The 56,566-nt window shown below is 47.9% G+C and carries 62 protein-coding genes and 3 tRNA genes (1 of these 65 cut by a window edge); 35 read left to right on the plus strand and 30 right to left on the minus strand.

All coding sequences use genetic code 11. The features are described 5' to 3' along the window. On the minus strand, positions 1-1,281 hold a 1,281-nt coding region (locus tag KIS30_03940), incomplete at its 3' end, for an ATP-binding protein (GenBank protein ID MBX8645896.1). A 646-nt stretch (positions 1,282-1,927) separates the two neighbouring features. Here KIS30_03940 and KIS30_03945 point away from each other — a divergent pair. Then, entirely contained in the window at positions 1,928-3,769 is a 1,842-nt protein-coding gene (locus tag KIS30_03945; GenBank protein ID MBX8645897.1) for a S9 family peptidase, read from the plus strand. Positions 3,770-3,899: 130 nt separating this feature from the next. Here KIS30_03945 and KIS30_03950 read toward each other — a convergent pair. Then, positions 3,900-4,074, minus strand: a tRNA-Trp gene (locus KIS30_03950). A gap of 246 nt (positions 4,075-4,320) precedes the next feature. Beyond that, positions 4,321-5,163, minus strand: coding sequence for a glycosyltransferase family 2 protein (locus tag KIS30_03955; protein MBX8645898.1), 843 nt, complete (start codon positions 5,161-5,163; stop codon positions 4,321-4,323). A 172-nt stretch (positions 5,164-5,335) separates the two neighbouring features. Between KIS30_03955 and KIS30_03960 the strand changes: the two genes are divergently transcribed. Beyond that, the gene (locus tag KIS30_03960) at positions 5,336-6,121 is read left to right on the plus strand and encodes an NAD-dependent epimerase/dehydratase family protein (GenBank protein ID MBX8645899.1); all 786 of its coding nucleotides are present in this window, start codon (positions 5,336-5,338) and stop codon (positions 6,119-6,121) included. A gap of 130 nt (positions 6,122-6,251) precedes the next feature. Beyond that, positions 6,252-7,433: a glycosyltransferase gene (locus tag KIS30_03965; GenBank protein MBX8645900.1), complete on the plus strand. Its 1,182-nt coding sequence runs from the start codon at positions 6,252-6,254 to the stop codon at positions 7,431-7,433. A 137-nt stretch (positions 7,434-7,570) separates the two neighbouring features. Here the strand turns inward: KIS30_03965 and KIS30_03970 are convergent, their stop codons facing one another. Beyond that, entirely contained in the window at positions 7,571-8,632 is a 1,062-nt protein-coding gene (locus KIS30_03970) for a glycosyltransferase (protein MBX8645901.1), read from the minus strand. Between the two features lie 523 nt (positions 8,633-9,155). Here KIS30_03970 and KIS30_03975 point away from each other — a divergent pair. After that, the gene (locus KIS30_03975) at positions 9,156-9,992 is read left to right on the plus strand and encodes a hypothetical protein (protein ID MBX8645902.1); all 837 of its coding nucleotides are present in this window, start codon (positions 9,156-9,158) and stop codon (positions 9,990-9,992) included. Between the two features lie 200 nt (positions 9,993-10,192). Here the strand turns inward: KIS30_03975 and KIS30_03980 are convergent, their stop codons facing one another. The 5 genes from KIS30_03980 to KIS30_04000 are packed head-to-tail and all read right to left on the minus strand — an operon-like array spanning position 10,193 to position 12,981. Beyond that, entirely contained in the window at positions 10,193-10,378 is a 186-nt protein-coding gene (locus KIS30_03980) for a hypothetical protein (protein ID MBX8645903.1), read from the minus strand. Positions 10,379-10,395: 17 nt separating this feature from the next. Next, complete coding sequence (locus tag KIS30_03985) at positions 10,396-10,734, minus strand: hypothetical protein (GenBank protein ID MBX8645904.1); 339 nt, start codon at positions 10,732-10,734, stop codon at positions 10,396-10,398. Continuing rightward, positions 10,724-10,918, minus strand: coding sequence for a hypothetical protein (locus KIS30_03990; GenBank protein ID MBX8645905.1), 195 nt, complete (start codon positions 10,916-10,918; stop codon positions 10,724-10,726). The genes KIS30_03985 and KIS30_03990 overlap by 11 nt, the downstream gene beginning before the upstream one ends. Further along, positions 10,911-12,104: a cytochrome bc complex cytochrome b subunit gene (locus tag KIS30_03995; protein MBX8645906.1), complete on the minus strand. Its 1,194-nt coding sequence runs from the start codon at positions 12,102-12,104 to the stop codon at positions 10,911-10,913. The genes KIS30_03990 and KIS30_03995 overlap by 8 nt, the downstream gene beginning before the upstream one ends. A 16-nt stretch (positions 12,105-12,120) precedes the next feature. Next, entirely contained in the window at positions 12,121-12,981 is an 861-nt protein-coding gene (locus tag KIS30_04000; protein ID MBX8645907.1) for a ubiquinol-cytochrome c reductase iron-sulfur subunit, read from the minus strand. 454 nt (positions 12,982-13,435) lie between these two features. On the opposite strand from KIS30_04000, the gene KIS30_04005 reads away from it, so the two are divergent. The 4 genes from KIS30_04005 to KIS30_04020 all read left to right on the plus strand — a co-directional run bounded on the left by KIS30_04005 (position 13,436) and on the right by KIS30_04020 (position 17,102). Next, positions 13,436-14,233 carry a response regulator gene (locus tag KIS30_04005; GenBank protein ID MBX8645908.1) on the plus strand — a complete coding sequence of 266 codons (798 nt, stop codon included), beginning with the start codon at positions 13,436-13,438 and terminating at the stop codon, positions 14,231-14,233. A 229-nt stretch (positions 14,234-14,462) separates the two neighbouring features. After that, positions 14,463-15,446: a VOC family protein gene (locus KIS30_04010; GenBank protein ID MBX8645909.1), complete on the plus strand. Its 984-nt coding sequence runs from the start codon at positions 14,463-14,465 to the stop codon at positions 15,444-15,446. 143 nt (positions 15,447-15,589) lie between these two features. Beyond that, a complete protein-coding gene (locus tag KIS30_04015; protein ID MBX8645910.1) occupies positions 15,590-16,114 on the plus strand; it encodes a phospholipase in 525 nt (174 codons plus the stop codon). A 769-nt stretch (positions 16,115-16,883) separates the two neighbouring features. Then, a complete protein-coding gene (locus KIS30_04020) occupies positions 16,884-17,102 on the plus strand; it encodes a hypothetical protein (protein ID MBX8645911.1) in 219 nt (72 codons plus the stop codon). A gap of 306 nt (positions 17,103-17,408) precedes the next feature. Here the strand turns inward: KIS30_04020 and KIS30_04025 are convergent, their stop codons facing one another. Together KIS30_04025 and KIS30_04030 are read right to left on the minus strand one after the other, a co-directional pair. Beyond that, positions 17,409-17,696: an AAA family ATPase gene (locus KIS30_04025; GenBank protein MBX8645912.1), complete on the minus strand. Its 288-nt coding sequence runs from the start codon at positions 17,694-17,696 to the stop codon at positions 17,409-17,411. A gap of 300 nt (positions 17,697-17,996) precedes the next feature. Next, positions 17,997-18,182 carry a hypothetical protein gene (locus tag KIS30_04030; GenBank protein MBX8645913.1) on the minus strand — a complete coding sequence of 62 codons (186 nt, stop codon included), beginning with the start codon at positions 18,180-18,182 and terminating at the stop codon, positions 17,997-17,999. Positions 18,183-18,410: 228 nt separating this feature from the next. Between KIS30_04030 and KIS30_04035 the strand changes: the two genes are divergently transcribed. Beyond that, on the plus strand, positions 18,411-19,679 hold the full coding sequence (locus KIS30_04035; GenBank protein ID MBX8645914.1) for a site-specific integrase: 1,269 nt from the start codon (positions 18,411-18,413) through the stop codon (positions 19,677-19,679). A gap of 98 nt (positions 19,680-19,777) precedes the next feature. Here KIS30_04035 and KIS30_04040 read toward each other — a convergent pair whose 3' ends face one another. From KIS30_04040 to KIS30_04050, 3 genes are read right to left on the minus strand one after another with little or no spacing between them, the layout of a single operon-like run. After that, positions 19,778-19,951 carry a hypothetical protein gene (locus KIS30_04040; GenBank protein MBX8645915.1) on the minus strand — a complete coding sequence of 58 codons (174 nt, stop codon included), beginning with the start codon at positions 19,949-19,951 and terminating at the stop codon, positions 19,778-19,780. A 1-nt stretch (position 19,952) separates the two neighbouring features. Then, entirely contained in the window at positions 19,953-20,237 is a 285-nt protein-coding gene (locus KIS30_04045) for a hypothetical protein (GenBank protein MBX8645916.1), read from the minus strand. Beyond that, positions 20,234-20,503 carry a hypothetical protein gene (locus tag KIS30_04050; protein MBX8645917.1) on the minus strand — a complete coding sequence of 90 codons (270 nt, stop codon included), beginning with the start codon at positions 20,501-20,503 and terminating at the stop codon, positions 20,234-20,236. The genes KIS30_04045 and KIS30_04050 overlap by 4 nt, the downstream gene beginning before the upstream one ends. 158 nt (positions 20,504-20,661) lie before the next feature. Between KIS30_04050 and KIS30_04055 the strand changes: the two genes are divergently transcribed. From KIS30_04055 to KIS30_04080, 6 genes are all read left to right on the plus strand, one after another. Continuing rightward, on the plus strand, positions 20,662-20,940 hold the full coding sequence (locus tag KIS30_04055) for a hypothetical protein (GenBank protein ID MBX8645918.1): 279 nt from the start codon (positions 20,662-20,664) through the stop codon (positions 20,938-20,940). Next, the gene (locus tag KIS30_04060) at positions 20,937-21,398 is read left to right on the plus strand and encodes a hypothetical protein (protein ID MBX8645919.1); all 462 of its coding nucleotides are present in this window, start codon (positions 20,937-20,939) and stop codon (positions 21,396-21,398) included. The genes KIS30_04055 and KIS30_04060 overlap by 4 nt, the downstream gene beginning before the upstream one ends. Before the next feature lie 12 nt (positions 21,399-21,410). Beyond that, a complete protein-coding gene (locus KIS30_04065) occupies positions 21,411-21,578 on the plus strand; it encodes a hypothetical protein (GenBank protein ID MBX8645920.1) in 168 nt (55 codons plus the stop codon). Positions 21,579-21,583: 5 nt separating this feature from the next. Then, the gene (locus KIS30_04070; protein MBX8645921.1) at positions 21,584-22,468 is read left to right on the plus strand and encodes a hypothetical protein; all 885 of its coding nucleotides are present in this window, start codon (positions 21,584-21,586) and stop codon (positions 22,466-22,468) included. 493 nt (positions 22,469-22,961) lie between these two features. After that, positions 22,962-23,984 carry a hypothetical protein gene (locus tag KIS30_04075; protein MBX8645922.1) on the plus strand — a complete coding sequence of 341 codons (1,023 nt, stop codon included), beginning with the start codon at positions 22,962-22,964 and terminating at the stop codon, positions 23,982-23,984. 3 nt (positions 23,985-23,987) lie between these two features. Beyond that, the gene (locus tag KIS30_04080) at positions 23,988-24,710 is read left to right on the plus strand and encodes a hypothetical protein (protein ID MBX8645923.1); all 723 of its coding nucleotides are present in this window, start codon (positions 23,988-23,990) and stop codon (positions 24,708-24,710) included. 146 nt (positions 24,711-24,856) lie between these two features. Here the strand turns inward: KIS30_04080 and KIS30_04085 are convergent, their stop codons facing one another. The 3 genes from KIS30_04085 to KIS30_04095 form a co-directional block, all read right to left on the minus strand. Continuing rightward, the gene (locus KIS30_04085; protein ID MBX8645924.1) at positions 24,857-24,994 is read right to left on the minus strand and encodes a hypothetical protein; all 138 of its coding nucleotides are present in this window, start codon (positions 24,992-24,994) and stop codon (positions 24,857-24,859) included. 21 nt (positions 24,995-25,015) lie between these two features. Further along, positions 25,016-25,348 carry a hypothetical protein gene (locus KIS30_04090; GenBank protein MBX8645925.1) on the minus strand — a complete coding sequence of 111 codons (333 nt, stop codon included), beginning with the start codon at positions 25,346-25,348 and terminating at the stop codon, positions 25,016-25,018. Between the two features lie 247 nt (positions 25,349-25,595). Then, a complete protein-coding gene (locus tag KIS30_04095; GenBank protein MBX8645926.1) occupies positions 25,596-25,805 on the minus strand; it encodes a hypothetical protein in 210 nt (69 codons plus the stop codon). Between the two features lie 320 nt (positions 25,806-26,125). Here KIS30_04095 and KIS30_04100 point away from each other — a divergent pair, with 320 nt between their 5' ends. The 3 genes from KIS30_04100 to KIS30_04110 all read left to right on the plus strand — a co-directional run bounded on the left by KIS30_04100 (position 26,126) and on the right by KIS30_04110 (position 30,123). Further along, positions 26,126-26,680: a hypothetical protein gene (locus KIS30_04100; GenBank protein MBX8645927.1), complete on the plus strand. Its 555-nt coding sequence runs from the start codon at positions 26,126-26,128 to the stop codon at positions 26,678-26,680. A 66-nt stretch (positions 26,681-26,746) separates the two neighbouring features. Then, positions 26,747-27,880: an IS630 family transposase gene (locus KIS30_04105; protein MBX8645928.1), complete on the plus strand. Its 1,134-nt coding sequence runs from the start codon at positions 26,747-26,749 to the stop codon at positions 27,878-27,880. Positions 27,881-27,909: 29 nt separating this feature from the next. Beyond that, positions 27,910-30,123, plus strand: a complete 2,214-nt coding sequence (locus KIS30_04110; protein MBX8645929.1) for an N-6 DNA methylase — start codon at positions 27,910-27,912, stop codon at positions 30,121-30,123. A 316-nt stretch (positions 30,124-30,439) separates the two neighbouring features. Here KIS30_04110 and KIS30_04115 read toward each other — a convergent pair whose 3' ends face one another. After that, complete coding sequence (locus tag KIS30_04115; protein MBX8645930.1) at positions 30,440-32,080, minus strand: DUF262 domain-containing protein; 1,641 nt, start codon at positions 32,078-32,080, stop codon at positions 30,440-30,442. Positions 32,081-32,306: 226 nt separating this feature from the next. On the opposite strand from KIS30_04115, the gene KIS30_04120 reads away from it, so the two are divergent. The 3 genes from KIS30_04120 to KIS30_04130 all read left to right on the plus strand — a co-directional run bounded on the left by KIS30_04120 (position 32,307) and on the right by KIS30_04130 (position 34,599). Continuing rightward, positions 32,307-33,173 carry a hypothetical protein gene (locus KIS30_04120; GenBank protein ID MBX8645931.1) on the plus strand — a complete coding sequence of 289 codons (867 nt, stop codon included), beginning with the start codon at positions 32,307-32,309 and terminating at the stop codon, positions 33,171-33,173. Then, positions 33,170-33,613 carry a hypothetical protein gene (locus tag KIS30_04125; GenBank protein MBX8645932.1) on the plus strand — a complete coding sequence of 148 codons (444 nt, stop codon included), beginning with the start codon at positions 33,170-33,172 and terminating at the stop codon, positions 33,611-33,613. Before KIS30_04120 ends, KIS30_04125 begins: the two co-directional genes overlap by 4 nt. A gap of 590 nt (positions 33,614-34,203) precedes the next feature. Beyond that, positions 34,204-34,599, plus strand: coding sequence for a hypothetical protein (locus tag KIS30_04130; GenBank protein ID MBX8645933.1), 396 nt, complete (start codon positions 34,204-34,206; stop codon positions 34,597-34,599). Between the two features lie 117 nt (positions 34,600-34,716). Here KIS30_04130 and KIS30_04135 read toward each other — a convergent pair whose 3' ends face one another. Further along, positions 34,717-35,643, minus strand: coding sequence for a site-specific DNA-methyltransferase (locus KIS30_04135; GenBank protein MBX8645934.1), 927 nt, complete (start codon positions 35,641-35,643; stop codon positions 34,717-34,719). Positions 35,644-35,701: 58 nt separating this feature from the next. Beyond that, positions 35,702-36,604 (minus strand): transposase, encoded by a 903-nt coding sequence (locus tag KIS30_04140; GenBank protein ID MBX8645935.1) that lies wholly within the window; start codon positions 36,602-36,604, stop codon positions 35,702-35,704. 104 nt (positions 36,605-36,708) lie between these two features. Between KIS30_04140 and KIS30_04145 the strand changes: the two genes are divergently transcribed. Further along, a complete protein-coding gene (locus KIS30_04145; protein MBX8645936.1) occupies positions 36,709-37,185 on the plus strand; it encodes a hypothetical protein in 477 nt (158 codons plus the stop codon). A gap of 200 nt (positions 37,186-37,385) precedes the next feature. Here the strand turns inward: KIS30_04145 and KIS30_04150 are convergent, their stop codons facing one another. The 6 genes from KIS30_04150 to KIS30_04175 form a co-directional block, all read right to left on the minus strand. Further along, positions 37,386-38,594, minus strand: coding sequence for a hypothetical protein (locus KIS30_04150; GenBank protein MBX8645937.1), 1,209 nt, complete (start codon positions 38,592-38,594; stop codon positions 37,386-37,388). 208 nt (positions 38,595-38,802) lie between these two features. Continuing rightward, positions 38,803-39,375, minus strand: a complete 573-nt coding sequence (locus KIS30_04155) for a hypothetical protein (protein ID MBX8645938.1) — start codon at positions 39,373-39,375, stop codon at positions 38,803-38,805. 157 nt (positions 39,376-39,532) lie between these two features. Then, complete coding sequence (locus tag KIS30_04160; GenBank protein ID MBX8645939.1) at positions 39,533-40,108, minus strand: site-specific integrase; 576 nt, start codon at positions 40,106-40,108, stop codon at positions 39,533-39,535. A gap of 55 nt (positions 40,109-40,163) precedes the next feature. Then, entirely contained in the window at positions 40,164-40,622 is a 459-nt protein-coding gene (locus tag KIS30_04165; protein MBX8645940.1) for a hypothetical protein, read from the minus strand. A gap of 86 nt (positions 40,623-40,708) precedes the next feature. After that, entirely contained in the window at positions 40,709-40,897 is a 189-nt protein-coding gene (locus KIS30_04170; protein MBX8645941.1) for a hypothetical protein, read from the minus strand. 413 nt (positions 40,898-41,310) lie between these two features. Continuing rightward, a tRNA-Glu gene (locus tag KIS30_04175) sits at positions 41,311-41,383 on the minus strand. A 352-nt stretch (positions 41,384-41,735) separates the two neighbouring features. Here KIS30_04175 and KIS30_04180 point away from each other — a divergent pair. Further along, positions 41,736-42,626 carry a hypothetical protein gene (locus tag KIS30_04180; protein ID MBX8645942.1) on the plus strand — a complete coding sequence of 297 codons (891 nt, stop codon included), beginning with the start codon at positions 41,736-41,738 and terminating at the stop codon, positions 42,624-42,626. Between the two features lie 12 nt (positions 42,627-42,638). Then, positions 42,639-43,337, plus strand: a complete 699-nt coding sequence (locus KIS30_04185) for an alanyl-tRNA editing protein (GenBank protein MBX8645943.1) — start codon at positions 42,639-42,641, stop codon at positions 43,335-43,337. A 9-nt stretch (positions 43,338-43,346) separates the two neighbouring features. Here KIS30_04185 and KIS30_04190 read toward each other — a convergent pair whose 3' ends face one another. Both KIS30_04190 and KIS30_04195 read right to left on the minus strand, forming a co-directional pair. Then, the gene (locus tag KIS30_04190; GenBank protein ID MBX8645944.1) at positions 43,347-43,499 is read right to left on the minus strand and encodes a hypothetical protein; all 153 of its coding nucleotides are present in this window, start codon (positions 43,497-43,499) and stop codon (positions 43,347-43,349) included. Between the two features lie 34 nt (positions 43,500-43,533). Next, the gene (locus tag KIS30_04195; GenBank protein ID MBX8645945.1) at positions 43,534-44,553 is read right to left on the minus strand and encodes an alcohol dehydrogenase catalytic domain-containing protein; all 1,020 of its coding nucleotides are present in this window, start codon (positions 44,551-44,553) and stop codon (positions 43,534-43,536) included. Positions 44,554-44,735: 182 nt separating this feature from the next. On the opposite strand from KIS30_04195, the gene KIS30_04200 reads away from it, so the two are divergent. Continuing rightward, the gene (locus KIS30_04200) at positions 44,736-46,328 is read left to right on the plus strand and encodes a hypothetical protein (GenBank protein MBX8645946.1); all 1,593 of its coding nucleotides are present in this window, start codon (positions 44,736-44,738) and stop codon (positions 46,326-46,328) included. Between the two features lie 51 nt (positions 46,329-46,379). On the opposite strand, the gene surE is transcribed toward KIS30_04200, so the two are convergent. After that, positions 46,380-47,165, minus strand: coding sequence for a 5'/3'-nucleotidase SurE (gene surE, locus KIS30_04205; protein ID MBX8645947.1), 786 nt, complete (start codon positions 47,163-47,165; stop codon positions 46,380-46,382). Between the two features lie 128 nt (positions 47,166-47,293). On the opposite strand from surE, the gene KIS30_04210 reads away from it, so the two are divergent. Then, positions 47,294-47,389, plus strand: a tRNA-Arg gene (locus KIS30_04210). 321 nt (positions 47,390-47,710) lie between these two features. Further along, on the plus strand, positions 47,711-48,097 hold the full coding sequence (locus KIS30_04215) for a VOC family protein (GenBank protein MBX8645948.1): 387 nt from the start codon (positions 47,711-47,713) through the stop codon (positions 48,095-48,097). 117 nt (positions 48,098-48,214) lie between these two features. On the opposite strand, the gene KIS30_04220 is transcribed toward KIS30_04215, so the two are convergent. Continuing rightward, complete coding sequence (locus KIS30_04220) at positions 48,215-49,426, minus strand: MFS transporter (protein ID MBX8645949.1); 1,212 nt, start codon at positions 49,424-49,426, stop codon at positions 48,215-48,217. 134 nt (positions 49,427-49,560) lie between these two features. Between KIS30_04220 and KIS30_04225 the strand changes: the two genes are divergently transcribed. The 8 genes from KIS30_04225 to KIS30_04260 all read left to right on the plus strand — a co-directional run. After that, complete coding sequence (locus tag KIS30_04225; GenBank protein MBX8645950.1) at positions 49,561-51,057, plus strand: glycogen/starch/alpha-glucan phosphorylase; 1,497 nt, start codon at positions 49,561-49,563, stop codon at positions 51,055-51,057. A 52-nt stretch (positions 51,058-51,109) separates the two neighbouring features. Next, positions 51,110-52,006: a dihydrodipicolinate synthase family protein gene (locus tag KIS30_04230; GenBank protein MBX8645951.1), complete on the plus strand. Its 897-nt coding sequence runs from the start codon at positions 51,110-51,112 to the stop codon at positions 52,004-52,006. Positions 52,007-52,386: 380 nt separating this feature from the next. Further along, positions 52,387-52,788: a hypothetical protein gene (locus KIS30_04235; GenBank protein MBX8645952.1), complete on the plus strand. Its 402-nt coding sequence runs from the start codon at positions 52,387-52,389 to the stop codon at positions 52,786-52,788. 172 nt (positions 52,789-52,960) lie between these two features. After that, the gene (locus tag KIS30_04240; protein MBX8645953.1) at positions 52,961-53,641 is read left to right on the plus strand and encodes a hypothetical protein; all 681 of its coding nucleotides are present in this window, start codon (positions 52,961-52,963) and stop codon (positions 53,639-53,641) included. Between the two features lie 225 nt (positions 53,642-53,866). Further along, positions 53,867-54,373 (plus strand): PadR family transcriptional regulator, encoded by a 507-nt coding sequence (locus tag KIS30_04245; GenBank protein ID MBX8645954.1) that lies wholly within the window; start codon positions 53,867-53,869, stop codon positions 54,371-54,373. Between the two features lie 66 nt (positions 54,374-54,439). Then, the gene (locus KIS30_04250) at positions 54,440-55,399 is read left to right on the plus strand and encodes an ATP-binding cassette domain-containing protein (GenBank protein ID MBX8645955.1); all 960 of its coding nucleotides are present in this window, start codon (positions 54,440-54,442) and stop codon (positions 55,397-55,399) included. Further along, positions 55,396-56,175 (plus strand): ABC transporter permease, encoded by a 780-nt coding sequence (locus KIS30_04255; GenBank protein MBX8645956.1) that lies wholly within the window; start codon positions 55,396-55,398, stop codon positions 56,173-56,175. Before KIS30_04250 ends, KIS30_04255 begins: the two co-directional genes overlap by 4 nt. Positions 56,176-56,256: 81 nt before the next feature. Continuing rightward, positions 56,257-56,566, plus strand: partial view of an MFS transporter gene (locus KIS30_04260; protein ID MBX8645957.1) — the 5' portion only. 893 nt of this gene lie beyond the right edge of the window; 310 of the gene's 1,203 nt are visible here — the first part of the coding sequence; the start codon lies at positions 56,257-56,259; its stop codon lies beyond the right edge, outside the window.

Below are 56,566 nucleotides of genomic sequence, written 5' to 3' on the forward strand. Positions count from 1 at the left end.
GAACAAAACAAAGGTTATGGGCTTTCCTGTTTTGAGCGCACTGGCGGTTTGCCGGAGGTGTTCAAGCTCCTTTTTGCCCGCTTTTTTAGAGCTCCACTTGCATTCGCCGATGTACAGACTTCTGTTCGTCTCGACAATCAGATCTATTTCACGCTGCTCGTGTTTGCCCTTCTCCACTTCCACGCTCCCCCACCATCTGCCGGACGCAATTATCTGTTCTCCCCTCTTCCTCAGGTATGTCATTAGAAAGTCTGCACACATGAGTTCAAACCTCTTCCCTACAAAGGCGTTGAGAGCTTCCGTGTCAGGTTGCTGTATCTTCCCGTACACATGACTGAACCAGAAGGCCAGCAGGTTGTCACTAATCATGTAAATGCCTTTCTTGCTTCTGTGTGGATTCTGACCGAACGGCACAATTCGATGTATCAGTTTGAAATCCATCTGCAGCGAGATGAGATACTTGGACAAGGTGGTCTGGCGCAATCCTATCCGGTCTGCTATCTCTCCCGAGGAAACCATGCCGCTGCCTATCGCTTCCAGAATGGCAAAATACCTCTTGTAGGTGGAACCAAACTCCTGTCTCAGCACATCCTGACCCTCCTCTCTGAGCTGCCCCAGGCCAAAAAACAATGAAATGACATCGGCATTCCCCCCGGCCTGCTTTTCCATAAGTTCATAGTAGTATGGAATTCCTCCAAGAACCGAGTAGGTCCTGATCATCTCGACAGGGTCCTGCATTCCAATGCTTTCACGCAGGATTCTCCAGATGTGCTCCCTTTGCAGAGGCTCGAGAAGAATCTTGTAGGTCGCGCGGTTGAAGAGTGGAGCCTTCCTCACTGTGAAAATTCTGTCCATCATGCCTGTGTAGGATCCGGAAACGATCAATATCTTGGCCGTTCTGTCCTTATGTGCATCCCATATCCGCTGCAGCTCGAATGGCACCGATTGGTTCACTTCCAGGAAGTTGGGAAACTCGTCAATGAAGAGAATGCGCTCCCCGGAATTTGCAAAGAAATATTCGAGTGCTTCCTTGACTGTGTTGAACACGGGTCTGTAGCCATCCGAAAGAGCATCTGCAAAATCATTTGCCACCTGCTTCTCTTCTTTCGGTACGACCATTACTCTTGAAGCTCTATTCCCCTTCAGGAATTCATCCACAAGTCTGCTTTTTCCCACTCTGCGTCTGCCGCTTATGGCGATCATGGCTGAACCTTTTTGTTTTACTGCATCCCGTAAGACTGCCAGGTTCCTTTCACGATCATAGAACTTCAAGTTATCCACGCGCAGGATTATCTAATGTTTGGATAATTATTTAAGTGTTTGTTCCAAAGCTCATGAAATCAAGAAAAATAGATTCTTTCCGCCTACGCAGCCTGTGTCTGAAACTGTTCCTCAAATCATAGTGAGCATGTTGACGAAATGTGATGCACAAAAATACTGTTTTTTGTGCATTGCAATTATGCATAGCGAGCAGGAAGATATCCCATTGTAATGGGAAGATGAAAGCGAGCGACAAACGTATTACAAGAACTGAATATGTCTATGGCAGAGGGGCAGGACATGCCAGAATTCACGTGTGTAGAGAGAGCGTAAGATCAGACGGAACTCTGTTGTCCATCCGGCTGTTCCAGTCGAAGCACGAACAGCTACGGATTCTTCGGTAGGAAGCCACTGTATTCATACTGTAGAGGATCTCACGGTTCTATCCCTGGTGACGAAGGAATAGTCAGCAAATCCCGAACATTCTCTGATTAGAAAAGTCTTGTCGGTTTACCTTCTGCCATATATGAATACCCATCCAGTAGTACCTTTTAATTCTCCACATTGTTTTTCTATAATCATGGTTAGTATAATTGCCATTATACTTGTCAAATGATTGTCCCGGGCTTCTCGAAAATTACTTAAAACCACAACTGATGAGTGCATCATGGCGGGGAATCTCAATAAACGAGTGCCAACAACATATTCGCGTTTCACGCAATACTTCAGGTACGGCACAGTGGATGTGCTGGCCGGAAACAGTGTTTTGTACACATCTGACATTAACGGGCAGTTCAACCTGTGGACTCAGTCATTTTCCCGGGACATGACCCCCGGATATCAGAGGATGCTAACTGCTTTTTATGACAGGACAGTTAGGGAGTTTGTCATATCTCCCGACAGGCGCATGATTTATTTTATTGCGGACACAGGAGGAAATGAACAATTCCAGATTTACGGCATTCCAGCAACCGGCGGAGAACCTTTTGCGGTTACCAGCGACGAAACCACAAGGCACGAGATAAACAGGGGCAGCATTCATCCGGACGGCAATCTGTTCGCATATTGTGACAACAGACGTGCAAAGACCGACTTCGACCTGGTAATAAGAAACATGAGAAACGGAACGGAGAAAAGGCCTTTGGATCAGGGCTTTATCTGGACCGAACCGATTTGGGATCAGACAGGCTTGAGGCTGACAGTAGAACAAATTCACAGCAATACGAACAGGCACAGTTTCATTCATGACATCAAGAAGTCAAAGACTACCGAGATCCTTCCGCATGAGGAAAACGCGGCTGTGGACGCAGTAGGCTGGACAACAGACGGCAACGTTCTTGTGCTTTCAGATGTGGGCAGTGAATTCAGTCATCTCTCGCTCTTCAACCCGAAGAACGGCGCACTGGTGCCGATATATCAGGGAAAACACGATGTTGAAAGCGTACTCTATTCGGCCGTCAGCCGGGAGTTGCTGTATTCCATAAATAATGAGGGGTACTCCGAACTTTATCTCGGAAGGCCAGGTTCGAAATTCGCCAGGATACGCATGCCATACAGAGGCCACCTCTACAGCAGCCTGAACGGCATATCAACCGACAGGTCGAGAAAGACTGTTGCGTTTATCTGGGCTCCTGATGCAAGGCCGCCGGAGATCATGCTGCTGGAACTGTCGCGCAGACGGGGCGCCATATTGACGGACAGCATGGCAGGCGGCGTTCCTTCAGGCATACCGCCTCCCTTGCTTGTCCATTACGAATCCTTCGACGGAAGGGCGATTCCAGCCTTCTATTACAAGCCAGTCGGGCGGAAGGCAAAATTCCCTGTGGTGCTGTCAATTCATGGCGGCCCCGAGGCGCAGGAGAGGCCGGGATGGGGATACGAGGGCCTCTATCAGTTCCTTCAGTACTCCGGCATCGGTGTATTCTGTCCAAATATCAGGGGGTCCACGGGCTATGGCAAATCCTATCAGAAGCTGATTCACAGAGACTGGGGAGGAAATGAACTCCAGGATCTTAAATTCGCGGCAGAATGGCTCATGGGCAGAAAGGAAATTGACGGCAACAGAATGGCTGTCTTTGGAGGAAGCTTCGGAGGGTTTGCAACACTTTCCTGCGTAACACGTCTTCCCGAGTACTGGAAGGCTGGAGTGGATATCTGCGGCCCCTCCAATCTTCTCACCTTCTGCAAGTCTGTTCCGCCGTTCTGGCTCAGATTCATGAAGGAATGGGTCGGCGATGCGGAAACCGAGTCAGACTTCCTTTTGCAGCGGTCGCCGATAACCTACATCGACAGAACGAAGGCAGACATGCTCATTATACAGGGTGCCAACGACCCGCGCGTCGTAAAGCCCGAATCTGATCAGATGGTTGACAGGTTGAAGCAAATGGGCAGGAGCGTCGAATACATGGTGTTTCCAGACGAGGGGCATGGCTTCACAAAATCTGAGAATGCAAGAAAGGGTTTCGGCGCGGCGGCAGACTTCCTTGTCGCGAAACTAACTCAGGATTGAAGTGTAAGCTGATCCAGCACGTTACGATCAGTCTGTGCGGATGTCGGCCCAATATTCGTTTCGTTTTGAAAATGAAAACAACCGTCAAAAAAGCCAATGGCACAACGGATAACGCTCGAAAATCATACGATGGGGGTTGTGGGATTTGAACCCACATCAGCGGGTGCCTCCTTCTCAGGCAGCTCATCGCTCCAGTATTTCATCATCCTTTCGTCAGTTAAAGGAACAATTCATTCGCTGCCAGGAGGTCTCAACCATCAAATATTACTGGAGCCCGCAAGGATACCGGACTACCCCAAACCCCCTGGGTGAAAGAAATTAAAGGGTTTACTGCTTCCTCATCTTCTGGGCTCTCTTTCTCCTCCTCATTCTCTTTTTTCGCCATTTCCAGCGCATCTTGCCCCGTTTCTTCCATACACGTGAACTTCTCTTCATGCAGTAACCCTAATTTGTAGTGGGTGACGAAACTCTCAATGTTTATAAATTGTTGCATATGCGCTTTGCTGCAAACAACCGGTCGTCTCCAGGTTCGCTTAAAGCCATGGAATTATTCACTTCCGCTTTACGACAAGGTTCCAGTAAAAGTAGGCATGAATAAGTGCAATTGGTTTCATTGCCGCCTCCACATAGGCAAACGGCATCCTTACGATCATCCTCTTTTCTGAGACTCTCTTCCTCAATCTCCTGTTTTTGAGCATCACCACAGCCGCTCCAACCAGATATCTGTATCTGTGCTTCATCAGTGCGAAATACCCTTTTTCAGTTGCCTTGTTGTGATACACCCAGGCATCCTTGACAAAGGACCCTTTATACCCTGCGTCAACGGCTCTCATTTCCAGATCATAATCAGGCGCACCGCCGCGAAACACTATTCTCTTGTCAAAGCGGAGGTCTTTAAGCAGCGACGTTCTCCAGGCCGTGTTGCCCAGCGGTATGTAAACTATGTCCTGTTGCACATCACTCTCGTATATTCTTCTGTCCAGCTCGTTATAATATCTCTCAACGCCGTTCCTCGGCTCATTGGGCGGTCTTGTCGGTCCGCCGGTAAAGTCCGCCGTACCGGAAACTATTGGTTCCACTATTTTTTGTAGCCAATCCTGAGGTGCCACTTCATCCGAGTCGAGGAATGCAGTAACGTCTTCAGTTATGTGGTCAATGGACGCGTCCTTCGTTGCTATGTGCGTTCCAGGCAGATTGCAAACTTCAATTGGCAGATCGCTATAGTCCCTCAGAATTCTGTCAACATAGTCTTTCGGAGAGCCACCGTCTGCCACTATTATCCTGTCAGGTTTCCTCGACTGCTTTCTGAGGGAATCCAGCGTGTCAAACAGTTTAGGATCCTTCAGAACAGCAATGTCCACGCAAACCGAAGGGTTGTCAGCCATGGTACTCACTGTTTTCTCCATGAGTCGGTTTGCCAATCATCTCAACCTTGTTATATTTCTGTCGGCGCTTCAGCGACTTTGACTGGTGCTTTGAGTCCTGGGGCGGTTGTTTATTGTGAGTCTTGAACATCGTTCATCGAAAGCTACTTTTAATTCTCCTGCAATCCCAGCTCGTAATAACATGAAAATCCTGATAACTGGGCATAAAGGGTTCATAGGTTCTCATATCCTCAATCTTCTTAAGCCAGCTCATGAAGTTACTGGTTTTGACTTGGGAGATGAGTTTCCAGAAGGCCAATTTGACTTCATAGTACATCTTGCTGCAAGGGGCCTGATCCGAAAATCTCTGGAGAATCCCTACGGTTATTTCACCGATGACCTTGATCTGACAATGAAATTTCTGGATATGGCAAGAAAAAGTGATTCCACATTCATTTTTCCCTCCTCAGGATCTACGGCAAGTCCTTCCAATCCTTATTCTCTCTCCAAGAAACAATCTGTTGAATGGATAAACCTGTACCGGAGGCTTTACTCCATCAAAGCGTTTGATCTGACTTTTTACAACATATATGGGTCTGGAAGCAGAAAGGGTGGCGTCTACCTCTTCTCGAAGATGGCTCTCGCCGGAGGGCCGATAATCATGCTTGGAGATGGAACAGATGTCAGGGACTTTGTATATGTTACAGACGTCGCAAAATTTGTCGCCGATGTAATTGATGGAAAGGTCAGGACTGGCAGTTACGAAATTGGTACAGGTATAGGAACAAGCATTCGCGGTCTTTCGGAGATGATTTCAGAGGAAGTTGGAGGCAATATCGACATAGTTAGCCGTCCAGACACAATCGAAACTGCTCCTAAGCTGGTTGCTTCAGTTCCAGCGCTAAAAAATCCGGTTCTTCTGAGGGATGGAATAAGAAAAGTGATCGCTTTCATAAAAGAGGACGAATTGAATAAATCAGGCGCATGAATGATTCTGAGCCACACACGAAGATCTCGCCGGTTTTCCCCTATGTGATGTATTCAATGGTGTTGGATAGAATTAAGCGACTGAATCTCGATGAGCCCGACAATAAGACGGCATTCTCAGGGAGATTTGAATGGTCAAAGAACCACCGCAGAGCAGTCCGAATGACTTACTGAATTCGAAAAGCGATAAGTGGACATTTTACATCGCCTCGAAGACATTTGGTGGGGAGTACATATGGCTGGAGAGAATTTCAAGGAAAATCAGTGGTAGCAATATTGTCTTTATATGGAACAGGGGGGACAGCGAACCCTCTATGGAGATTCATGGTCTGAGGAATAATTTATTACTTTCGCTGGCAAAAATATTGCCCTTTGGCAGGGAACTTTTCATCAATATTCTCATTGCATATTTCCGTTTGCCAGACACCATTCCAACTTTTGTAAGTTCATCATATTACCCAATTCCTGTTAACACTTCAATCGCATACATTCATACTCCTTCGAGAAGAATGACTGTTCAACCGGACTCAAATGTGGAATATAAAGGACTGAAGGCCTTTGCATGGGAAGTATTCAAACTCGCATACAGGTTAACATATTGCAGATCACTCAGCAATGCCGCAAAAATTTACACAAATAGCCAGAACACCGCAGAGCGCATTCGAAAATTCTGTCCTTCCTGTCCGCATATTGAAGTAGTTTATCCCTCTCAGGACATCACTTTATTCAGTTTTAAGCGATTTGAGAACTTTTTCTTCATGCCCTCCAGATTTACGGAACAGAAGAATCAGCTTTTTGCAATCATGGCTTTCAAACGTTTTCTTGAAATAAGCGAGTCAGCCGGCGGAACAAGACCCACTTTCACCCTCCTTCTTGCTGGAAGCGATCCGGCAAAGGGAACCGGGAGTCCTGAATATTTGGAAAAGCTTAGGGATTTCATCAATTCGCACGGAGATGCTCTTATTAGTAAAATTCAATTTGTTTTTGATGCAGAGGGGCCCGCTCTGCGTGATTACTATTCCCGTTGCTTCGCGGTTCTTTATCCGGCGAGGAATGAGGACTTCGGTCAAGTTCCAATAGAAGGGATGCTGTCATCTAAGCCTGTTATTGCCTTAAATGAGGGGGGTATGAAAGAAACCATAAAAGAGGGAGAAACGGGTTTTCTGGTCGATACTGTGGAAGAAATGGCTGAAAAGATGTTTTTTCTTGCAACTCAATCGGACGTCGCTCAGAAGATGGGCATGAGCGGAAGACACCTTGCCGCTGAGTATGATGATGAATTATTCCTCTCCAGAGCAGGAATATCCCTGTGATTCGATGCGGAGTGATTGAGTGTTGTCTGTAGTGTCACTTCTACGCGATTGAATTAACGCCAGATGTACTCGTTTAGAACGATTGTAATTTAATCTCACTGTCACTCGAAGAAACACGGATGGCGTTGTTTGCCAAATCAGACGTCCGGAAATGTTTGTGCGTAATAGTCACCGATACCTTTTTTAAAAGTCTCGAAGCTGTATCTGTGCTTAATCAAATATCCTAGTTCAGAGAGCTCTTCAGACTTTTCGACTGCTTCTAGTACAGCCTTCTTCAATTGAATCGGTTCTGTGCTAGATATGACTGCCGCACCTTCTGCAATTTCTCTAAAAACTTCGATATCCGAGCAAACTACTGGAAGACCTGTTGTAAATGCTTCAGCTATGGGATATCCGAAACCTTCATCTATCGATGGAAATAAAAGGACATCGCATACGTTGTACAACTCATTAACTGTAAGGTCGTCAATTTTTTGAAAGGTAAATGACTGATTTAGAGGCTTTCCTATCCTTACCAGTCTAAAGTCGCTGCCCAGGATTGACATCGTTTCTTCAACGGCTTTCAAATTCTTTCTCGGATCGAGAGTTGAAACGCTAAGTACCAGCTTTTTATCTGCTGGAAGATTCAGTTTTTTACGCAAAACAGATTTGTCCACGTCTAATCTTTCAAACGACTCAGCAACCGGAGGGTATATGACTCTTACGCTATCGGGGAACCCTTCCTCAAGAAGCTGAGTCCTGACATGATTAGATATTGTCAAAATGTTATCAAATTTCTTGAATTCGGTTATTGACTTCGCCATTGTTCTCCGGAACGAATTAGAATAGTTGTATTCCGTTTTTATGGGGAAAAGATCCAATATCGAAACCACAGAATCACAATTGAGTTTCAATGGTCTCAATTTGTGTGATGAATAATGTAACACGTCTGTCTTTTCCACATTTTTCTTAAGATGCTTGTATGCCTTTCTCATGAAGACAGAGGGGTAGTTCTGATTCAGGTACCATCCAGATTGGAAAAAAGGCGGAAAGAAACCAGATATTACTGTTCCGCTGTAATTTTCAATTGGTATGTCCTTGTCTTTTCTCAAAGAAATCAATTCTGCACCCAGAGCTTTAGAAAGATAGTCTGCGTATCTTCCCAACCCGGTCATCTTTGCGGAATCGTTCAATATAACAACTCTTCTCTTCATCTTCATAGATTCACTCCACTCTCTACACTGTCCTCATCAGATATTCATATTCGTTGATAAGTTTCATTCTGCAAAGCGCAAACTCATTCCCATTCTGTGTATGTGCGTGAATGCCATTTCCTCGAAAGCCGAACATTTTTCGCAACGATTCAAAAAAACGTCTAGTATTTATTTTCTCAAGTTCTACTTCGCTTTTTTGCTTCTGTTCCATAGGGCACCTAATTTTTCCTACAATAGGCATTTCGATTCTAGAATATAAGTGAAATTAACATGTTAGAAAGTAACCCATTACTGTGCAGAAACCAAAATATGCTGACAATGTACTGATCTTGCCGTAGATTCTTGGACCATGTGTATCCCCAGTTCTCGCCACATGGCTTCCTCGTTCGAGTATCTTGATGCTTAGAGTAGTTTAGTAGTAACTAAATAATCATTAATTATCACAATAAGCAATGCCTAGGAAAATTGCCTGAGCGTTATCAAGAAGATGGGCCATCGAGAGAGTATGGGAGTGTTACATGTGAGGGTTGTGACTGAAATTATTGGAAAATCGGATTCAGGCATAGATCTGAATGTGACGGTACCAACAATCACTGTCTCCTCGGAGAAGTTCAAGACGCTGAGACACAGTGTGATAGAAAGTGCAGCAAATGTTGGATGCAATGTTTTGTTGATAGCTGTTGAAGACTCTCTACCGTCCTTCAGATTTTCAAAGTCGGTTAACAGGGGTTTCGCAGAATTCGATGCCGATTATTATGTCAATGTAAATGATGATATACTTCTGCAAAAGACTTCCTTGAGTAACAGTTTGCATAGTTTACAAAAGGATGATGAGATTGGTATTTTGGCCGGCATTCATTATAATCCAGATGGTACGATACAAGATGTGGGTTACGGTGTCGCATTAAGTGCGACAGCGAAATATTATGCCATGATGGTTTTAAAGTATCATGCCCCCTTTGATGCCTTCAGAAAAATAAAAAATTACAAGGAGAGGGGAATTTCTAAGTTTGTTCTATTTTATGATTACAAGAGTGTTAAAGAGGCAAAGGAGGGATTGTGTGGTGGACCGTATCAGATGATTAACAAATCGGCATTGAAGTTGACCGGTGGGTATGATGAAAATTACGTTATGGGCCTCGAGGATACAGATTTCTGTTTGAGAGTTATACAGAATGGGTTGAAAGCAAGAATTGACAGAAGAGTAGGTATGACCCATGAGCGAGGTGCATCGGGAATAAACTATTGGAAATCGTGGAGCGAAGACGGGACGCGTTTATTGTATTCTAAATTCAGCGCCAACGATATACTAAGATTAGTTCGTGAGAACGGTCAACTGATCTCTAACTCGATTGATTTTGAGTAGTATTGTGATGGATGTTTGTATTTTGAATCACTCTGGCAGCTGAAGAATTTATTTCTCCGCCACCTTACCTTGCGTTCTCTTCCGCTTGTCGTAGAACTCAGTTTGTGTCGTATGGTCAAGGTTAAGCGAATCCCAGTTCTCAATTTCAATGTGCCAGCATCTTGTTGTCCGAAACCGACGCCCTGCATACAGTCATCGATTCATATGTTATGTCTTGCGGCGCCGTAAATGATCATTACGAATCCAAAGAATCCCAGTCCAAGGGCAACCCAGCTGGACAACTGGTGCTGTCCAATCTGCGAATTGATTGTCGGAAAGAGCTGATAGTAGATGAACAGAGGGGAGGCGGCGAGCAGCAGCACTATGCCTGTTGCGATTATTAACATGTTAAAGTGCTCCTCCTTCAAACCAGGCTCACCCCTATGAGGCCAAAAGCAAACGCATACAGTATCAGCGGAAAGAACATCGTAATCCGCGACATCTTCAGGTTTGCCCGTCTGGCAAGGATAAACGAAAGGAGGTAAAGAGCGAGAGAGACCGTGGTGAAGATAATGGATATTGCCTCGAGACCGACCAGGAAAGTGTAAAAATTGCCGAATATGGGGGATGTCATAGAATGTGTCTGTTCATGGTACATCACAACAACAGGCTCAATGACCACTGCGAACATGATGACGAATATGGAGCCGACTATGAACACAATCATTGACAGGTAGTAGGCCATGAGCGCCTTATTTTCCATAAGCACCACCTGTGAGGAACCGCATTATCATTAGCACGATCGAGGCTGTGAGTATAAGCTCAATGCCCAGGAGGGCAGCCCATGCGGCCTGGTATTTTATCGGATTCAGCAGGGAGATGTACCACATGCAAGCAGCTATGACAAACTGAACCGCGACTATGATGTACGGTACCTTGTCATTCATTGCGCTTCACCGCCATTGCGCCCAGATCTCTCTTTGCGTGTCTCATCGCATACACCGGAACGAGCGAGCAGAACGTCAGCGCATAGAGCATGAACAGCGTCAAAGGCCGCGTCTGCGACAGGCCCGGTTGGGCGTATCCCCAGAGTCCGACTACCAGCCAGAAGAGTATGATGAAGACGCCCATGAATGTGATCATCGGCCTCTCAAGCGGCCCGTTATCCCTGTATCTGTCGATGAACGGGACGAGCATGAGGAATAAAAGGAGTGCGAACACCAGCGGTACGCCCCCCGTCGAAAGGCCAAACCCTGCGACATCCATGAGTTTGTAGACTGGCATTTCGTACCAGTCCGGGAACGGCGTCGTGCCGTACACCAGCTGGCCGTATGCCGGCGGCAGCCCCTGCGGCATCAGTGCCGAAGCAATGAGAATGCCTGCAACAAAAATCATGCCTATGAATGCGGTGTAGAGCAGATTCATCGGGAACCATGGAATCTTCTCTTCGTCGGCATGTGCGGAAGGGTCGTATGGTCCGGACTTTTCATACAGGAAAAAGTGTATGAAGACGAGAATCAGCAATATTATGCTGAGTATTGCAGCATGCAGTATGAGCAGGTGCTGCCAGGACTGCACCGTCGTGCCGTTGCCTACGATCACCGATGTGAGCCATCCGGCCAGTCCAGGTGCCAGCCTGCCGATTATGCTCCGCTGGAGCAGTATTTCAGAAACATGCAGGCCAAGAACGCTCTGAACGGAATACGTCAGCATGTACCCCATTGCCGCGATGGTGTTGACGAGCAGAAATATTATGACGCCTATGATCCACTGCAGCCATCTCCACTTTCCCCGGTATGCGCCGATGAAGTACTGCCTGAACATGTGTATGTAGACCATGGCGACCATTGCATACGCCATGAACAGATGCGAAGTGAGCAGCACTTCACCGAACGGAACTACGCCCATAATCATCAGTGTGGAGCTGTAAGGACTTCCGGGTTCGTAGTAGTAGGCGAGCAGTATTCCGGTGGCTATCTGGTAAATGAGCGCCGTGGCGAGGAATGCCCCTGTCCAGTAGTCAATACGCAGCTCTTTCCTCGTGACCGGAAGGAAAGAAATCGAGTATGCTCCTTTCTGTGCCTCTTCCTGTTTCGTAAGGTTCAGAGGATTGTACTCATTCTTTTCAGCCATGTGCACCTACACCAAGTTATTTTGAAGGCCATGGTCCGTTCGCGCTGCTCACCACTATTGTCTTGTAAATCGGTCCACTGACGCTGCTGGAAAGAGCAAGGGGCGGGCCGTCATACACGGGCAGCAGCGATCCTCCAGACAGATTCTCCGCTTCCACTCCGGCGCCATACTCCTGGCCGCCGGGTTCCCACAGATGAGTTCTTATCACGGCGTTCACCGGGTTCATGCCTGTGGCGTAAACTATTCCGTCAGCATCGACGGTAAGAATGACCTGCGGCAGAGAATGATTTGCAGGACTGGGAGCTGGTCCCGAATTATAGAGATTGTGCGGTCCCAGGGTTGGATCGTACTGGCTGCCATGACACTTGCAGAACAGCAGCCCGAAAGCAGGCCAGTTGGTCTCGTTATATCCAATCAGTTTGGCCTCAAAGGGGATGCTCTGATGCGGATGGTAGTCCAGGAGCGGGACTATGCATCCGAGATGCTGGCAAATCCCGCTGAAGGCAGTAACATACTCCCCCGTCGGCAATTTTACGGCACCCGGAATAGGTGCGCTCATCCCAGAAAGTTTGACGAGTATGTTCGGCTCATCCTGCAGTGGGTAGTTGAACATCATTATGGGATAAGTGGAACTGCTGGCTGTTGCAGTGGGTATGTCTGAAGCTTTTATTGGATTGCGCTGGCTGTCGACAAGAACGGCTGTGGGGTACGAACTCAGTAAGGGTGTGTCCCTCGTTGTTGGCGAGATAAATCTTTCCAATGAGAGTCCGCCCAGAACAAGAGCTCCGGAGGAGGCGCCAAGAGCCTTAATGAAGGTCCTCCTCTGTTTATCCACTTCCTGTTTGCCCTTCTCTTCCTTTTTCCGTTTTTCAGGCATTGTACATTCTCCGGCATGTGTTGTCGTGCATCAATTTACCCTGAAACCTGGCCGCACGCTGCAAGGTGCATCGTGTTCCAAACTATTTGCGTATTTGCAGGCCATCGCGTCGTAATCTTTCTGCTCACGCAGGAATCCGGTGATGTCAAAGACATCGCCACTGAATATATTCCTCTCCGTTCCCGCAGGCATCAGACGGTTCATCAGCCCTTACTATTTTAAGATTTAACCCAATATGTAAATGGCGGAATGATATTTGCTTAAGTCGAATCACGGCAGACGCATCAGACAAATGCCCGCCAGGCTTTAGAATCGATTGAAATTACGCCCGTCGCAAAACAGGCTCTTCAATCGGGAGGTCATGTGGTTATCAGCTCTGAAATTATTGAATCATTGGTTTATAAACGCCCGCCGCATGATGCTTCTAAAGGTTGACCCCACTGAAGCCTAAACGATGATGTCTATGGTATCACAGGACGGAGGAGGAAAGCTCCAGATACTCTATGTCGACGACGAAAAGTTCCTTCATGAGCCTTTCAAGCTGTACATGGAGATGATTGGCAGCGTAAGTGTCGATTGCGCAAATTCCGGAAAGGAGGCAATCGACAAACTCTCCAGTTTGAGGTACCATGCCGTTGTCTCCGACTATCAGATGCCAGGCATGGACGGCATAGAGCTGCTCAAAAACATACGTTCCAGAGGCTCCGATATCCCCTTCGTCATATTCACCGCAAGGGGCAGGGAGGAGATAGTCATAGAGGCGATAAACAACGGAGCGGACTATTACCTTATGAAGGGAGAGGACCCCATTTCCTTGTTTGCTGACATGCTGCACGTCATCCAGTCTGCCGTGAACGAAAGGGAAGAGCGTGAGCATCTTCGCGTGACGGAGGAGAGACTCAGGGCAGTGCTGGACAACACTCACGACGCTATAGTGCTCTTTGATATGAACTACAGGGTTTTGTATGTGAATCCTTCCTTCCAAAAGACCTTCGGATGGAGCCTCGAAGATCTGAATGAATTGAGCCTGCCATGGATTCCGGAGGAATCTCTTCCCCGTACCGAGACGCGGATAGACGATATGGTTTCATCTAAAAAAGCACTGCATTATGATGGAATAAGGAAAACAAAACAGGGTCGCTTAATCAAATGCCACATTTCCATAACACCGATAACAGACCCTAACGGTAAAGTTAATACCGTTTCTGCCATCATGACACCGATAGAGCAGGGGACTGAGCTTCAGTCCTGAGGAAATGTGTTTTTGTTCTCGCTGCGATGCCATAACGCGCATTTGCCCGATGCGACCGCATGGGATATGTTTATCACCGTCAATCGTCTTAAGAACATTCAATCAATGGTAGCCGGAGATGCTGCACAGGCGTACCCCCACGTTTAAGGCAGAATGAGCAAACTCGTGCGCCCGACCGTGGATGTCTGCATGACATCTGTATTTGCAGTTATTTCAGGAGTGATATCGAATGCCAGCCGAAGAGAGCAGGGAAACATTGCACATCAAAAACGAGCGCCATGCGCACACTCGGACGACATTCAAAATGCCCGGAGAGCTGAGACTCGGAGCGCCAACTCTCCGTGTTGGCAACGCCGGCATAATGAAAAAGTTCTATGTTGAGAAACTGGGCCTTGCAGTTAAAAGGGAATTCAAAGACACTTCCGACTCATTGAATGTAACGGAGCTGGGCTTCGAATCATCGTCAGGGAAGTCAGAGGGGGAAACAGTGATTGTTCTGAAAGACGATCCTGAGGCTGTGGTTCCGCCACACGATTTTGCCGGTCTGTACCATTACGCACTCCTCGTCCCTGACAGGAGGAGTCTCGCATCCACATACCTCGCTATTGAGCACTCCGGCGCACGATACGATGGTTTCGCCAATCATACATTCAGCGAATCTCTTTATCTGCACGATGCCGAGAACAACGGCATTGAAATTTATGCGGACAGGCCAAGAAGCGAATGGCCAGACTGGGGCAGGATGACAGATTCTCTGAATCATGGTGATATGTCGGCGCTTAACATCATGACGCGGCCGCTTGATTTAGGATCTTTGCTCAGGGAGCTGAATGGTTTGCAGTCAACCGGCGTAACTTCATTTCCTGCAGGGGCGGTAATCGGACACATGCATCTCAGAGTAACAGATCTTGAGAGATCCGTCAAGTTCTATCACGAGAAACTCGGCCTTGATGTCAAGGCTTACATTCCGCAAATCGGTGCCGCCTTTCTGTCCGCTGGCGGCTATCATCACCACCTGGGCCTTAACACATGGCACAGCAGGGAGGGCAGCCCTCACAGAACCGGTTACTCTGGACTCGACAGTTTCACATTCATAGTCCCGGACAGGCACATTGTAGAGGAGCTGGCTGCAGTGCTGGACGGCGCTTCCGTAGTTAACGGCAAGCTTACTTTTTCAGATCCCGATGGAATAGTGATATCTATAGAAGCATAATTTACGAATTCTCCTGAATGCCGGGCAGTGTTCAAAGCACTTTTCAGTTTCCTCGACCGGTGCTTTGCAAAACTGGTCGGTCAGACAAAACAACATATATGCACGACTGCCTCGATTCCAACATCAGAGAGCGAAAGCGGTGAATGACAGTGGAGCAGAATGAGATTTCATTGATTCGACAAGGAGAGTTTCCGTCCAGGAAAGGAGAACGCCCTGTTACTCAGCACGCTATGCCGCACACACAGCTGAGTCAGAACGCGCCGCCAGAACAGTACAGTAAACTCGCCGAATTGATTTTTTCCATTCCTGGCATTGAAGAACGGCGCAGCCTTGTGTCGGTACCCGGCGCAAGGGCACTGTGGCTGAGAGAAGGTTCAGGTGAAGGACCGCGTGCTGCATTTTTCGCAGGCAGGGAATTCGCGCACCTGCATCCTGCTTATGACGGGAGTCTGCACATGACGCTTCCTCAACCGCTGATTGAAGAAGCGACAGGAAAGGGATGGGGTGAACTTCATCCTCTGGCCGAAATGGGCATTGCACCGGGAAATTTTGTAATGATTTATGGGCCGAGAAATGACGAGGAGCTCAAAGTGGTCTACAGTCTGGTCAGGTATTCATGCTCTTTTGCGAAAGGCGAAATGGATAAAGTTTCCGCAACTGTGGAATAGCCGTCGCACAGCCAATGTGATGCGAGCGCAAGTTCAGAAGTTCAGCTCTTTGGCATTGTACATCTGATGTCCGATTCTACATTCATTCGAATCCAGTTCATGGCGGACCAATATTCATGACGACTCTGTCGCTCACAGAGCATCAGCTTCCAGATGCGTGTGACTTTAGTGTGTTAGCGAGGCTTTCATCAATCGTATTGTGAAACCAGTAATGTTGGATGTTCACGCCGGGATTCCAATGTATGCTCAGTCGCATCAGGAGTCTTTCATGCTTAATAATTGGTGTATGGTCGATATGCATCCGTGGGGACCGTAGTCACCGGAAAAGTCACTCAAAGGCTCAAATAGTCAAGCAGGCGTAGCCTAAGTTGGGATAGCTCGATTCTAAAACTTAAAATTGGGAAGAAAGGTCATATGCAATCATTCCAAAAGCTATCAGACAAGCTATCGGTGTCGATGTAGGCGACGACCTGATTGTCGCCGTGGACGTTGGTATAAAGTTGATCCCTGAAAGGAAGGTTGACAGAAGCTCTTTGAAAAAAGCAATTAGAAATAACAGAGCGATTATCTTCTCCATCGAAGGTGCTAAGGCCCCTAAGTCTGGCGAGGCATGGAAACATTCAATGGAGGATGAATTTGACTAGTGCTTTCTTAAGGGCCAGGACTAAAAGTGAGCGTATGGCGGTCAACGCCAAGAGTGCAAACGATATCCTGAAGAGCGTTCCCAGGTTGAAGAAAGGTACAACGAGGAAAATGGTCAGGAAAGATCGTGACAGCCATGCTTGAAGGGTCTGCGCTTGTCGATTATCTGCTGGAGGAAGGTAGCGAGGAACTTGCTGACAACCTGTCTGTTGGTTTCGAAAGTGTGGAACTTATGCTCGTCGAGTCATACAATGCGATCTTGACACCGATGTGCAATAAATACATCAGTCCCGCGAATGCTTTTACTCTCACCAAGGCTTGGGTAAATAACTGGAGAAGTGTTTGAAGGGTGCAAATGGTTCCTCAGCTTGATCTTAGCCTTATTATTTTGATGCTTTTTACCTTCTCAAAGTATCTGACGTTGTCTGTCAGGACTGCAGCATTTGCTTTCAGGGCATGAGTGGATATCAGGGTGTCGTTAATTCTTATCACGGATTCGTGTGCAATTTTCATTGCGCTCATAACGTTTTCATATGAAAAGTCGAGCCAGTGGGCCTGCGAGTTTCTCCTCAGGCTGCCATCTCCTTCTTGTTCTTGCAGTCACAATGCTCCCTCCAAACCACCCTCATTCTGACTTGTTTTCTCCGGATCCTTATAAGCCAATAATGTCGCAGTATTTAGGGGGGCAGACCACATCGAAGAACACCTTCTTCTTGTCCCCAAGCACTTCCATATGCGTTTCCATAACTGATCTTAGATCCTCAGCCGCTAGCCCTGTAAGTAATTCGTCGTCAAAATTCAGGTATAAGAAGTCATTTTTGAATCTGGTTCGCATTAGCTGCATAATAAGCGTGCCTTTGCCACATCTACGTACGCCTTTTATGACAAAGGCGGAAGAGCCGCTATACGATAGGACTTCTGGAAAGATTGTTCTTGGTATTTCTTGGTATACTACTGTCGTAGCTGCTAATCTCTTTCAATTGGTCTTCTACTACACTGCGCAAAAGGCTCTTACTTATCATGATGGGCTAATGGCAGAATAAATATTTACACAATGCATATTGTAATAAACAAAATCAGCTATTAATGTTTATTATAATAAACACCCTGCTGCCATCGAGCGTGTTGAAAATCTTACTAATAAATTCAGTTTTTGAGCCTCAACACGCGTGCGCTCTTGCCTAAGATCAGCATATATCTTACATAGTACCTGATTTTCTTAATCTCTGAAGCGCCTGTCTCACCAGACATCCCGCAGGTAGGCGAAGGCAGCACATTCGAAACACTCATCCGCCGTTCCAGAGAATGAACCTGAGGGGAGTCTGGAAGGCTCATATCTGTCGATGCTCGCCCTGTAGAATGCGAAACGCCACCGGTTGCCGTGTATGTGATCGAGCCTGCAGAGATGAACCGGTGTGCTGTCCATGATCGTAAAGATCAGATCCAGGCACGTCACAGATGCATGGATTGAAACCAATAGGCCTCATCTCTTAGAAAATTACAGCGCTAATATGAGGGTGTTTGTCGTCGACAAATTGAGATAATATTAGAACCGCAGCCTATATTGGTATGCTCCCGTCGGGATTTGAACCTATATAGGTTGTGCCTTAAATATAAATAGGTACAATTCCATACGGGTAACCGGGCAGAAGAAATGGAACCTAAGTATAACGTTCTACTCGAAAACAAGGAATTCAGGAGATGGTATGAGAATGTGGCGAGGGGGCATGAGAGTACTGCGCGCAATTATCTCCGCTGCCTGGGCAAACTGTGCGGCCTGGTAGGTCGTTCACCGCAGGAAATTATCAAAATGTCCCAGAGGGAAAGGGACGACATGATCCTCGATTACATTGCCGACAGGGAAAAGAACGGCATAACCGGTGCCTCGATCAAGGTGGAGATAAAGGCATTGAAATCATGGTTGCGGTGGAATGATAAGCGCATAAACAAACCTATCAGGATAAAGCACGCTGGCTGGACAACCACACTTTCCAACGAGTCTATACCGAGCCAGGATGAACTGAAAACCATATTTAATGCGGCATCTCCCCAGCAGAGAACTGCAATTGCTCTGGTCGCATTCAGCGGCCTGAGGCTGGAAGTCCTGGGAAACTACAACGGAACAGACGGTCTGAGGGTCGACGATTTGGAAGGAGTCCGAATCGACGGGGAAACAGTGACTTTCAGCCGGGTGCCCGCCATGATAAGAGTAAGGACCGAACTGAGCAAGACCGGAAACTCGTATTTCACATTCATCGGGCCTGAGGGATGCGACTATATCAGGGCATACCTTGAAAGTAGACTCAGGGCAGGAGAAGAGCTGGGAGATAAATCGCCGTTAGTTGCACCGGTGAGGAGAAGTGTAAAGTTCATCACCACAATAAACATCGGTGACATCATTCGTAGACCGATGAGGCTCGCAGGCAACGAGCAAAGGCCCTATGTCTTCCGCTCATATTTCGCGACGAGATCAATGCAGGCTGAAGGGGCCGGTCTGTTGAGAGACTGGCGTGTCTTCATGATGGGTCACAAGGGTGACATAGAACACACGTACACGATGAACAAGGGACGGTTGAAAGAGGATCTCATAGAACAGATGAGGGAAGGATACAAAGCCGCTCTTCCGTTTCTGGAGACCTCCAAACAGACAGCGCCAATGTCCAACTCCGACTTCTTGAAAAGAATGATTTCTGTCCTGAATCCAAAGGGCGAAGTTTCGAAAGCAGATCAGGCGGAATTAACCAGACTGATAAGGGAAAAACTGGAGAAAGAACAGAATGAGAACAACGTCACCGATTCCGTCAAGTCACGGTCGGTTCAGCGGGTTGTTCAAATCTCAGAGCTGGATAATTATCTCCGTGGAGGATATGAGTTCGTTCATGAATTGCCAGACAGCAGAATTATCGTAAGGCATTCTGACTGATCTGCCTCCGGAAAGGCCGACAGTCATAGTGGGAAAGCGCTCAATGATTCAAATGGGATTGAAAATCAAGTAATGTGGGGGAGGGGGGTCTAAATTGATTAGCGGAGTTCCCTGCTGGATAATTTGAGCCAGATGCTGCTCTTGCTTGCAAACTCGGCAAGAGTCAGGACATCGGGCTCAGACATTATCACATCTCTCAAGACTGAAGTGGGAGGTAGCTTTCTGACGAACTCCTTGATGCCGGTTATGTCTACAGTGGTCTGGGTGACCATATCACTTCACGCTCCCAGATTCAGTAATCGCTTTCGGTGCTTTCTCCCAAGGCAGTCGACTCAGCTCCAATTTTTCCCCACAGAATGGGCAGAATCTCACATCCTTCAACTTTATCCACGGTCTATCATCGTCCAGGACGATGTCAATCATCACGCAGCCTCCGTTGGTTATCACCCCTGAAATTGTGTATCCTTCAAGCACTCTGCAGCACCACTTGTCGTGCGCCCAGAAATCGTAAAATGCATAGCCCAATGAACTCTTATAGCAGAAGGCATCGAACTTCACAATATCTCCCCCTGTTTGAGAAAGGATTTTCGGGCTTCGCAATAGAACCAGCCATTACGGCTCATTGTATCGGTGAGAATTATCAGTTCGGAACCAGTGAGTTTCCTTCTAAGCAAAATGCATGAAGGATACTCTCCAACATCCAGATCATATCTGTCTTCCATAATCGTCAACCATGGCGGTATAATCACGGGAGAGCTGCTAACGTACTTTCCCATCATTGCACCAATGGCAGGCAGGAAAGCCAATCTGCCTGTCCATGTCATGGACGAGGTACCTGTAGTTGTACCAGTTGCACCAGTTTTGCTTTTAGCTTGTGCCATATTCTTACTTCCAAGATGAAATATACATCCAACCTATTAATATCTTCTGATGTGGAAGCCGAAAGATATATTTCATATTCCAACTTGTGTTATAGAAGACAATGCAAAGAATCAGGGTATTTGAAAAACAATCGGGTCTTCTGAGACTCATCGTGTTTCTCGATGAACAGGATGAATATCTGTTGTCAAAGATATGGGCAGATGCCGGTATCTCGATCAACCAGGGTTATCGCTCGGTTGAGAAGGCGAAACATATGGGTTTGATCAGGCAAAAAGTGGATGCATCATCCTATCCCCCCAAGAACATGATTTCGCTCACTCCTAAAGGCAAGAAGGTTGCTGAACTGCTCAAGAATATTGAAGAGGTGTTGGATGAGTGAGTGATGCTAAGAAAGAAAGTGACGATGCAAACGCTACGAAAAATCGTGTGGGCATGGTTGCAGCCGAAAAACTGTTGAGTAAATGGGGATTTTCCAATATTAGGCGCGCAGACCATGACGGAGAAGGTTGTGACTTCACAGCATTAAAGAGCGGGAGCCAATGCAAAATCGAGCTCAAGACTACACAGACCAATGGAGTTCCTGATGGTTATGAAAGCGAGTTCGGGAATTTAGACTCTCTGCCAATCCTAACGGCGGATTACCTTCTTGTTGTAAAGGTTGAGAAACGAACGGATGGTAAATTCCATCCTATGGGCGGTCGTCTTGTCACAAAAGAGGAGGTAGGTAGGTACAAGCATAAGCACCGTGTGGTGAGGCACGTAAAGTTCGCAAATGAATTCCAGAGTGATTTGCGTGACGGGAAAGTAGGCCAGTGCAAGAAATATGAGGAAGATTGAGGAGGAAATCAAATGGGAAGCACGGAAATCGATTTTGAGTTCGAAAGTGCCACGAAGCTCACCTACAGGCTCCTAGAGAAGACATTCACGGGCGCTGTGATTCGAACACCGTATTTGCAGAAGGCGCTGTTCGACAGCCAGATGCCGAAGAGCCTGAGGGTGACAGTGAACTGGGGGTGAAAACGATGAAGCGATCTATGGCGTTCGTTTATGCTGTGATTATCCCGGTTATTCTTATTTTGTTTGCGAAGTACATCAACTTTTTGCCCAATAGCTTGACCCTTGTCCCTGCATTTCTCATAGCATTTCTTGCATTTATCACAGGAAACTACACTTGGCATGTCATTACATCGCCAGTTCTTGAAATAAAAAGGGGAAAGTCTACACCGAACGGGTCCACCAATACCGTTTTTTATCCAGTGTTTATCAAGAACTCAGGCAGAACATCCTGCAAGAATGCGTTGATTAAAGTTTATTTAAAAAATGAGTCTAGCGGAGAAACCATAGAGTTTACCCCCAAATGGGCTTCATCACCTGAACCATTTACAAGATATTTTTTCGAGAGAGCGCCCGGATCCAATGGTAAGACGGCACAAGTCAGAATTAACAGCGAGGGTTTGAGCCCGACCTTGCTAGCGAACATGTCTCAAACAGTTTCAATTCCGCCAATGCCTAAGGGCGATCAGAATTTTGCTGGTGAAAGAGCTGACTTGTTTTTTTGGGACATGGGAGGGCAATTCGCCTTGAGGTTAGTGGGCGAATCAGGAACGACCATGATTAATGCACCTCCGGGTGTTAAGAAATTCTCACCTTTCGACTTTTATTTGAATAGGGGTTCCTCTTCCAGCGCTCTGAAGAGTGCAGATTACAATGGAACGCTCTATATCATTGCTGACGACTACTGTGGTGCTTGCAAAATAATCCTCCGCAAATGGGAAGAGCCTGATTTTACAACAGCCCAGCCTGGAGACCTTCTCTCTGCATCAGATAAGTTTCAATTTTCATTATCTTATGCTAAAATTAAAGGTGTTAAATCCATTAAGGTAACTGAGGAGGGACTGGAGGGATGAATGAGATTTTTGTGTTTCTTGGCAGTATTTTGCTTACATTGGGGATAAGCTTTTTTCACTCTGGATTCAGTTTTGTAACTCTCATGGACGCAGTGGTGTCCAGTCCTGGAGGAGCGTTGCTTTTCAATGATAGCGCAATCTTGTCAAGTTGCAGAAACGCGGCGCAATTGCGATCACTCTCTGCCGGAGTCACGCTAACAGGAATGTGCATGATTGTAACAGACTTGGCATGGAGGGACTGAGGAGGTGCTCGAGGAAGATGAACGTGTCAATTGTTGTTATCAATCCACTCTAAGAAATGTAAACAACAGAGATACTGAGCAAGATTCAAACACATCTTTCTTGAGGTGGCAGAAAATGTTCTTGGTTCAGATCGCATCAGAAGCTTTTGAAAAGAGCATTATGGTTCCTTCTATTGATACGTGCACAATATTGACTTTTAAACCTGAAAATACTGAGATTGTTGACAAAATGCCTCATTTATGGTGATGTGTTGCCAGGAAGACTTTCTGATGAAAAATTGAAGAATCTTCTTATGAGTATGCCTATAGGTGTGTTGAAAAGAGTCTTGAAAAACGCAAGTAAAGGAAGACTGGAAGGAGTTCGGATGACGAGCCTGGAAGATATTGCGGATGCTGTTGTAAACGTGGGAATTGATGAAAAGACTGAAGAGGAAATATTACGACTTTACGGAGAAATTGGGCAAGAGCTTGAGCCAGAAACAATACATTTTGTCTCCTTAACAAAAGGACAAGACTTATCGACCATCGAGACCAAACTAAGAGCACATCCCTTCAATAAGGAAAGCGGCACGGGAAAGATCACTGTTGATGGGTTCGACATCGAGAATATAGAGGTCACCGACAGCTGTAACACCGTTTATTTCTGGTATCTTTCCCAAAGTGAATCACTTGGAACAGATTACGAGGTAAAGAGTGATTGGAATAACATTGGTGTTGGACTAACGTTTAATGTCGATGAAATGCGAATTGAATTACGTGGAAAGGCTGCACAAGCGTCTAAAGCTCTTTCATTCATCGAACGTGCTGTGCGCATCGGTTGTTCCTATCCAAACCCTGTGGAAGTTAGTGCCGAGCAGCTCGAAGAGAGTTTTAAGAAGTTGACTTCGAGAATAACAACTGCATGCAATGCCCAAAATTCTTCAGATGGGCGTTCTCCAATAGAGATTCGTTCAATGAATTTCTTTTATCCCACGGGGGCGATGTCTGACAAATCATTTAAAGGCAGAGAGGACATCTTCACTCATCCAGACGTAAGATATGAAATCGATAGAATGAGCGCAAAGGTTATGCAAATAGGAGGAGTGCTCACCTATAAGAATCTGGATTTCAATTTCAAGGTTGGATTTGTTCGTCTTTTTGGGTCAGGAAAATACATAGGCGTGTTACACATCCAAGAGCGTGGGTCAGGTATTGGCGAGTCGTCCATCAAGAGAGACCTCTTAAAGTTAATTCTTCAGGTATATTTCGGCGAATTTAGAAAATACTTCTCCTGAGGCATGAATGGTATGGTAGATTACAAATTCGAACTCCAGTACACCATATCATTATTTGTCATGGTTTTCGCTGCGATAACAGCAGGCTTTCACGCATATGTATATTCCTATGATGCCTTCTTTGTTTTCGGCATTTCTCAACTTATTTGGTTGAGTGTAAGCCGGAGCTCCAAAGAACCGCGACTTTCCGAGAGCTTGTCTCAAGAATCTGCAGATACTGCCTTGGAAGTCAGCACTATATTATTTTCCGCGGCCGCTGTTTTTGTTATCTCAGAGCAGGTTTTATTTACATTCACTCGTTGTTTCAGTCTTGTTGTGATGATTCCATTTACGGCAGCATTCGTTGCGTCGTTTCCTTTATTTAGAAACATCCAAAAATCTAGATACTGGCGCAGAATCATATTCCAGGTGAACCCAACGGAAATTAAGGTATATGACAAGTACGAAGATGATTCAATAACGCTCTATCTGAAGAATGAGACAAGAAGAGAGAGATCCATTCAAATCGATATTAAGATACCCAATGGGATCAGTATGAGAGTAAACGGCGGCGAAGACGTGTTGAATAAACATCAAGAACAGTTAGACCTTTATCCAGGTAAGGAAATAGTTCGTGAGCTTTCTTTTAAACACAGTGGAGAAAAAAGCGTGTCTTCGTTCTTAGAAATTGGTATTCGTGGCGAGAAAGGCTCTTTAAGAACCTCCGCCAAATTGATCAAACGTTGATCGCATTCAATTCCAGTAAAACAACTCTGTCCTACTTTCTTCCTTCTCAGTGACTCTGGTGTTGTCGCAAAACCTCTCTAATTCACTCTCCAGGGAGGCTTACCGAATTTCTTGATGACAAACCCGTTCTTGTTGATGTTCAGTAGCTAATTCCCTTTCAGCGTCGGCAGAATCTCGGCCAAATCATCGAAGTCACTTTCCTTGAAGTTGTGACGGTAGAACTTCTTGCCGAAATAGGGCGTGTCGAGGTAGAAGAAAGCATCTTCGATTTCGTACCTCTTCATCAGGTCTCTGAAGTCGAGATGCTAGATTGTCCAGCTCTGAATCTCTCTGCTGACCTCTTCAACTCTTGCAACCGCATCAAGTACCTTGAGCGAGATGGACCTTCTGTTTCCCACCAGATATCCGAAAGTCCAGCCCTTGCCTGCAAACGAACTGTAGAACACGAAGAATGTTGTGAACACATCATCCACAGGTTCTCCAGTTTCAGGTGTGTGGACATATTTCTCAAACAGCTCCCTCGAATACACGAACGTTTCGAACCTTTGCCTGAACTCATATGGGCACTCCCTGATTACGTTTAACAGGTTGACGAGTCTCAAGTCGATGTCGTTGTAAACATTGTTCCTGGCATCCACATCGAACAGGAACTTGTCTGAGCCCCCAAAGGCGTTTATCGCGACAGGTTTTCCCGACCTCTAGAATGTCTCCTTTATCTCACCCATCAGGTAAAATTTGCCGCCGCCGTTGACACTGTAGACAGTGACAAGTTATATGCACGGTTCCAGAGTGCCATGGATGTCGTCTCCAGGCACCGTACAGGTCTGGCAAGTGAGTAGAGATGTGAAGTGGTTTGAGTGATGCTTGGATGGAAAGCACAAGCCTTCAGAGCAGCCCCATTTCCTTTTTGAGTGTGTTGGCCCTGTCCTCTGCTATGTGCGATATAACGAAGTTGAACTTTTCTTCCATCTGTGTAGTCAACGTTTCCCTGTCTTTTGTCGACTTCACGGTTTCCCTGAATATCGAATAATCCAGGTTGAACTGGTCTTTCCTGCCCGTCACATATTCCTTCACAAATGCGTTGCCCTTCGCCATTTCATTCACTTCTTTTCTTGTTTTCCACGCGGGTTTCAGGCCAGAACAGTGTCGCTCATTCGGATGAGGCCGAAAGATGTATTATGTATAGCCGCACAGTGTCACGTCTTAAATCAGTGTTCTCTGATACCGTGTGCAATGGAAATCAACGATTTCAGAGAAAATTTCGTGTCAGACTTCCTGAACGAGAAAGTCAAACCGGTTTCTGATGAAAACTGAACCGATAGACTCTGCCATGCACAGACTTACTTTAATAACCGAGAAGAAATTTCACAATACATGGGGATGAGCGTCCCGTCTGCCGGAGCGAGGTAACTTTGATGCTGACACCTAGAGAGGTAGAGCAGAATGCCATAAGATTCTCTACAGAATGGAAAGATGAGAGTCGAGAGAAAGCCGAAGCCCATAGCTTCTGGGATGCTTTTTTTGACGTCTTTGGATTGTCTAGACGGCGACTAGCTTCCTTTGAGGAACCTGCTAAAAAATTTGATGGTCGGCGTGGGTCAATCGACTTATTTTGGAAGGGTAAACTCCTTGTAGAACATAAGTCCAAAGGAGAGAATCTCGATGCTGCTTACACACAGGGATTGGATTACTTCGCCGGAATTTCGGAGGAGGATTTACCAAAGTATGTCTTGGTTTCTGACTTTGCGCGTTTTCGTCTCTATGACTTAGAGGAACATGACTCCAAACCAGACGAGTTTCCCTTGGAGAAGTTCCATGAGAATCTCCATCTATTCAACTTCATTCTTGGCTGGGAAACGCGCAAGGTAGTTGATGAGGCTCCAGTGAATATCCGGGCGGCGGAGCTAATGGGTCAGCTTCACGATGCTCTGAAGGCGTCAGGATACACCGGCCATCCGCTAGTGCCCTGATTCGATAACGAACTTCTGTATTTTTGACCGAAACGCTTGAATCCTTGATTGCACATACACTGGTGCATGACACTGCACGTCAGAACCTTGCACAACGAGGAAGGAAAGAAGCTGTCCAGGACTGCCAGGAAAACAAACAATGCGATAACGCTCAGGAGAGCGCAGGTGATACTGCACTCTGCCCAGGGCTTCACCCCGCCGAAGATCGCGGATATGCTCGGGCTGTCTGTTGAATGGACAAGGCACATCATTCATGAATTCAATGAGAATGGTTTCGACTCGCTGAAGCCGCTGCCCAACAAGGGCGGCACCGGCAGGCCGAGGAAGTTTGTGGATGAGATAAGACTCGAGATGGTGAACATGGCGCTGACGCCGCCATCATCACTGGGCTATCCATTCACCACATGGTCCCTGAGGAAGCTCAGGGACGCAATAGTGGAGAAGGGGATTGTTGCAGACATCAGTGTCTCCAACCTTCAGAAGATACTGAAGGACGAGGAGCTGACATACCAGGCTGTGAAGACATGGAAGGAGAGCGATGACCCTGACTTCGAGAAGAAGAAGCGGCGGATAGACAGGCTCACCCGCAGGAAACACAATCCGCCGGTGGTCATTTCATTCGATGAAGTGGGGCCACTGCAGCTCAAGCCAGTGGGCGGCGGCCACTGGCAGGTCAGCGGCCACCCGGACAGGGTGCCGGCGACATACAGCAGGAAGGAGGGTACAAGGCAGCTGCTGCTCGCATTCAACTACTACCATGGCACGTTCTTCGGAAGGATCAGGAAAAGGAAAACGGCGAAGAACATACTCTCTTTCTTCAGGGAGCTCCGCCGCCATTACCCGGCGGAGCAGCGCATTCACATCATAATGGACAACCTGTCTGCGCATGGAACAGAGGATATAGTGAAATGGACGAAGAAGAACAGAGTCTCCTTTGCGCCTACGCCGACAAACGCGTCATGGCTCAATCCGGTCGAATGTCACATCGGTGACATTCAGCGTCTGGCATTGAAGGATACAGATTACAGGAAATGGCCGGAAGCAGATGCGGCACTCCAGAGTGCAATTCGATACAAGAATGCGCACAGGAAGGAGATGCTTGAAAACAGGGAAAGGCGGAAAAAGGACAGAAGAAAGGCGAGAAAGCGAGTCATCTGGAAATTCAGGACACAGAACTCAGTTATTGAAACAGGGCACTAGAAGTATTCCTCGTCCGTGTCATGTTCTGCATGTTTGCCGATGATACCGGCATCTTTCTACCAAGGGACCACTTTGCGTATTACATCGAGACCAAGACGAAGACCGATGGGTCAGACTTGGGCCTTCACCTCTCTCAGATTTTCCAGGTACTCAACACAGGGGAAGGGAGTCGACAAAATACCTTGGACGCAGAGTTGGCAAGATTCCCGTATGTCAACGGCAAGCTCTTCGAGGAGCAACTACCGTTTCCTTCATTCAATGTGTCAATGAGGGCACTACTACTCGAGTGCATCCACTTCAACTGGAGTGAAGTCTCACCAGCAATATTCGGCTCGTTGTTTCAGTCTGTAATGGATCCAGAGAAGAGAAGAGACCTTGGCGGCCACTACACCGCGGAGAGGAACATTCTCAAGGTGATTCATCCACTATTCTTGGATTCTCTCAGAGCCGAGATGGAACGCTACTGGTCCAATGAAAGGAAGCTCAGAGACATCCTCGACAGAATCTCCCAGATGAGATTTCTTGACCCTGCATGCGGATGCGGCAACTTCTTGGCCATCACATACCGTGAGCTTCGTCAGGTCGAGTTAGAAATCAGGGTTCGACTCAGGGAACTCTCTGAGAAGCCCGGTCAGAAGGCACATCAGAGAGTGTTGGACGTGGAGATGGGCAACGAGATAGATGTCGATGCTTTCTATGGAATTGAAATCGAGGAGTTTCCAGCTCGGATTGCAGAAGTCGCTCTCTGGCTGGTTGACCACCAGATGAATGTGAAGCTTTCTGAGAAGCTTGGGGACTACTTTGTTCGACTTCCGTTAAAGAAATCTCCGACTATCAAGAATCTGAATGCCCTACGCCAAAACTGGAAGCTGATTCTACCACGGGACCAAGTCAGCTACGTCCTCGGAAACCCACCATACGCCGGGAAGAAACGACGAAATGCAGAACAAACCGAGGATATGGGCATCGTGATGAAAGGCAAGGTGGAGAACTACGGAAACCTCGATTACGTAGCATGCTGGTATGTAAAGGCGCTCGAATACATCAAGGGTACATCTGCGCATGTGGCCTTTGTATCGACTCAGGCCATCATGCATGGAGAACAAGTTGGGTTGCTCTGGGCGTTCCTTCTCCGTCAAGGAGCCATAATTCACTTCGCCCACCGTCCTTTCACATGGACCAGCGAGGCGAAGGGCAAGGCAGCCGTAACTGTCATCATTATTGGTTTTGCATCCTTTGACCAGCCTAGAAAACGATTGTTCGACTACTCAGATCCTAATGGTCAGCCTGTTGAAGCCATCGTTCGCAATATCAACCCCTATCTCGTAGACCAGCCATCTTTCCTCCTGCCGAGCCGAAAACGGCCAATCTGTTCAGTGCCAGAGATTCACTTTGGCAGTATGCCTAACGATGGAGGCCACTTTATTTTCACTGAGGCAGAGAAGCAAAGCTTCATTGCAGCAGACCCATTGTCAGAGCGATTCTTGCGCCCACTCATTAGCGCAAAGGAGTTTCTCCACATGGAGAATCGTTGGTGTCTCTGGCTCCAAGGGATTCCGCCGCAGGAGTTAAGAGACCGCAAGGGTGTTATGGAGCGTATCGAAGAAGTCAGGAAGTATCGGTTGCAGAGCAAACGCGCAAGCACTCGGCGTCTTGCAGCGACTCCTTATCTCTTTGGGGAGATTCGTCAGCCCTTTGAGGACTACATACTTATTCCCAGACACTCCTCGGAAACGCGCCGCTACATCCCGTTGGCATTCTTCGAAAGTTCCAACATCGCGAGCGATTCGTGCCTTGTGATTCCAGGAGGAAGCCTGTACCACTTCGGTGTGTTGATGTCCGCAATGCACATGGCTTGGGTGCATCAGGTCGCAGGTAGGTTGACCGAACGAATCAGATACTCGAATAAGGTGGTCTATAACAATTTTCCGTGGCCAAAGTCCCCCGCCCCGACTCAGATTGCGGAAGTGGAGAAACTAGCCAAGGGCATACTAGAGGCTAGGGCGAAGTTTACGGGTGTTTCATTGGCAACCCTTTACGACCCTTTGGTGACTCCTCCTGAACTGGTAAAAGCGCATGAGAAGTTAGACAAAATGGTAGACAGATGCTACCGCCAGAAACCCTTCAGGACTGATTTGAGTAGGCTACGGTTTCTGTTCATGTTGTATAGGGAGTACTGTCCAGGGGCAACAACGCTGGATGCGTACCCCTTTGAGGATGGGGATGTAGATGATACTTCCTGACTGTACGCTCTCAGGACGCGCTCTGACCCAAAGGTCCTTGAGTTGCACCCAAACCCCGCCTACCATGTGAGGGTTCGAATGTAAAACCTCATTGAAGTACGGTTGCAAATATCACCGTGTCAATTTAGTTTTGTCGAAAGCAACTGGTCCTCTTCTCTACTCTACACGTTGGCTAACCGAAAGAACATTAACGTATTGAATCGCATCTATATTCAGATTGGAATCGAGTCTGGCACTTTTACCGAGCTTAATTGTCCCCTTGCAGGAGGATGAGCTTCTGATGGAATCTCAGTCCACATAATTTGTATGAGGCACGTCAGTTATCATCTTCAATTCCATTATAGTCAGCAAAAGCGGTATCAAACTCTTCATTGGTATAAATCAGTCCAGCTAATCCAAGAATTATTGAGTCTGCCCGTTCCTGTAGAAACATATCATAATCATCAGTTTCAATACCGAATTTGGGCTCAAGCTCTATGAAGTGACTCTTGAGTGCGCCACCAAGATTTGGGTTTTCCTCAAGAATCGGCTTCAAATAATCTTTCGGGCTGTTGTCCTGATAATGCAAATTCGAAGCGGCTGGTACCAGACATATGTTAGCAACACTGTTAGCATGATCCTCAGAAACGCCTTTCTTCTTAAGGTATGCCTTTGGGAAGAAATGATGATAGTGTCTGCTGTTGCTTCTTGCGAGATTGGAACTGTCAACACGAACGGGGGTGTTGTTTTCAAAACTCAAAGGGTGACTTGAGGCAAGAAAAGCGAGGATCATTTTGCAGAAAGCGTTGCTCAAGGATAGTTCCGTCCTGATGATTTTGTCGCTTGTAAAACTCACCCATCCTTCTGGCCATGAAAACAACGATTCCAAGTCTTTTTCATCTTTAACCAGTTTATCAATATCCCTGATATCCTGTCCAAGTTTGCTTTCCGTTCCTGAGGAATATCTTTCAATGGCGGCAGAACGCCAAAAATACCGATTCAATATGCGAGCTTGAGACGACTTGGGCTGCTTGAATTCATTGCGATAGAAGAAGTACGCGATCGGGACCACACAGGACTGATAAGGAAGTAGCCTTGTTGAAGGGATCCCCAGATGATCTCTCAGAAAATCTACAGCAAGATTCGTTGCGTTAACGATTTCTACCCAATATTCAGTGACATCGTCTCTGGTGATTGAAAGGATATGTTTGCGCGTGCACCCGCCTTTGACAATGGCACCAGCAATTTGCAGAACCACAGACGCAGCCAATTCATCGTATTGCGCTTTTCTAAGATTTGAAGACAATTCGTTGTACTTGTCGCGAAGATTGAAATTATCCATCCAAGTCTTGGCAACCATGAGGTCAAACAAGTCGAGTTCGGTCCCCGTGTTGTTTATTCTGGTAAACATCTCGCAAACCACATCTAGTGGCTGGTCCTCAATCCTTATGACAGGAAATTTGTAGAGCCTGAAGGTCTCACGTAACTTGTCGAAGCGTTTCTGTCGTTCGTCGCTCAGACTCTTGGACACTTTTTGTGGTTCATCTCCTAGGAGGTCGCCAATGTCTACGAATCTTGTGGGGTCAGAGCTCTCTAGCTTGAATGTCTCATCTTCTCCAGAAGCATCTAAATCGCAAAACACCTGGTATTTCTTTGTGTTTATAACTGCACCTTTGATACAAGCGTACAAAGAAGTGAGTCTCTGCTGACCGTCTAGAATGTAATTGATCAACTGGTTGTCAGGCGACTCTTTCAGAGCAAGATCGCCGATATTTCTGTGCGCCTTCATTCTTTCTTGGGTTTGCCAAAATATGAAACTTCCGATGGGGAACCCTTTACTAATGCTATCCAGTAAGTAGAGCGTTTGCCCAATATCCCAGACAACTCGTCTTTGAAAATCAGGTATTTTTATGGCTCCATTCCCAATTTCCATAATAAGCTCAGGATATTCCATATAATCGGGTTTAGGTTGACGCATGGCCCTGCAACATTTCCAAAAGATATCAAACTTACTAGAAATGTACAGACCTATAGATACTACTGTAGATTGCTTGCACGTTTTGAAACTTTCGGTTAGCCTCGTCACGCATTGGGATATACATATGTGGCAAGAAGTACGCTCATTACATTGTGCGGCTGTCGGCATCCCCTCCGAAAGGCGTAAATATCGAAAATGCGGAATATCTTGTCCTATGCCTACGCGGATGAAGGAGTCCACAGGAGAGATGAGTTCATACCTGGACATGCTCAGGTCATATGAACCAGAAAATGACTCCTCAAACCGTGTGTCGTTCAAACGTATATTGTCCCTTTATCCTGCTGCTGAAGAGGCAATGTCGAAGAGCGGCATCAGTAATGTGCATCATACCCGTGTGTCAGATTTTTCTGGTATAGGATACTGTGCTTACAAGTCTTGGCACTATGGTCGCCGCACACCGCAGATTAGGCCGCCTAGAATCGCAAAACTAGTTGCGACTGGTACCCACATGCATTCAGTTAGGGAGATGGAAATACTTCAAGAGTCGACAAAACGTCCGCAGGCAACAGCAGCTCAATTGAAGAATCCTAAGGTAGACATATTCGATATTCCCGAATTTCCTACAACATTCCTAGAAGGAGATGTGGTTTACCATGCGAAGGTTGACAGCGCATCAAGGATTTCTGGCGATCTACGCATAACCGAGTTGAAGACAGGGAATTTTGTTGGAATGCCCGATCATTATTTGCAGATGTGGGCCTATTGCCTGGCAACTCCGTCAGGTCTATATTTAGCCACTAATCACAATTTCAGAGCCCAAGATATTCAGTGGCAGATTCGCAATCCAAGAGTAGGAAAGGGCATTGGACCATTCCCTTTCACTGAAAACATGCTGAAGCTGGTCAGAATGGGCATGTATTACCATAACAATCTGTACAAGATGGGGCTGTCAGGAGTAACCAAAGTTCCTCTAGAAACAACAACGGTACCGACAGCGACGAAATGTAGTGCATGTGCATTTTCCCACTCTTGTATGTGGCGTGCCAGTAGCGAAGAAGATGAGGACGAAGCAATCCATGGGAGGGTAAATTGAAGAGAGTAGTGGGTGGCGACTCCGGGGAGGGTAGGAAGATTTACTACGCACATGCTGTGTGTATATATGGAAGCGATGAAGAGAAGACTCAGAAAAAATCCATCAGAAAAATCTTCCCATCCGCTGTTATTGTGAACCCTGCAAGCTATCGTCGTAAATACAGCGAATGGCTGTGTGAGGATGATCGGCAGGATCGCATGGAATTTTTTTACAACATGATTGATAAGTGTGATAAATTAGTCTTCTGCCGCCTTCTTGGAGTGATAACCGCTGGTGTCGGAAAAGAGATCAATTATGCAATAGCAAACGGAAAACCTGTTTTTGAATTGTCTGGGTCTACTTCCCGGAGGATGAGAACAAAAAAAGTTAAATTCGCCTCTCCGGAAGAAACAGTAAAGCTGTATGGTTACTGGAGACGAGCTAACAAGACATCGGACTAAGATTTCGCAGGATTTTGAACTTTGGATCAAATGCACAGTGTCATAGAATGTTGGATAATTTTGTAATTGTAGCATCCCTCAGCGGTAATGCGGCTATTTGAGCAAATGCTCTATCGCCGATGTATTGCAGACACTTTTCAAATTTTCCAGTGGAATGTTCTTGATGAATCGCCTGACTGCTTCATCGAGTTTTCTGTTAGAATCGAAGTAATGGCTATTGAGCAGTTTTGCCCTCTCGTAATTCCACCTCTGATCCTGCGGATTGATGTCAAGCGAATATCTTGATAGATAGTCTAAAACAACACGTGGATGCTTAACGTTTTTCCATACAATTTTGTTAAGGAGCTATAAAAAGAAGCGTACGATATATATTCATTTGTCACAAAGATTCAGAAACTCACTTTCTGCACTAACCGCATTTGAATTTCATGGGCGTTGACAAGGTAATAGCCCATTGTCGTCAGCATGCTTGAATGACCTGTCTTTGCAGAGATTTTCAGTATCGCTAAGCAAGTAAAGGCACCTTTGAACCAATTTGGTCCGCGGAAATATCTTTTTATCCGCACAGCAAATAGGGTCACAAGATAACAATGCCAAGGAAGCCACAGTATGATGACGATTTGATAGACAAGGCTTATCAAATTTTGAAAGACACCACCAAAGAAACCCCAAAGAAAGCGAGAGAATTGCAACGCATGCTTGGACTCGATGATGCTGATGGCAGACCAAACACCCGTGGCTTGATAACGGATGTAATTCGGAAGAAAAAATTGCCATTAGCGGCGTCCTCCCACGGTTATTATGTTATCCGTGATGCAGACCAACTTAAAGAAAACAACAAACAGTTGGACAGGAGGAAAATAGGGATAGAGAATCGGAAAGTTCTCATAAACAGTGTGTTTCTGCTAAACCATCCTGAGAGTCTGGAAGACTCTCGCTTCGAAGACTCCGAATACTTTGATGAAGAAGACGAGGAAAACGAATAGTGTAATTTGCTCATCACCGCCATCTTCGTTCGAAGTGTTTGAGGAAGACCGAACGATTTCAAATCTACTGCAAACATTCGACAGAGAGGCGCGTCTTCATAAACAGAACGAAACCACTTAAACACGGAGAACTGAGATTCTTGGCTGTCCCGAATAGGTCTCCAGTTCAGCGGTCAATACGTTCTCTTCAATGACCTTTTCGAAAGGCTTTCCAGATCTGGTGGCAAACCCGAGTTCGATTCCAATGGAATTCCTACCTAAGGATGCGGCCGCGCGCATTGTTGTTCCGCTCCCGACGAAAGGATCCAACACTGTTTCTCCTGGAAAGCTAAACATTCTGATTAGGCGGTTTGGCAGTGTCTCAGGGAAAGCACTTGGATTTTCGCCGGCCTTGGTCCCGGGGAAAGTCCAAACGCCTTGAGTGAATTCCCTCCATTCAGCAAGACTCAATTTGCTAGCATCTCTGAATGGTCTTTCCGGCCTTGGTGGTGTTCCTTCCTTTCTGAAAATCGCAATGAACTCATTCTCGAAGCAGGGATATACATTCCGGGGATATGGATAACTGCCCATTACGTTGGCGCCTCCAGAAGTCTTTGTTGTAGATATCTTCCGCCAGATAATGGTGCCGAGGAAGTCCATGCGCATACGTTTGTCATTCATAATGCTGTTAATGACATATGAATGCAGGGGTATGATCTGATAGGCCTTGTGCTTAGTAGCGCGCAAATACTGGTCGCCGATGTCTATTATCATTCTGCACCCTGGGCACAATGCATCGTAACATTTTCTCCACACCGACAGGAGTGAATCGATGTATTCCGCCAAGTCTTGATTGAAACCAATCTGGCCTGGAATCCCGTAGTCCCTAATGGTCCAATAAGGAGGAGATGTAACAACAAGATGTACATTCCCAATGGATTCCATACTCACTCTTCTCGCATCACCCACGATGAGTTTGTGGCTGGTGGGAATAATCAATTGTTTTTCATTTTGAAACTCCACCTTGCTCTGAGATGTGAGTTCATAATCAACGCTGCTTTGCATGATACTGAATTGATTTCTAGTATCTAGATTTTGTGGTCTGGAGGGGTGTGCCCATAAATTATTGTATTCTCATCACTGCCATCGCGTCCCACACGATCAGCCTGAGCATGAGCTCAACACGCTGATTCCTCGTCTTCCTTGAATATATCATCTCTCCGAAACGCATCTTGATTGCTGCAATTATGCCCTCTATGACAGAACGCTTGCTGTACTTCCGCTTGTATGGACCGGGATGGTCAAGTGCTGTCCTGACCATCCGGTGCCATTCAGGCACTGCAGCAGCCCTCGCCGTCGTGTTGCACTTCAGCTTGATGACAGGCAGTCCGCCATGGTCGGATATGCTCTGCACGGCATATCTGGAGAGATAGCCTGGATCCAGACAGACATCGCCGATGACGATTGCATCGTCGACGACGTCGAGGAGTGTGTCGAGCATCTTTATGTCTGCCACCGTGCCTTTTGTCACACTCGCAGACAACACGATGGCAGGCCATATGGATATGCAAAGATGGAGCTTGACGAACTGCCTCTTCCTCTTCTTACCTGCCTTCCTGGACACGAACCAGCACAGGTAGCGCTTTGTGCCGAAGCCGGTGCCGTCACCGGCAATATTCAGCCTGCGGCACTTTCTGAGCACAACTGTTATGGAGTGCAGCAGTGACTGCAGAAAGTTCTCCGATATTCTCGAGCAGTACTTCTGTGCCGTATTGTAGTGCGGCACAGTCGTCATGCCGGCGAGCATGACAACGGTGCTGTCAGCAGCCAGCAGCGAATATGTGCCTCTGTATGAGTCGCAGAACAGTGTCTTCAGCACGAGGAACATCACAATATCAGACGGTGGCGCCGGCGGCCTTCCCCTGCCGCCACTCCTCACCCTGTAAGGCGCCCTCCTGCTTCTCACCTCGGCACCAACAGTTGTTATGACCTCTTCTTTTTCATGCTTCCGGCACTCATTGTACACTTTCCAGTTCCTGCTTCGCCTTGTCGTTCACATCCCATCCCGCCGACAACGGTACGGGCATCAAAAGTCAGATAAACAACGGATATGCATATTATCCCGCGGAGATGCGCCATCCTGTTGTCGTTGCAAACAAAAGGTATGGCATCTCCTCAATTTCATATTTTGTGGGCACACCCGGTCTGGAGGGTTCTGTAAAGATTGATTATGCACTCTGCAATACTCCTTCGATGCAAGCTCGGGCGAAAAATCACCAATATGATGTGAGGCGTCTGTTATCAGAGGCTGGGCGGAAAGATTTGATCGAAATTCTGGTAGATGCTGAGCGGAAAATCAACAAGGTAGCAATGCGGGAACTGCGCCCACTAAAGCTCCAGATTGATCCACTGCTCTACTTGGCTTTCCATTCAAAAAAGGTTCTGTCTATCCTATATTCATTAACAACGTTATGTCCATCTGGAGATGGCGCCAGCATTCGACCGTTATTGATAAGAAATATTGATGGAGATTATGTACTTTGCATGGTGTGTGAAAGCCATGGTTTTCATCGATTCTGCTCAGAAAAGCCTCTTAAACTCCATTGACTTTGAAACACATGAAGAAATTTTGTCAACAAACAAATCTTATCGTGATAGGAATGTGGCAACCATACGTGAATCGCATCCTTCACATCCGGGCATTAAAGCATTCGCTCCTGCATGCCCCGAGGTTCTGGCTATCGGTGTTTTTGCGACCAATCCAATCAGACCCTGTGGATGGACGCCGTGGCCTTTCGTTCCCATGTCTAATCGGGTGGATTTCTCAGTGCATTCTTCACTGAACTTATTTCGTCTTTTAGCGTTCCTCTTTGAATAATCTTCTCCAGTTCCTTTTTCTCCACGTGAGAGTAAATCTCCCGAGAAGTCTCTGTCAATTTCACTGCTTCATAGTCCTTGACGTAGTTGGAATAAGTAGAGGTCGCAGCATCGGCTGAGAATGAATTCTCGCTTATCCAGTTCTGAATTCTCGCAAGAGCGTCTTTGTAGTTCCTCTTGGCGTAGCCGAGTTCTTCTCTGTAATATATCCGCGGCTGAGGATTTGGCGCCCCTGGCTTGTTGTTTATTCTCATCTTCGGGAATGTGTATCTGGGCCCGAAGGAACTGAACCTGTAGAAGTGCTGCAGTACATTCTTCGCAGTGGCTATCTCGCCGGCGCTCCTGTTCATCTTGGATTTCGCAGAATCGTACCCATAAAGGATAAACGCTTCGCCTTGTCGTTGCGTGACGCTTGAAATATCCTTAGAATATAGCAAACTATTGATCTGAGGTAACACGGTAAGCTGCTCCTGTCCGTGGCCATCAGATATCACAATAGGTGTGTTGAAATCCTTGTAAACAGATGCGAACTCTGATACCTTGGCATGAGGAAGGTTACACGGAACTGTCATAGCTAAGACATTTCCGATGTTTGAAGAGGTAGTGCTCTTCAAGAACCTTTTCATGAAATTAAGATAGTCGCCAAAAGGCAGAGGGGTCGTCTTGTATACTCTTGTCAGTTGCCGGCTTGTTGCCCCGACAATTCTAGTAAAAGTCTTAGTTTCATAATAGTATACTACAGGAGGAACAGGTATGGTATAGAGAGAATATAAGTCAATTAGCGCTCGCAGGTATTCAATATCCTGATTTTCAATTTTGTCTGTTGTTTTAACCAAGAGGTTGATTATGTTCAACGAAAAATTATCATATCGCCCAATCCGAAGTTCCCTCTTAATGAATTCCCTCTGGGCGTCGGCGTCATTGTCGATTTTTCTCAACTTGTCCAGCGTGATATTCACTGAGTTTTCAAATATGGCTTCATTTCCCAGCAAATCCAAGGTCCTCCGCTTCACCTTAGAAGGGTTCACTGCAGGATGGACCTCGAAATGACTACCTGATTTGAGTCTTAGCTCAGTCTTTCTCAAATGTAGTCCATCTTCACGGTACTCCTCTACAAGTCCTACGTCCACCTTTGCCACTTTAACTTTCCTCCTGATATCGCAAATTAATCATTCCTCCCTCTCTGCGGCCCTCACAACATGAATATCTTTGCCGTCGTAATGGTAGAACACAGGTTTAATGGAGAGCATTTTCCTTTTTGGCCTGCATTTCTGGAGTTCACCTATGTTGCCCAGGTCGATATTGACCTCAACTGCCGAATTACTCGTTCATACCGCCTGCCCGCACTCAGCGCCCAACCTCGCTCAGGATTATCCTACCATCCACCAGCTCAACTTTGACCTTTCGACCTTTGTCTGTCACTATCTCCAATTTCTTCTCCTTTCTTAATCCCTCGGCGTCGAATGACATAGACTCGAGCTTTTTAGACCGTACGTATGACTTTATTTTCGAACCCACAGTATAATCAGGATACAGTTTATAAACTACATACACGAGATCATCACGGTCAAAATCCTTAAACGATGAAACGAGGCTGGCAATTTCGTCTAACTCTATATCTTTGCGACTTATTTCGTGCTTCATTTCATTGAAAGTTGAATCAACTTGAAGGTCACCGTTCAACAATCCGAGGTCCTGCATCCGAGCAACATCGGTTTCAACCAGCTCTGAGTACGGTCCAAAGTCGTAAGGAAGATAGTCATTATCATAGTCTTTGAGCCTCTCCGGCATCAGCTTTGTTACGAGGAAAACCATTTTCTGAACAGACATCGGATCCATGGGCAGTCCATTCCTGCGCATGGCATCGATAGAAAGCAAGAGAATCTTCTGCCTGTCATTCAAATCAATCTCGCTTGCCATCCTTCCCTCCTTTGCAGCATATCAATAACTTCATATTTGAATACACCCCAGTTACAACTTTCTTCGTCAAATGAAGTGAGGAGTCGTCTGGGTTGCAAAAACGAAGCTGTGTTCAAATCCATCCTTCTGCTCACTATCTCTTTTCCCTACTTTTGCACTATATCCTGCCTGCTACTAATTGCCTCTGGACCTCCGGCGTGATCACCAGGTAGTAACGCATGGTCGTCAGAACGTTCGAGTGTCCCAGCCTCGCCGATATTATCGGGATGGGTACATTGTTTTTCAGCAGGTGTATGGCCAGCCCGTGCCGGAACATGTGCGGATGCACATCGATTCCGGTTTCCTTCCCGTACGTTCTCACAATTTTCCACGCCTGCACCTTGGAAAAGTCACAAAGTTTACCCCCGACAGCGTAATTCCTGAGATAGTTGCTGATCTCGAGCAGGAGACTATCGTCGAGCGGTATGGTGTTCACGTTCTTTCGCTTCTTCACGCTGAGATTGAGAACCTTCCTATCGAAGTCAAAATTCTCAGGCACGATGTTAAGGATGTCACCTATCCTGCCTCCCGTCTCCCACATCAGGCTGAGGAGCAACTTATCCCTGTCTCTTAAATAGCGCTCTTTCTTCGCCCACTGCCCCGCCGATGAGTATTTCCTGGCGACTGCATCCAGAAGCCTGAGATACTGCTCCCTCGTTATGTGCGGCGGGAGCTTGTCATACTCCTTCAGCATGAGTGCTCTCTGCACAAAAGATTAACTCTAATAGGAACCTTCAACTTGCCTATACCTACGGCAGAGAATGCGACATTGCTTTCTCGTATATCTTTAGTAAGAAAGGCAAATCAGTCACTGCTGGAAAGTACTGTTGGATTTCCTTCCCTATAATCTCCCCAGCTGCATCAGTGCTTACAAACTCATCGTCTGTCCAGACCCAGATGGATGACGGATTGAACTTAACAACGAACTCATACTCAACAATCCCATTCTCATCCGCGTGTCTGTATCTTTCTTTCTCCGCAGGCGTAGTATCTCGTTTATCTTCTTCAACAACTGCGCAACCTACAATCCATTTATTTTTGTGGAAAAAAACGATGGAACCTTTATCGAGTGCACCAAGACCGGTTCCCTTTCTCAGGTGATAATACCCTTTTCTATAAATTCTCAGTTCATTGTGAAGCCAGTCACGGAGATAGTACTCGTCCTTGAACTCTTCGTCTGAGTGCGGGAAAAAAACAACTTTTTGCATGAATGTGGCCATTTGTAATATGGAATTAAAAGGTTGTTATTGTGTCTGAAAGATTAACCCGCAATCTTGCCAGAAAACCACTGGGGCTACTTGCCCTTTCCCTTTGAATGATGATGTGCGGGATTGTTCGGATTCATCTGATTTGACCTGTTATCCATTGCGGCCTTGTTTTCAGAACTTGTCGGATTAAACGCGTCTGACCTCTGATCATTCGGACTCCTGCTCGTGCTCTTGCTAACACTCTTACTATCTTTGCCTTCCTTGTTTTCTGCCATGATGCTGAATCCAACTGCTCCAAATAAATTCGGCTTGGTGTAGTATCAATCTTGAAAGTTCCAGAATTTCAAACTTGGAGATGTAAGAAACCCATGACACATATACCGATGATAACGAGCAATCCTGCAGCAACAAAAGATGGTATCGCTTCAGCCCTGTACCTTCTCTTCAGCGCATTCCTGCTCATGTGAACAAAGAAAGGCGGAAGTTGATTCAAAGTTTTCCCCTCATCTTTTCTTCCCTGTCTTGTGATGCAAGCGCGCTCTGAGATACCGTCTTGCTCCATCGCACCCTTCCCGGATGCATGAATTGAAATCCATTGGCATCATCCCTTTGCAAATTACAGCGTTAATATGTGATTGTTTGTTGTCGACAAATCAAGATAATATTTAAACCACAACCTATATGGGTATGCTCCCGTCGGGATTTGAACCCGAGTCCCAAACTCGAGAGGCTTGGATGATTGGCCACTACACTACGGGAGCAGTTGGTGAGGAAATGCGAATGTCACTGCCGATTTAAACCTTCTTGTATCACCTGCTCATGCAGATCATAATATCAGTGTGGACACACCAAGCGCTTCTTAGTTTTTCGCCAACGAGGTGATTTCAAGAGCTGCAGTGCGGCGCTTTCATGGGCATCGTGCATTTGGAACAGGGCAGTACTCAACTCAGGTTTACGTATGGCTCTTCTGCAGTGCTCCGATCAGTCGTCGGGTGCTTCGTATCAAAAACGGGCCGATCCAGAAGAATGCCGCAGTCTATGACTTGCGATATAGTTACTGTGTCCGGGACAGAATCGTCAAGATTAAAATAATGCCACGGAATAACATGACTTATGAATCGCTGTCCGTCGTGCAATGCGATTTCCTCGTGCCCTGTGTGCGGCTCGATGGTACAGTATTTCGTGCACGCTGGTGTGCGCGGAAATGAATCTCACTTCACCATCCCTCTTATCGACCAGCGAATAGATCTCGGCAGCAACCCTTCAGACATAAGACATTACGCGCAGCCTTGCGGCCACAGAGTAGTGACGCAACCCGCGTCGCCGAATCTGGCATACAACGGCGGGCCTTTATGGGGCAACGGCTACTCCTGGGTAAACGTCTACTGGGGTGTATTTTACGGGACACCGGCGGCAAAAGCGTGGATGACCAGGGTGGACAGGGCTGTGTCCAACATCGAGACAAACCAAAGTTATTCAGGCGGCCTGAGGCAATACAACGTAGGTATGGGCAAACTGCTAAACAGCACGGTCATACCGACAGACCCCGGTTCAGTAATTTCAAATGCAGAACTTTCCAAGCAACTCGTTTCATGGATAAATTCAGGAACGGTAACGGACGTAGGCGCGAAAGGTGCTTACAACATTTTCCTTCCACCGGGCGTTACTGTGACACTCTCGTCAGAAGCCTCATGTTCGGTTTTCTGCGATTACCACGACACGGCAGATGGTGTGAACGGTCCATTTTACACCGTTGAGCCATACCCCTGCAGTTCCGGATGCAATCAGTGCACAGCGAGCGAATTCGATACGCTGACGATGGGAATCTCAGAAGAGATGACGGAACTCAAAACGGATATGGATCCGGGCACAGGCTGGGTCATCGGCAACGAAGAGCTCTGCGATTTCTGCGACAAGCATTTCGTGTGCAACAGACTGACGACAGGCGAATACGTCAACGCCTGGTACGATAAATCGAAGAATGCGTGCTGGACTGGCAAGTAGTTGGTGTTTGCGATGGTCAGAAAGATTTTCTGGGAAGATGCCTACGTTCGCGAGTTTGATGCCGTCGTGCAGGACGTATCAGAGAACAGGGTTTCGCTGGACGCGACCGCCTTCAATCCGAGGGGCGGCGGCCTTCCAGGCGACACAGGAACGCTAAACGGAGCACGCGTCGTGGATACCGTCAAGGACGGAGACTCGATTGTGCATGTTCTCGACGGTCCGGCTCAGTTAACTGCCGGCACAGCTGTACACGGAACGCTGGACTGGGACAGGCGTTACAGAATAATGAGAATGCACACCGCAGCCCATGCGCTGAGCGCAGTTTTCAACAGGGAGGCCGGCGCTCTGATAACGGGAAACAAAATCGAACCCGATGAATCTCGCATAGACTTCAGCATAGGCGAATTGGACAGGGATGTAATGACCTCCTACGTTGACGAGGTTAACAGAGAGATTTCAAGGAACCCCGGGGTGAGCACATATTTCCTTCCGAAGGAGGAGGCGCTGAAGATTCCCGCTGTTGTAAAGCTTGCCGGTGCCTCCCCACCTGATGTCAGCACTTTCCGTATCGTTGAGATAAAAGGTCTGGACACTCAGGCCGACGGCGGCGTTCACGTGGGAACGCTCGGCGAAGTCCGCGGCATAGTACCTGTCAAATTCGAAAACAAGGGCAAATCAAACAGACGACTGTATTTCAGGCTGAACGACTGACGCTACGCATCATTTGAGTTTCTTCATCGCCTCGCGTGCTTTCCCGCTTCCGTGCACTATTTCGTTGTAAGCCATCACCATCTTCGCCGGCTCCCTGTATTGCCATACGTTCCTGCCGAATACTACGTCCTTTCCATCCTCGTGTCTGAGGACCCCTGACATCCTTCTCTCTCCCCAGATTGTTATCCATTACTCATCACCCGGATTCCACTATTATCTTCCTTGCCGCATTGATATCTTCGGCGAGTTTGAACGCCTCGCCTGCCTCGTCGAGCCTGAATGAGTGCGATATCATGCTTTCAAACTTCTCTGCATGCAGTGCAATCATGCTGATGGCGTCGGCAACATCCCGCTCGATTCCCGAATATGTCGTAATAATCGAAATCTCCTTTCTGAAAATGGCTGAGAAATCGCTCTCCAGCCGCATGCCCGGCTTCGGCAGCCCAAACTGGATCAGTTTTCCTCCCTTTCTCAGTGTTTCGATGCCCGTGCCGATGGCCGGGGGGCTGCCTGCCGCCACAATGGTCAGATCGGAACCGATCCCTCCGCTGCTTTCGACGATCCCTCCTACGGCTTCCTGGGGACTGAAAGTCTCATCTGCTCCCAGTTTACGTGCAAACTCCCTCCTTTCTCCGGACAGATCGACGGCAGCAATATGCTTCGCGCCGAGTATCTTCAGCGCTGCCACATGGAGCATTCCAACGGGGCCAACGCCTATCACGGCGACATGGCTGTCAGTGCCGAGAGTAGCCTTTCCCAGGCCTCTCAACACACATGCGAGCGGTTCAATGAGTGCGCCCGCTCTGAATGACATCCTCTCCGGCAGTTTGAAGACAGCTCCCCTGCTCACATTCCATTCGGGAACGGTGAAATATTCGGCAAGACCGCCCGGGTGTATATTCGAACGGGAGAAGTGGGGACACATGGTTTCGCTTCCGTTCCGGCAGAAATGGCAGTCATAGCAGGGTACATGGTGGTGTGGAAAAACCCTGTCTCCGGGCTCGAAATCGCGTACGCCGTCATCCACGGACACAATCTCGCCAACAGCTTCGTGTCCGAGTATTTTGGACGGGTAATTGCCGTGAAGCTTTTCAACATCGGTGCCGCATATGCCGCACGCCCTCATTTTCACGAGCAGTTCTCCGCGCGTTATCTCCGGTTTCGGCTGTTCAGAAATTTCCAGCGAACCGTCAGCCCCTATCACGCATGCCTTCATCTTTGAGATGTAAGCGGATCCTGCTTTAAAGACATTTATAGGTGCTGAAAGATGGCAATGGTCGCTGCGTAAATGCACCGAAGTGCTGCGAAATGGACTCTTTTGTGCCCTTCCGGCTGCTCCGTCGCCGATTGAATAAGATTTAATTACTATGATTGTGCCTAACGCACGGTAAGAGGCCGATGACTCCAGTATACCCGTCGCCGAATCTGGTTTTGCTCTTTTCCACATACCTCATACTCATCGGTTCGATCCTCGCCTTCGCGATATATGAATTCAATTCGGGCGTTGCTTTTCAGGTCATTACTCTGATAATGATCGGACTCGCCTTCGCGTTTCTCATTTATCATCACATCATACATCTGCCCGCCTCATTCATTTCCTTCCTGACGGATTTCTCCATACCTGTCGTTACAAATCTGGTCCTTGTGCTGATATATGCCGGCATGGGCCTTAAGCTCGGTGCCGACGCAAAATCGCTCCGCGGTTCGGGGCTCAGAGTGGCACTGGCAGGCATCATGATGGCAGTCATGGACATTGTGCCTCCTGCAATCATCATGGGCTTTGCGTGCGAACCGCTCCTCCACTGGCCCTGGGCTTATGGCGCACTGCTCGGCACTCTGCTCGGAGAAACATCGGCAGCTGTCGTCGTGCCGTACCTCAACCATCTCATGGACCTAGTCAAGGACAGGGGGGAAGACGCCGAACATATGAAAAAGATTTCCAGCGTACTTAAGCTGGAGTCGACGGTAAACAGCGTCGTTCTGCTGCTGTTCGTGGCTCTATTCTATAATCTGATATTCCTTAAAGATCCGTCGCCGACCTTCAACTCATTTTTCAGCTTAACGTATCAGTCGCTTTCGGGTGTTCTCGTCTACCATTCGGCAGTTCTGGTGTTCGTTCTAGTGGGCATCCCCGCCCTTGTCTACCTCGGCTCCAGACTGATCGTGTTTGGAGTTCGGCGCAAGATTGTCGACAGGAAAAAAAGCAGACTGAAGGCTTACGCATTCTTCTCCATGAACGATATTGTTGTGACCAAGCAACAGGGTGATGTCAGCGAGAAACAGCTGCGCATGGGGATGATACTCTATGGTATTGTGCTCGGCATCGCGATGCTCGTGTACGAGTCTATACTCTATCTGACCTCATTTGCTGGTTTCACCAACGTTCTCTTCACGCTGATAGGTCTGATTTATCTCGGTTTCTTCATCGGCTTTCTCTTCCCCGGCGGCGAAAAAACCGTCGTCGACAAGGATACGGACGACACCGGAGAACGGACGTTCACAGGCATGATGCTTTTTCACGACGAATTCGAGCTTCTCATAAGGATTGTGTTCTATTTCAGCATAGGAATACAACTGGGCATAATGCTCTTCTCTCCTCCTCTGGGCATCCATCCGATTCCATCGGGCGAAATTACAGGCGTCATAGTCCTGATACTGATAATGGCTCCTCTCTTTCTGCTCTTCAGACTTATGAGCGGCGGCGTGGGTTTGCCCATTGCATTTTACACACGCTACTCTGTCGAAAAATCCAGCGGCGACATGGGACTCGTTGCCGCAACTATGCCGAAAGGCATAACTGTTGCCGCAATTTCTGTGCTGATACTCCAGTCCGGGATGGAGTACGGCGGCACTATATACGTGCTGGCGCTCGTCTCAATTATTGTCTCCACACTCGGTTTCACCTTTATAACGTCCCTCGGCATGCGCTCCGTCGAGAACAGGAAGAAGCGGAAAGAAAAGATCGAACAGGCCGCCGTCAGAGAGCTCTGAGCTTCAACACGCCGCGCGTGACGTCTTTTCCGCTGCGGTGGCCTGCGCGGCTTATTTTCCTGTAATCGGAGACAGGAACGAAGCGACATGCCCGGCATTGTGGTGCTGTATGGATTTTATGCTCACCGGAGTTATGCTTATCTCCGATTCTCCGAGAACTGTCTGCAGATCCGTATCGGGCTCGAATTTGCTCTTCTTCGTTCCGGCCAGCCAGTAATATGTATTCCCTCTCGGATCCTTTCTTTCAACCACATAATCGTCAAACATCTCGCTGGCCATTCTGGTTATGCGCACCGGCGTATTCTTCGTCGTGTTGACGGGAAAATTCACGTTGAGCATGTCAACGTCTTCAGGAAAACCTTTTTTCATCAGAAAAGAAACAATCTTTGCTGCCCACCACGCTGCGTTTCTGAACTCCTTCTCGGTGAGCGGTTCGTCTTCGGAGGCAATTTCCTTCGAGAAAGCAACTGATTTGATGCCAATTATGGCGCCGGACATTGCCGCAGACACTGTTCCGGACGAGAAAAAAGACTGCATGCTGATGTTGCCGCCGATGTTTATCCCGGAAACCACCATGTCAATCTTGTTTCGCCTGTACAGCTTATGGACAGAGGCAAACACACAGTCTGCCGGCGTCCCTCCCACGGCCGTAGCTTCGTAGCCTTTCATGCTGACCCTGCTGATGCGCAAGGGCCTGTGAAACGTTATGCTCATCCCTGTGCTGCTCTGCGCACCCTTTGGAGCGACGACTTTCACGTCCATATTCCTGGAGAGAGCAGTCGACAGTGCCCTGAGGCCGGGGCTGTATACGCCATCATCATTTGTGAGCAGGAGCATATCGACTCATCTGCATCGGATATAACTTTATTGTCTATTTAGAAAAGTATGATCGTTCTCACCAGAAGCCATGACTGCTGACAGGAGGGCCGCGCATGTTTTTAATAAGGCATAATATACGCTTCCACGGGCCCGTAGCTTAGTTCGGATATAGCACTGGCCTTCTAAGGTGCTTAACGCCGGAAGGAAGCCAGATGTCCCGGGTTCGAATCCCGGCGGGCCCGTAACTATTTTGCAACAGAATACTGCCCGGCCCAATGGCAGACAAGCTACTGGGTGACTTCAGGCTGGTGGCCGCCCACCATCCGTTGCGGAAGGGCCCGCATGTCCAGCGAATCGTATTCGGACTGACCGTGCAGCAACTCGCAACAGCTTTTACTACTCCACATCGTCGGAATTTCGCAGGAGAGCTATATGGCATGAGTCGGTCAATCAGGCAAATCGGCCAACTGACCATTCGGTCAGTGCGGAACGCAAGGACGGTTCTATAGGCCGATCGAGATTTCTGCCCTTTGATGCTGCGATTGAGTTAGACTGGAATCCGTGTGCGCGACCTGAACGAGTCGATTAGGTTCTACACTGAGTTACTTGGCATGGAGATGGTGGAGCCGGTACAATCCACTCCCCCGACGCAAGGGAGCGTAGTCACTCTACGGAGTCCGGGATCTTCGCAGCTCCTGGAACTCAACTGGTACGAGTCAGGCAGCAGATTCGGCACTCCGTACGCGAAGGGCGAAGAGCTCGATCACCTGGCGTTCGAGTGTGATGACGTGGACCGTGTCGCACGGGAATTCGAGTCGAAGGGAGCCAAGCTTCTTGTCCGGCCGCGGGAGATTGGAGCGGACATCGGCTGGAGCGAGGCATTCGTCGAAGATCCGAACGGGATCTGGATAGAACTGATTCCCGGAAAGGACAGGCAAGGAGCGAAGTGAGGGCTTCGGTCACACTCCCGCTATCAGGCACAGGCGCTACCGTAACAGTTTCGCTGCCGGTGATGTTCTTTGCTGCATTCACATTATCGCTCAGGAAATGAAATGGCACATCCAGTTTCAGCTGTCGGCCATTTCTTCAGGCGGTTTGATTTTGTCAAACCTCCAGAGCAGCACAAGATCGTAGAACGATTTCAAAACGCCGCCGAGAATGAAGGGCAGTCCAAGTGCGGCAAACTGGAGCATGGCGCCCGATATCCATGGACTCGATGCCGAAGCCACACTCCTGCCGAGGCCGGTGATTGCCGCCGCCTGCGGCCTTTCACTGTCGGAGGTCACAGCCATCACATAGGACTGCCTGGTCGGCACATCCATCTGTGATATCGACTGCCTCAGCAGAAGGATCACAACGGCTATGGTGAATGTAGGTGCAAATGCAATGAGCAGGAGCAGTATGTTTGACGGAAGATGCGTGAAGACCATCGTCCTCACGACGCCAATCCTGCCAGCTATCCACGGCGTCAGCAGCAGCGAAAGTGCAATTATGAAATTGACCGCTGCAAAAACGTACGAAAGGCTTTCAAGCGATGCGTTGAATCTGAGATGGAACCAGTATGCTATGACGCTCTGCAGAACGAGTCCGCCTGCAAAAGCGTCTATGGCGAACAGGAGTGCCAGTTCCCTTATGATTGACCTGCTTCTTGGACTCAGTGACCTGTAATCAAGCAGACGTCTCGTTTCCTGCTTCCTTCCTATGCCCGGTATTGTGGCGTATATTGCTGCATTCAGGATAAGGCAGGCCATGTAGACAAACAGTATGCCTCTGTATCCGGGCAGCCCTCCTCCAAAGACGCCGTACAGTATTGAAGAGGACAGTACGCCGAGACCGACCGCCAGATATCCGGAGGTGTTGTAAACGGCAAACGTCCTGTTCCTTTCCCTGCCTGACACATAATCTGGCAGGAGGGACTGCTCGAGCGGGAGAAAGACGCTTGTGTCGCTGCCACCGAGGCTGAAATTTGCAAAGAATGCAAACGGAAGAAGGACAAAGAAAGTGTTGCTGAAAGCGACGCCGGCGGCTGCCACGGATACAATGGCGGTGAAAAGGAAGAGCGATGTCCTCCTTCCCAACCGTCTGATCCTGTAAGATATGAAGAAGAGAAGGAATGCGGTTCCTGCCATCACAATGCTGAATATTGCACCTATCTCCAGTGACCCTATGCCGATGTAGCTGAGATACGTCGGGAAGGAGACAACTATCAGCCCGATGCCGAAACCCCTGATCGACTTTGCCGCAAAAAGTTTCCACGACTGTACCCTGTTATCACTCAATCGTCACACACTGTTCCTCACGGTCTACTTACTTCAGCCCTCAGAACTTCATCATATTTCCAATATGTGAACGCTCTCAAGCCAATTCTACACAATTCGACAGATTAATATCATGTTATTTCTGATATAGAGCCATGAATGTCAGCGTTACACCCGAACTCTCCCTCGACGAAGGTTCATCTTTTGCAGGCGGACTCGGTGTTCTGGAAGGGGACAAGTTCTACGCGGCGGCAAGGCTCGGCATTAATTATACTGTAATCACGCTGTTCTACAGGCGCGGTTATGTGGGCTATGAATTCAGGGACGGAATGGCTGTGCCTGTCGACAATCCGTACCCCGACAGCTTTCTCGATGAATTGACAGAGAAACGGGGCAGTGTCTCCATAGGCGGCAGGGAGGTGGTGACCGCATACAGAGTTTTCACAAAGGGAAGTGCGAAGGCAGTCTTCATCGACACGGTGTCACCCGCCTGGGCAAGGAGGCTCAATGAGCATCTCTACGAACACACTGATACAGACCTTTCGTTCAACAGGTATGTACTGCTCGCGGAAGGCGTGCTTGACTACCTCGCACGGTATGAGAAGGATGTGATTTGCATTGACATGCAGGAGGCGTACACAACACTCCTCTCCATCAGCCCGAATCTGAAGAAGGTCGGCAGCCCCAGGCTGAGGTTTATAATCCACACTCCGGGACCGTGGGGTCATCCCTCCTTTCCGTCCAGGTACTTCAGGGCACAATATGATTATGATTTTCTTTATGACAGAGTCTTTCTCACAGATCTCGGCCTCGCAAGGGCTGATCAGGTATTCTGTGTTTCAAAGAAACATCACAGCGTAACTCAGCGTGTGATGCCTCATTTTGCAGGAAAAATTGGCTATGTTACGAACGGCATCGAACTGCCAAGATGGCAGGGGAAGGGTGCCGCAAACATCAAAGCTGGTGATTTCAGGGAATTCAAGGACAGGAGCAGAAAGGCTCTGCTCAGGCGCGTCGGCATCAGGAACGACGGTATGGTGCTTGCATGGAACAGGAGGATTGTCACGTACAAAAGGCCGGATTTCATTCTCAGGTTCATCAGGGAAAACAGGAACAGTGAACTCAATTTCATACTCGCAGGCAAGGCGCATCCGCAGGATCTCGTGAACAGGGAGGTCATGGAGGAGTTCCATGCGCTGTCGAATGAAGTGGACAATGTCTTTTACACGCCAGCTTATGATGTCGAACTCTCAAAAAAGATAGTCAGGGGTGCGGATCTGATGGTTTTCACACCGTTCAGCGGATGGGAGTCATCAGGAACTTCATTCATGAAGGGAATGGTAAACGGCACGCCGCCGATAACCTCACGTGACGGCTCGGTAGTCGAGTTTGTAAAGGACGGTTTCAACGGCTGGCTCTTCGGAAAGGACTTCAGGGATCTCAAACCGTTCGACAACAGCGAGGGGCTGGAAATCAGCAGAAAAGATTACAGGGAATTCTCCTCAAAGCTGAAAAAGGTCGTGGACATGTGGTCGAACAGGCGGGAATCGTTTGAGGAAGTCGCACTGAATGCGATGAAGACACCGGGATTCGAAATGGCCAGGGTATTGAAATCCTACTACGGCCCTCTCACCGTTTCGAGGAAAAGGTGACTTGGTCCTGCATTGCCAATGTTATTACCATTGATACGTTTATTGAAATGGTATGAAACTAAAAATTGAAGGCATCTGGTCGCCTATGCCAACGCCGCTGGACAGGCAGGGGAATATCGACAAAAAGAAGATTAGAGTGCTCGTGAACCATCTTATCGGCGGGGGTGTAGACGGTCTTTTCCCCCTGGGCACAACGGGCGAATTTGCGATGCTTGACAGGGCGGAACGAAGACTCGTGCTGCAGGAAGTCGTCAATGCCGCAAACGGCAGGGTTCCGGTGCTCGCAGGCGTCTCAGATCCGAGTATGGAGAACATCGTTGAGTTTGGCACCGATGCCCTGGACATTGGCGTGAATGGCATAGTCGCCACTCCGCCTTATTACTACTCACTGGGTTCCGAGGGGATTTACAACCACTACAAGATGATTCACGATAGTGTTGATTTGCCGTTGCTTGTATACAACATACCCGAGTGGACACACAATCCTGTCAGTGTCGACGCAGTGAGGCAACTTGCAGAAGACAAGCTGATCGTGGGCATGAAGTACACTGAAAACAACCTCTTCAAGCTGCTGAAATATATCGAGGTGGTCGGAAAAAGGATAGCGGTGTTCACCGGCTCTGACGCGATGGCGTTAACCTGTCTGGAGTTTGGCGGCAGTGGAGCTGTTGTGAGCATGAGCAATGTCTGGCCCGAAAAGGCAGCGAGCATATTTGATCTCTTCAAGAGCGGCAGGGTCGATAAGGCAAGAAGGGCTCAGAAGGAACTGCTCCCGGTCATAGAGGCTGTGGGTATTGGGCACTTCCCGGCCGGCTTGAAGGAGGCAATGTCTGCAACGGGCATGGATGTGGGGCAGGTCAAGAAACCACTTGAGTCTCTGACGAAGATTGAAAAGCAGCAGGTTAGAACACTTCTGGCTGAAGCAGGGATGAAAGTCTCCGGCCGATGAGTAACCTGCTCAGGCCGTTCCGTGCTATGCACTCTGTTTGGTATGCGGGTGCAATCACTACGTGTTTGTCAATTTGTTTTGACTCTGCACCGTGCCGTCTTTTCATTGCGTGGAAGCACGTTGGTCACCGCTCTGATATGAGTTTGGACACAGTGTATAAATCACTGATGTGCTCATCCAGACCGCTTGTGCCCTAGATAAGGATGTGACGCAATGATCCTGTTGTATGTGCCCATGCTCCGAATCATCATCCGCTGTTCACCTGAAATGCGATTGAGTCCTTCGTCAAGTCCTTGCGGCGATACTTTACATTTTACTCATAGAATCTCTTAAGAAGAACTACTGTTATATGCGACCGATACAGGGGACTGGAATAACTGATGGATGCTGAGCGCGCGGGGAATCCGTTCGTTGCTTATGCGAGGGCAATTCTTATCACACGAGTTTTGGGCATATTCTACCTGCTGATCGGACTTCTCGGCTTATACGCCAGTTTCATGATCACCACTTCGATCACTTCTGAAATTATCCTTCTGGGAAATGACGGTCTTACGACTAATAATTTCACTTACATCAATAGGATATCCTCATACAATTTCATGCTCTTCATCATTTTCCTTGTACTGGTCTTGGTACTGACCGTTCCTATCCACCTTTACCAAGGTTTGGTGGCGAAGAGAACTCTCGAAGTGACCGGGACGGCAAACGTCGCGGATCTCCGCAGGAAGACAAAGGAACAAGGTGGAATACTGAGACTTTCGCTTACGAAGAGGAACAGTTAGTCAATCTGCCTCAATCAAGACTGTGATAACCGTGCCTCCAGATGGCGGTAATTCGGTTCAGGAGCCTATTTGTCCCTGATGTAGGCTGAATGAAAATAATTATCGTGTAATGAAAGTGAACTGCATCCATTCCAGTGATGTTTTAAGTAATACGGGTGTCTTGGCGCAGCCAATGATTGAGATAGGCATATTTCTTGCTGCAGCAGGCATAACGGTTCTTGAGATGGCCGAGGCCGCCGCTGTTGGTATTGCTTTGTATGCCGATACCAAAAATGCTACGGCGTTCCTGGCCATAGCGCTCGGTGTAATCGTCATTTTCATACCCACTGCCGTGGTCGGCAATCTGATAGCATATCTTCCGATACTTCTGGTAAGGATCATTTCCGCAACCTTGCTGCTGTACTTCGGTTTGAGGCTGATGAAAAGCGCCCGAAGATCAGTCAGAATATCCCGGGGTCTCGGGCCGGGCAAAGGCGCGGAGCATGACGAACAGAAGGGGCTGTTTGTTGCTGGTTTTTCCGTCGGTGCTGTGGAAGCGTTTGAAGCCGCCATTGTTCTGGTCGCCCTCTATCCCAACAGTTATTCGTCCACGATACTCGGCCTCTTTGCCGGTGTCTTGATCGTGGTCGTTGCCGCATTCATGCTTCATTCGCAGATAAGAAAGGTGAAGCAGGCCAATATGAAAGTTATGGTCTCCTCGATACTGCTGACTTTTTCTGCATTCTGGTATGCGGAGTCGGTTATTGCAGTGAGCGACCTTGTTCTGATTCCCATTTTCATCTTCTTCAGTGCCGTGGTGTATTACGTTTCGCATCGGGGACTGTCAGCTCCGGTCCCGCAGGCGTCGCCCTGAGGCGCATACCGCCTTTGCTCCCAACGCGCAGTGTTTCTTCAGCGAGCGGCATTTCGCATCTCTAAACTCGGCACTCTGGCGCGTACACGGTGTCTATGTGTGCGCATCCTTCGCCCTGTATGTGCAGACAGGCTTCCATACACTGTTTCACAACCTTGTCTCACTATATCGATATCGACATCGATATCGATATAGCTTTATAATGGGTAGCCATGATGAAGATACATGCAGAAGGAAGTTGAAAGGCCGCGTAACATTCGCACCAGTCTCATTGCAATGTTTGCTCTGAGGAGGATGCTCGAGGGACCGGTTTACGGCTACAGTCTGGCTGCAGAAATCTCGGAGAAAACGGGAGAATCGTGGTCTCCCGGGCCAGGCACGATATATCCTGCACTGCATCATCTGGTCGAGAAGAATTATGCAAAAACCAGGACAGAAGAGGGACGCCGCGTCTATTACATCACGCGTCAGGGTAAGGCAAAACTCGAATCGTTCCGCAGGAAGATGGCCAGGACTCGGGGCAGATTTCAGGATGCAGGCAGGCTGTGGATGGAAATCATGGATGATTCAGAACTCAGGGAATTCATAGTACACCGGCTGAAGACCGATATCAAACTCTTTACTCTCATCACGGAGGGACGGCTGGGTCATCTGTCGGTGAAGGAGCGGAAGCTGCTAACCAAAGAGGTTGCGACCGAACTGAAGAACTTAATCCCTTACAGGGGAGAATGAACATTGAGTGTTGCAAGAACATCCTCGGAAACCGTGCATGTGGACGACAGTTCAAATGCAATAGTCATGAAGGGCATAACAAAAAAATATGGAAATTTCACGGCTCTGGACAACGTCGATCTGATTGTTCCGGAAGGAACAATATTTGGTCTTCTGGGACCCAACGGAGCAGGCAAGACTACGATAATAAAAGTGCTTACTGCGCTAATCCCTGCAGACGCAGGGGAGGCGCATGTTTCTGACCATGACGTGAAGAAAGAACCTAAACTTGTTCGGGCCAACATAGGATGGGTTGCCGCCGAGGTAATACTGGACGATGACCTGACGGCAATGGAGAATCTCTGGCTGCAGGCAAAGCTTCAGAATCTGCAGGAATGGAAGGAACGCGCGAATGACCTCCTGAAGTATTTCGACCTTTTTGACAGAAAAGACACCAAGGTCGGCAAGTACTCCACCGGAATGAGAAAGAAGCTTGAAATCGCGCTCGCTCTTCTGCATCAGCCCAAAGTCATATTCATGGACGAGCCGACAATCGGCCTGGATCCGGGAACAAGAAGGATGCTCTGGCAGCTCATCACCGGCATAAACAGGGAGTATGGCGTGACAATACTGCTTACATCCCACTACATCGAGGAGGCTGATGCCCTCTGCAGCAATCTCGCAATCATCGATCACGGCAAAATCGTTGCCACTGGAACGCCGTCGGAACTCAAGTCAAAGGTGAATGCCGACATTATAGAGATAGGGCTGAACTACGAACCGGATGTTGCCTTATTTGAACGCATGGAAGGCGTTCTTGACGCAAGCAGGACTGAAAACGGCATGCGTCTGAAGGTGACGGCATCTGAGAAAATCCTTCCGCGCATTCTCTCATCTCTTAAAATCGAGGGTATTGTGAAGATAAACGTCGACAAGCCCAGCCTCGAAACGGTGTTCATCGATCTGACAGGGAAACGCTTGAGCGAAGAGGACAACAAGATGGATATGAGGAAGTTTTACGCAACCCTCAGGATGGCGAGAAGATGAGAAACGCAACGCTGAATCAGTTTTCCGGCCTTCTGACCAGGGAGATTATGAAGACATACAGAAATCCATGGATCATTGCGATAACAGTGGTGCAGCCGTTCATGTGGCTGGCATTCTTCGGCAGCAGTTTTGCCTCCGCGCCAAAGTCATTCCTTGAAGGCTTCTTCCATACCTCCAGCTACATAGCGTTCCTTCTGCCAGGTGTTCTGTCAACTTCAATGCTCACAGTAGGGATGTTCGGCTCGATGAGCACGATACAGGACAAGCGTTTCGGCTACATGAAGCGCATACTGCTCACTCCCACGGACAAGGCAACAATATTCGTGGCGAAATCGATGGGTTCAACGACACGCGGCATGGTTCAGCTGCCAGTGATGGTCATTGCCGCCTTCCTGTTCGGCGTCAGTTTTCCGCTGAACCCGATACTCTGGATAGGCTGGATTCTTGCACTGTTCTTTCTCGGCCTCGGGTTCTCATCCCTGTTCATGGCCATGACAGTCTCAAGCACAGACTGGCAGACGCCCGGCGTGATATCCAACTTCATAACAATGCCGCTGATGTTCTCCAGCACTGCACTCTTTCCACAGGCAAATTTCCCTGCCTGGATGAGGGCTATATCCTCGGTCAACCCCGTGACCTTTTCCGCAACGCTAGGCAGATCCATTGTGCTCGGAGGTGCCGTCGACTGGACGCCCCTCGGCTATCTGGCGATCTTCGCTGTCCTGATGCTCTTCGTGGGGTCAGTCATGGCGACAAAATGGCTTAGAGTCGAATAGCCGTTTTACTGACGATGCGGTTTAAATACTGGTTGTTGACAATCCTCATTTCTGTCCGTCGCGGACCGGCTGAAACGGTATATGAACAAAGGCAACAACGATTTCCATATGCAGCTTCTGACGAACATCGCTTACACTTCGTCGACTCTCTTCATCCCAGTTTACGCATCGGAGACCGGTGCAAACAGCGCTGAGATTGGCGCAATCGTTGCATCGTACAGCGTCGCGCTGCTCGTCAGCAATTACACACTGGGACGGCTCTCGGACATCTATGGAAGAAAACTCATCCTTGCTGTCAGCCTCATGTTCGCTTCGCTGATGGCTTTCCTGCAGCTTGAGGCCACGTCTCCGCTGGTTCTGCTGACTGTGAGATTTTTCCTGGGTCTCTCTG

Origin of the sequence: Candidatus Sysuiplasma acidicola, from assembly GCA_019721035.1 — an archaeon.
GTDB classification, from domain to species: Archaea; Thermoplasmatota; Thermoplasmata; order Sysuiplasmatales; family Sysuiplasmataceae; genus Sysuiplasma; species Sysuiplasma acidicola.

Excerpts from the sequence above, each read along its gene's own strand:
- KIS30_03945 (MBX8645897.1), top strand. The coding sequence starts at position 1,928 with ATGGCGGGGAATCTCAATAAACGAGTGCCAACAACATATTCGCGTTTC.
- KIS30_03960 (MBX8645899.1), top strand. The coding sequence starts at position 5,336 with ATGAAAATCCTGATAACTGGGCATAAAGGGTTCATAGGTTCTCATATC.
- KIS30_03965 (MBX8645900.1), top strand. The coding sequence starts at position 6,252 with ATGGTCAAAGAACCACCGCAGAGCAGTCCGAATGACTTACTGAATTCG.
- KIS30_03970 (MBX8645901.1), bottom strand. The coding sequence starts at position 8,632 with ATGAAGATGAAGAGAAGAGTTGTTATATTGAACGATTCCGCAAAGATG.
- KIS30_03980 (MBX8645903.1), bottom strand. The coding sequence starts at position 10,378 with ATGTTAATAATCGCAACAGGCATAGTGCTGCTGCTCGCCGCCTCCCCT.
- KIS30_03985 (MBX8645904.1), bottom strand. The coding sequence starts at position 10,734 with ATGGAAAATAAGGCGCTCATGGCCTACTACCTGTCAATGATTGTGTTC.
- KIS30_03990 (MBX8645905.1), bottom strand. The coding sequence starts at position 10,918 with ATGAATGACAAGGTACCGTACATCATAGTCGCGGTTCAGTTTGTCATA.
- KIS30_03995 (MBX8645906.1), bottom strand. The coding sequence starts at position 12,104 with ATGGCTGAAAAGAATGAGTACAATCCTCTGAACCTTACGAAACAGGAA.
- KIS30_04000 (MBX8645907.1), bottom strand. The coding sequence starts at position 12,981 with ATGCCTGAAAAACGGAAAAAGGAAGAGAAGGGCAAACAGGAAGTGGAT.
- KIS30_04005 (MBX8645908.1), top strand. The coding sequence starts at position 13,436 with ATGATGTCTATGGTATCACAGGACGGAGGAGGAAAGCTCCAGATACTC.
- KIS30_04010 (MBX8645909.1), top strand. The coding sequence starts at position 14,463 with ATGCCAGCCGAAGAGAGCAGGGAAACATTGCACATCAAAAACGAGCGC.
- KIS30_04015 (MBX8645910.1), top strand. The coding sequence starts at position 15,590 with ATGACAGTGGAGCAGAATGAGATTTCATTGATTCGACAAGGAGAGTTT.
- KIS30_04030 (MBX8645913.1), bottom strand. The coding sequence starts at position 18,182 with ATGGACAGCACACCGGTTCATCTCTGCAGGCTCGATCACATACACGGC.
- KIS30_04035 (MBX8645914.1), top strand. The coding sequence starts at position 18,411 with ATGGAACCTAAGTATAACGTTCTACTCGAAAACAAGGAATTCAGGAGA.
- KIS30_04040 (MBX8645915.1), bottom strand. The coding sequence starts at position 19,951 with ATGGTCACCCAGACCACTGTAGACATAACCGGCATCAAGGAGTTCGTC.
- KIS30_04050 (MBX8645917.1), bottom strand. The coding sequence starts at position 20,503 with ATGACATGGACAGGCAGATTGGCTTTCCTGCCTGCCATTGGTGCAATG.
- KIS30_04055 (MBX8645918.1), top strand. The coding sequence starts at position 20,662 with ATGCAAAGAATCAGGGTATTTGAAAAACAATCGGGTCTTCTGAGACTC.
- KIS30_04065 (MBX8645920.1), top strand. The coding sequence starts at position 21,411 with ATGGGAAGCACGGAAATCGATTTTGAGTTCGAAAGTGCCACGAAGCTC.
- KIS30_04070 (MBX8645921.1), top strand. The coding sequence starts at position 21,584 with ATGAAGCGATCTATGGCGTTCGTTTATGCTGTGATTATCCCGGTTATT.
- KIS30_04080 (MBX8645923.1), top strand. The coding sequence starts at position 23,988 with ATGAATGGTATGGTAGATTACAAATTCGAACTCCAGTACACCATATCA.
- KIS30_04085 (MBX8645924.1), bottom strand. The coding sequence starts at position 24,994 with ATGAAGAGGTACGAAATCGAAGATGCTTTCTTCTACCTCGACACGCCC.
- KIS30_04095 (MBX8645926.1), bottom strand. The coding sequence starts at position 25,805 with ATGGCGAAGGGCAACGCATTTGTGAAGGAATATGTGACGGGCAGGAAA.
- KIS30_04100 (MBX8645927.1), top strand. The coding sequence starts at position 26,126 with ATGCTGACACCTAGAGAGGTAGAGCAGAATGCCATAAGATTCTCTACA.
- KIS30_04105 (MBX8645928.1), top strand. The coding sequence starts at position 26,747 with ATGACACTGCACGTCAGAACCTTGCACAACGAGGAAGGAAAGAAGCTG.
- KIS30_04110 (MBX8645929.1), top strand. The coding sequence starts at position 27,910 with ATGTTTGCCGATGATACCGGCATCTTTCTACCAAGGGACCACTTTGCG.
- KIS30_04115 (MBX8645930.1), bottom strand. The coding sequence starts at position 32,080 with ATGCGTCAACCTAAACCCGATTATATGGAATATCCTGAGCTTATTATG.
- KIS30_04120 (MBX8645931.1), top strand. The coding sequence starts at position 32,307 with ATGAAGGAGTCCACAGGAGAGATGAGTTCATACCTGGACATGCTCAGG.
- KIS30_04130 (MBX8645933.1), top strand. The coding sequence starts at position 34,204 with ATGCCAAGGAAGCCACAGTATGATGACGATTTGATAGACAAGGCTTAT.
- KIS30_04135 (MBX8645934.1), bottom strand. The coding sequence starts at position 35,643 with ATGCAAAGCAGCGTTGATTATGAACTCACATCTCAGAGCAAGGTGGAG.
- KIS30_04145 (MBX8645936.1), top strand. The coding sequence starts at position 36,709 with ATGCGCCATCCTGTTGTCGTTGCAAACAAAAGGTATGGCATCTCCTCA.
- KIS30_04155 (MBX8645938.1), bottom strand. The coding sequence starts at position 39,375 with ATGGCAAGCGAGATTGATTTGAATGACAGGCAGAAGATTCTCTTGCTT.
- KIS30_04160 (MBX8645939.1), bottom strand. The coding sequence starts at position 40,108 with ATGCTGAAGGAGTATGACAAGCTCCCGCCGCACATAACGAGGGAGCAG.
- KIS30_04165 (MBX8645940.1), bottom strand. The coding sequence starts at position 40,622 with ATGCAAAAAGTTGTTTTTTTCCCGCACTCAGACGAAGAGTTCAAGGAC.
- KIS30_04170 (MBX8645941.1), bottom strand. The coding sequence starts at position 40,897 with ATGGCAGAAAACAAGGAAGGCAAAGATAGTAAGAGTGTTAGCAAGAGC.
- KIS30_04180 (MBX8645942.1), top strand. The coding sequence starts at position 41,736 with ATGAATCGCTGTCCGTCGTGCAATGCGATTTCCTCGTGCCCTGTGTGC.
- KIS30_04185 (MBX8645943.1), top strand. The coding sequence starts at position 42,639 with ATGGTCAGAAAGATTTTCTGGGAAGATGCCTACGTTCGCGAGTTTGAT.
- KIS30_04190 (MBX8645944.1), bottom strand. The coding sequence starts at position 43,499 with ATGTCAGGGGTCCTCAGACACGAGGATGGAAAGGACGTAGTATTCGGC.
- KIS30_04195 (MBX8645945.1), bottom strand. The coding sequence starts at position 44,553 with ATGAAGGCATGCGTGATAGGGGCTGACGGTTCGCTGGAAATTTCTGAA.
- KIS30_04200 (MBX8645946.1), top strand. The coding sequence starts at position 44,736 with ATGACTCCAGTATACCCGTCGCCGAATCTGGTTTTGCTCTTTTCCACA.
- surE (MBX8645947.1), bottom strand. The coding sequence starts at position 47,165 with ATGCTCCTGCTCACAAATGATGATGGCGTATACAGCCCCGGCCTCAGG.
- KIS30_04225 (MBX8645950.1), top strand. The coding sequence starts at position 49,561 with ATGAATGTCAGCGTTACACCCGAACTCTCCCTCGACGAAGGTTCATCT.
- KIS30_04230 (MBX8645951.1), top strand. The coding sequence starts at position 51,110 with ATGAAACTAAAAATTGAAGGCATCTGGTCGCCTATGCCAACGCCGCTG.
- KIS30_04235 (MBX8645952.1), top strand. The coding sequence starts at position 52,387 with ATGGATGCTGAGCGCGCGGGGAATCCGTTCGTTGCTTATGCGAGGGCA.
- KIS30_04240 (MBX8645953.1), top strand. The coding sequence starts at position 52,961 with ATGATTGAGATAGGCATATTTCTTGCTGCAGCAGGCATAACGGTTCTT.
- KIS30_04245 (MBX8645954.1), top strand. The coding sequence starts at position 53,867 with ATGCAGAAGGAAGTTGAAAGGCCGCGTAACATTCGCACCAGTCTCATT.
- KIS30_04250 (MBX8645955.1), top strand. The coding sequence starts at position 54,440 with ATGAAGGGCATAACAAAAAAATATGGAAATTTCACGGCTCTGGACAAC.
- KIS30_04255 (MBX8645956.1), top strand. The coding sequence starts at position 55,396 with ATGAGAAACGCAACGCTGAATCAGTTTTCCGGCCTTCTGACCAGGGAG.